58 protein-coding genes and 1 tRNA gene (2 of these 59 cut by a window edge) are annotated in these 57,671 nt (G+C 30.5%); 31 read left to right on the top strand and 28 right to left on the bottom strand.

Features of this window, described 5'->3' with window-relative positions; translation table 11 throughout:
* The 3 genes in view from D6200_RS07570 to D6200_RS07560 are tightly spaced (each overlapping or abutting the next) and all read right to left on the bottom strand, a layout consistent with a single transcriptional unit that may run on beyond the window.
* Positions 1 to 446: the 5' portion of a hypothetical protein gene (locus D6200_RS07570; protein ID WP_047790205.1), read on the bottom strand. 115 nt of this gene lie to the left of the window's left edge; the window shows 446 of its 561 coding nt (coding positions 1-446); its start codon is at positions 444 to 446; its stop codon lies off the left edge, out of view.
* On the bottom strand, positions 443 to 808 hold the full coding sequence (locus D6200_RS07565) for an MmcQ/YjbR family DNA-binding protein (protein ID WP_073184655.1): 366 nt from the start codon (positions 806 to 808) through the stop codon (positions 443 to 445). The genes D6200_RS07570 and D6200_RS07565 overlap by 4 nt, the downstream gene beginning before the upstream one ends.
* Entirely contained in the window at positions 808 to 1,419 is a 612-nt protein-coding gene (locus tag D6200_RS07560; RefSeq protein WP_047790203.1) for a DUF4230 domain-containing protein, read from the bottom strand. Before D6200_RS07560 ends, D6200_RS07565 begins: the two co-directional genes overlap by 1 nt.
* Before the next feature lie 148 nt (positions 1,420 to 1,567).
* Here D6200_RS07560 and D6200_RS07555 point away from each other — a divergent pair, with 148 nt between their 5' ends.
* From D6200_RS07555 to D6200_RS07530, 7 genes are all read left to right on the top strand, one after another.
* Positions 1,568 to 2,665: a sensor histidine kinase gene (locus D6200_RS07555; RefSeq protein WP_073184653.1), complete on the top strand. Its 1,098-nt coding sequence runs from the start codon at positions 1,568 to 1,570 to the stop codon at positions 2,663 to 2,665.
* 5 nt (positions 2,666 to 2,670) lie between these two features.
* Positions 2,671 to 3,996 (top strand): sigma-54-dependent transcriptional regulator, encoded by a 1,326-nt coding sequence (locus D6200_RS07550; protein WP_073184651.1) that lies wholly within the window; start codon positions 2,671 to 2,673, stop codon positions 3,994 to 3,996.
* A 183-nt stretch (positions 3,997 to 4,179) separates the two neighbouring features.
* Positions 4,180 to 4,347 carry a hypothetical protein gene (locus D6200_RS15295; protein WP_156167091.1) on the top strand — a complete coding sequence of 56 codons (168 nt, stop codon included), beginning with the start codon at positions 4,180 to 4,182 and terminating at the stop codon, positions 4,345 to 4,347.
* Positions 4,348 to 4,391: 44 nt separating this feature from the next.
* Positions 4,392 to 5,693, top strand: a complete 1,302-nt coding sequence (locus D6200_RS07545; protein WP_047790200.1) for a Glu/Leu/Phe/Val family dehydrogenase — start codon at positions 4,392 to 4,394, stop codon at positions 5,691 to 5,693.
* An 11-nt stretch (positions 5,694 to 5,704) separates the two neighbouring features.
* The gene (locus D6200_RS07540; RefSeq protein WP_047790199.1) at positions 5,705 to 6,124 is read left to right on the top strand and encodes a GreA/GreB family elongation factor; all 420 of its coding nucleotides are present in this window, start codon (positions 5,705 to 5,707) and stop codon (positions 6,122 to 6,124) included.
* Between the two features lie 10 nt (positions 6,125 to 6,134).
* Positions 6,135 to 6,521, top strand: a complete 387-nt coding sequence (locus D6200_RS07535) for a hypothetical protein (RefSeq protein ID WP_047790198.1) — start codon at positions 6,135 to 6,137, stop codon at positions 6,519 to 6,521.
* A 186-nt stretch (positions 6,522 to 6,707) separates the two neighbouring features.
* On the top strand, positions 6,708 to 7,451 hold the full coding sequence (locus D6200_RS07530) for a ThiF family adenylyltransferase (RefSeq protein ID WP_073184649.1): 744 nt from the start codon (positions 6,708 to 6,710) through the stop codon (positions 7,449 to 7,451).
* Here the strand turns inward: D6200_RS07530 and D6200_RS07525 are convergent.
* Positions 7,448 to 8,209 carry a response regulator transcription factor gene (locus D6200_RS07525; protein WP_047790196.1) on the bottom strand — a complete coding sequence of 254 codons (762 nt, stop codon included), beginning with the start codon at positions 8,207 to 8,209 and terminating at the stop codon, positions 7,448 to 7,450. The two genes, D6200_RS07530 and D6200_RS07525, sit on opposite strands and share 4 nt — an antisense overlap.
* A gap of 168 nt (positions 8,210 to 8,377) precedes the next feature.
* On the opposite strand from D6200_RS07525, the gene D6200_RS07520 reads away from it, so the two are divergent.
* From D6200_RS07520 to D6200_RS07455, 14 genes are all read left to right on the top strand, one after another.
* Entirely contained in the window at positions 8,378 to 9,064 is a 687-nt protein-coding gene (locus tag D6200_RS07520) for a hypothetical protein (RefSeq protein WP_073184646.1), read from the top strand.
* Between the two features lie 55 nt (positions 9,065 to 9,119).
* The gene (locus tag D6200_RS07515) at positions 9,120 to 11,495 is read left to right on the top strand and encodes an outer membrane beta-barrel family protein (protein ID WP_083574846.1); all 2,376 of its coding nucleotides are present in this window, start codon (positions 9,120 to 9,122) and stop codon (positions 11,493 to 11,495) included.
* A 102-nt stretch (positions 11,496 to 11,597) separates the two neighbouring features.
* Entirely contained in the window at positions 11,598 to 11,786 is a 189-nt protein-coding gene (locus D6200_RS07510) for a class I lanthipeptide (RefSeq protein ID WP_047790194.1), read from the top strand.
* An 11-nt stretch (positions 11,787 to 11,797) separates the two neighbouring features.
* Positions 11,798 to 11,986, top strand: a complete 189-nt coding sequence (locus D6200_RS07505) for a class I lanthipeptide (protein WP_047790193.1) — start codon at positions 11,798 to 11,800, stop codon at positions 11,984 to 11,986.
* 18 nt (positions 11,987 to 12,004) lie between these two features.
* Positions 12,005 to 12,187, top strand: a complete 183-nt coding sequence (locus tag D6200_RS07500; RefSeq protein ID WP_047790192.1) for a class I lanthipeptide — start codon at positions 12,005 to 12,007, stop codon at positions 12,185 to 12,187.
* 13 nt (positions 12,188 to 12,200) lie between these two features.
* Complete coding sequence (locus D6200_RS07495; RefSeq protein ID WP_125064394.1) at positions 12,201 to 12,389, top strand: class I lanthipeptide; 189 nt, start codon at positions 12,201 to 12,203, stop codon at positions 12,387 to 12,389.
* Between the two features lie 12 nt (positions 12,390 to 12,401).
* Positions 12,402 to 12,593 (top strand): class I lanthipeptide, encoded by a 192-nt coding sequence (locus D6200_RS07490; RefSeq protein ID WP_047790190.1) that lies wholly within the window; start codon positions 12,402 to 12,404, stop codon positions 12,591 to 12,593.
* Positions 12,594 to 12,604: 11 nt separating this feature from the next.
* The gene (locus D6200_RS07485; protein WP_047790189.1) at positions 12,605 to 12,787 is read left to right on the top strand and encodes a class I lanthipeptide; all 183 of its coding nucleotides are present in this window, start codon (positions 12,605 to 12,607) and stop codon (positions 12,785 to 12,787) included.
* Positions 12,788 to 12,850: 63 nt separating this feature from the next.
* Positions 12,851 to 13,042 carry a class I lanthipeptide gene (locus tag D6200_RS07480; RefSeq protein WP_047790188.1) on the top strand — a complete coding sequence of 64 codons (192 nt, stop codon included), beginning with the start codon at positions 12,851 to 12,853 and terminating at the stop codon, positions 13,040 to 13,042.
* Between the two features lie 86 nt (positions 13,043 to 13,128).
* On the top strand, positions 13,129 to 14,262 hold the full coding sequence (locus D6200_RS07475) for a lanthionine synthetase LanC family protein (protein ID WP_047790187.1): 1,134 nt from the start codon (positions 13,129 to 13,131) through the stop codon (positions 14,260 to 14,262).
* Positions 14,259 to 15,203 (top strand): LLM class flavin-dependent oxidoreductase, encoded by a 945-nt coding sequence (locus D6200_RS07470; RefSeq protein WP_073184641.1) that lies wholly within the window; start codon positions 14,259 to 14,261, stop codon positions 15,201 to 15,203. Before D6200_RS07475 ends, D6200_RS07470 begins: the two co-directional genes overlap by 4 nt.
* Before the next feature lies 1 nt (position 15,204).
* Entirely contained in the window at positions 15,205 to 18,291 is a 3,087-nt protein-coding gene (locus tag D6200_RS07465) for a lantibiotic dehydratase (protein WP_047790186.1), read from the top strand.
* On the top strand, positions 18,278 to 20,479 hold the full coding sequence (locus D6200_RS07460; protein ID WP_073184754.1) for a peptidase domain-containing ABC transporter: 2,202 nt from the start codon (positions 18,278 to 18,280) through the stop codon (positions 20,477 to 20,479). The genes D6200_RS07465 and D6200_RS07460 overlap by 14 nt, the downstream gene beginning before the upstream one ends.
* Positions 20,480 to 20,481: 2 nt before the next feature.
* The gene (locus D6200_RS07455; RefSeq protein ID WP_073184639.1) at positions 20,482 to 21,645 is read left to right on the top strand and encodes a lanthionine synthetase LanC family protein; all 1,164 of its coding nucleotides are present in this window, start codon (positions 20,482 to 20,484) and stop codon (positions 21,643 to 21,645) included.
* 117 nt (positions 21,646 to 21,762) lie between these two features.
* Here D6200_RS07455 and D6200_RS07450 read toward each other — a convergent pair whose 3' ends face one another.
* Positions 21,763 to 22,761, bottom strand: a complete 999-nt coding sequence (locus D6200_RS07450; protein ID WP_073184637.1) for a helix-turn-helix transcriptional regulator — start codon at positions 22,759 to 22,761, stop codon at positions 21,763 to 21,765.
* Positions 22,762 to 22,943: 182 nt separating this feature from the next.
* Between D6200_RS07450 and D6200_RS07445 the strand changes: the two genes are divergently transcribed.
* The 5 genes from D6200_RS07445 (at position 22,944) to D6200_RS07425 (ending at position 28,954) form a co-directional block, all read left to right on the top strand.
* Positions 22,944 to 23,276, top strand: coding sequence for a hypothetical protein (locus D6200_RS07445; RefSeq protein ID WP_047790183.1), 333 nt, complete (start codon positions 22,944 to 22,946; stop codon positions 23,274 to 23,276).
* Between the two features lie 2 nt (positions 23,277 to 23,278).
* Positions 23,279 to 23,572, top strand: a complete 294-nt coding sequence (locus tag D6200_RS07440) for a hypothetical protein (RefSeq protein WP_073184632.1) — start codon at positions 23,279 to 23,281, stop codon at positions 23,570 to 23,572.
* A gap of 20 nt (positions 23,573 to 23,592) precedes the next feature.
* Complete coding sequence (locus D6200_RS07435) at positions 23,593 to 25,164, top strand: PepSY-associated TM helix domain-containing protein (protein ID WP_073184630.1); 1,572 nt, start codon at positions 23,593 to 23,595, stop codon at positions 25,162 to 25,164.
* Between the two features lie 130 nt (positions 25,165 to 25,294).
* Positions 25,295 to 27,658, top strand: a complete 2,364-nt coding sequence (locus tag D6200_RS07430; protein ID WP_240627213.1) for a TonB-dependent receptor — start codon at positions 25,295 to 25,297, stop codon at positions 27,656 to 27,658.
* A gap of 48 nt (positions 27,659 to 27,706) precedes the next feature.
* On the top strand, positions 27,707 to 28,954 hold the full coding sequence (locus tag D6200_RS07425) for a DUF4374 domain-containing protein (RefSeq protein ID WP_047790180.1): 1,248 nt from the start codon (positions 27,707 to 27,709) through the stop codon (positions 28,952 to 28,954).
* A 124-nt stretch (positions 28,955 to 29,078) separates the two neighbouring features.
* On the opposite strand, the gene D6200_RS07420 is transcribed toward D6200_RS07425, so the two are convergent.
* The 7 genes from D6200_RS07420 to D6200_RS07390 all read right to left on the bottom strand — a co-directional run bounded on the left by D6200_RS07420 (position 29,079) and on the right by D6200_RS07390 (position 35,682).
* A complete protein-coding gene (locus D6200_RS07420) occupies positions 29,079 to 30,491 on the bottom strand; it encodes a DUF3526 domain-containing protein (protein WP_073184628.1) in 1,413 nt (470 codons plus the stop codon).
* Positions 30,492 to 30,493: 2 nt separating this feature from the next.
* A complete protein-coding gene (locus tag D6200_RS07415) occupies positions 30,494 to 31,897 on the bottom strand; it encodes a DUF3526 domain-containing protein (protein ID WP_073184625.1) in 1,404 nt (467 codons plus the stop codon).
* Between the two features lie 2 nt (positions 31,898 to 31,899).
* The gene (locus D6200_RS07410; RefSeq protein WP_073184623.1) at positions 31,900 to 32,616 is read right to left on the bottom strand and encodes an ABC transporter ATP-binding protein; all 717 of its coding nucleotides are present in this window, start codon (positions 32,614 to 32,616) and stop codon (positions 31,900 to 31,902) included.
* Between the two features lie 591 nt (positions 32,617 to 33,207).
* Positions 33,208 to 33,909 carry a DUF2490 domain-containing protein gene (locus tag D6200_RS07405; RefSeq protein ID WP_073184619.1) on the bottom strand — a complete coding sequence of 234 codons (702 nt, stop codon included), beginning with the start codon at positions 33,907 to 33,909 and terminating at the stop codon, positions 33,208 to 33,210.
* Positions 33,910 to 33,912: 3 nt separating this feature from the next.
* Positions 33,913 to 34,548: a class I SAM-dependent methyltransferase gene (locus D6200_RS07400; protein ID WP_317125562.1), complete on the bottom strand. Its 636-nt coding sequence runs from the start codon at positions 34,546 to 34,548 to the stop codon at positions 33,913 to 33,915.
* Positions 34,549 to 34,633: 85 nt separating this feature from the next.
* Positions 34,634 to 35,491 (bottom strand): AraC family transcriptional regulator, encoded by an 858-nt coding sequence (locus D6200_RS07395; protein WP_073184616.1) that lies wholly within the window; start codon positions 35,489 to 35,491, stop codon positions 34,634 to 34,636.
* A gap of 116 nt (positions 35,492 to 35,607) precedes the next feature.
* Positions 35,608 to 35,682: transfer RNA gene (locus tag D6200_RS07390), tRNA-Pro, on the bottom strand.
* A 224-nt stretch (positions 35,683 to 35,906) separates the two neighbouring features.
* Here D6200_RS07390 and trxB point away from each other — a divergent pair.
* Positions 35,907 to 36,845, top strand: coding sequence for a thioredoxin-disulfide reductase (trxB, locus tag D6200_RS07385; protein ID WP_047790172.1), 939 nt, complete (start codon positions 35,907 to 35,909; stop codon positions 36,843 to 36,845).
* A gap of 54 nt (positions 36,846 to 36,899) precedes the next feature.
* Here trxB and D6200_RS07380 read toward each other — a convergent pair whose 3' ends face one another.
* The 4 genes from D6200_RS07380 to D6200_RS07365 form a co-directional block, all read right to left on the bottom strand.
* On the bottom strand, positions 36,900 to 37,511 hold the full coding sequence (locus D6200_RS07380) for an aspartyl/asparaginyl beta-hydroxylase domain-containing protein (protein WP_073184613.1): 612 nt from the start codon (positions 37,509 to 37,511) through the stop codon (positions 36,900 to 36,902).
* Positions 37,512 to 37,628: 117 nt separating this feature from the next.
* Positions 37,629 to 38,549, bottom strand: a complete 921-nt coding sequence (locus tag D6200_RS07375) for a leucine-rich repeat domain-containing protein (protein WP_073184611.1) — start codon at positions 38,547 to 38,549, stop codon at positions 37,629 to 37,631.
* A gap of 210 nt (positions 38,550 to 38,759) precedes the next feature.
* Positions 38,760 to 39,170 carry a nuclear transport factor 2 family protein gene (locus D6200_RS07370; protein WP_073184609.1) on the bottom strand — a complete coding sequence of 137 codons (411 nt, stop codon included), beginning with the start codon at positions 39,168 to 39,170 and terminating at the stop codon, positions 38,760 to 38,762.
* 5 nt (positions 39,171 to 39,175) lie between these two features.
* Positions 39,176 to 39,700: a TetR/AcrR family transcriptional regulator gene (locus D6200_RS07365; protein WP_073184607.1), complete on the bottom strand. Its 525-nt coding sequence runs from the start codon at positions 39,698 to 39,700 to the stop codon at positions 39,176 to 39,178.
* Between the two features lie 125 nt (positions 39,701 to 39,825).
* On the opposite strand from D6200_RS07365, the gene D6200_RS07360 reads away from it, so the two are divergent.
* Entirely contained in the window at positions 39,826 to 39,993 is a 168-nt protein-coding gene (locus D6200_RS07360; protein ID WP_240627212.1) for a hypothetical protein, read from the top strand.
* Between the two features lie 203 nt (positions 39,994 to 40,196).
* Here the strand turns inward: D6200_RS07360 and D6200_RS07355 are convergent, their stop codons facing one another.
* Positions 40,197 to 40,730: a hypothetical protein gene (locus tag D6200_RS07355; protein WP_073184605.1), complete on the bottom strand. Its 534-nt coding sequence runs from the start codon at positions 40,728 to 40,730 to the stop codon at positions 40,197 to 40,199.
* A gap of 393 nt (positions 40,731 to 41,123) precedes the next feature.
* Here D6200_RS07355 and D6200_RS07350 point away from each other — a divergent pair, with 393 nt between their 5' ends.
* A complete protein-coding gene (locus D6200_RS07350; protein ID WP_073184959.1) occupies positions 41,124 to 42,089 on the top strand; it encodes an IS110 family RNA-guided transposase in 966 nt (321 codons plus the stop codon).
* Positions 42,090 to 42,155: 66 nt separating this feature from the next.
* Here D6200_RS07350 and D6200_RS07345 read toward each other — a convergent pair whose 3' ends face one another.
* The 11 genes from D6200_RS07345 to D6200_RS07290 all read right to left on the bottom strand — a co-directional run bounded on the left by D6200_RS07345 (position 42,156) and on the right by D6200_RS07290 (position 56,136).
* A complete protein-coding gene (locus D6200_RS07345; RefSeq protein ID WP_073184601.1) occupies positions 42,156 to 42,950 on the bottom strand; it encodes a cation transporter in 795 nt (264 codons plus the stop codon).
* A gap of 1 nt (position 42,951) precedes the next feature.
* A complete protein-coding gene (locus D6200_RS07340) occupies positions 42,952 to 45,135 on the bottom strand; it encodes a TonB-dependent receptor (protein WP_073184594.1) in 2,184 nt (727 codons plus the stop codon).
* Between the two features lie 67 nt (positions 45,136 to 45,202).
* Complete coding sequence (locus tag D6200_RS07335; protein WP_073184592.1) at positions 45,203 to 45,613, bottom strand: Fur family transcriptional regulator; 411 nt, start codon at positions 45,611 to 45,613, stop codon at positions 45,203 to 45,205.
* Between the two features lie 283 nt (positions 45,614 to 45,896).
* Positions 45,897 to 47,096 carry a hypothetical protein gene (locus D6200_RS07330; RefSeq protein ID WP_073184589.1) on the bottom strand — a complete coding sequence of 400 codons (1,200 nt, stop codon included), beginning with the start codon at positions 47,094 to 47,096 and terminating at the stop codon, positions 45,897 to 45,899.
* A gap of 942 nt (positions 47,097 to 48,038) precedes the next feature.
* Positions 48,039 to 48,467: an META domain-containing protein gene (locus D6200_RS07320; protein WP_073184585.1), complete on the bottom strand. Its 429-nt coding sequence runs from the start codon at positions 48,465 to 48,467 to the stop codon at positions 48,039 to 48,041.
* An 11-nt stretch (positions 48,468 to 48,478) separates the two neighbouring features.
* Positions 48,479 to 49,465 (bottom strand): PliI family lysozyme inhibitor of I-type lysozyme, encoded by a 987-nt coding sequence (locus D6200_RS07315; protein WP_073184582.1) that lies wholly within the window; start codon positions 49,463 to 49,465, stop codon positions 48,479 to 48,481.
* Between the two features lie 274 nt (positions 49,466 to 49,739).
* Positions 49,740 to 51,548, bottom strand: a complete 1,809-nt coding sequence (locus tag D6200_RS07310; RefSeq protein WP_073184580.1) for an acyl-CoA dehydrogenase family protein — start codon at positions 51,546 to 51,548, stop codon at positions 49,740 to 49,742.
* 34 nt (positions 51,549 to 51,582) lie between these two features.
* Entirely contained in the window at positions 51,583 to 51,939 is a 357-nt protein-coding gene (locus D6200_RS07305) for a four helix bundle protein (RefSeq protein WP_073184577.1), read from the bottom strand.
* A 33-nt stretch (positions 51,940 to 51,972) separates the two neighbouring features.
* Entirely contained in the window at positions 51,973 to 53,163 is a 1,191-nt protein-coding gene (locus tag D6200_RS07300; RefSeq protein ID WP_073184575.1) for an acetyl-CoA C-acyltransferase, read from the bottom strand.
* Between the two features lie 85 nt (positions 53,164 to 53,248).
* Positions 53,249 to 55,654 (bottom strand): 3-hydroxyacyl-CoA dehydrogenase/enoyl-CoA hydratase family protein, encoded by a 2,406-nt coding sequence (locus tag D6200_RS07295; protein WP_047790063.1) that lies wholly within the window; start codon positions 55,652 to 55,654, stop codon positions 53,249 to 53,251.
* A gap of 17 nt (positions 55,655 to 55,671) precedes the next feature.
* Positions 55,672 to 56,136, bottom strand: a complete 465-nt coding sequence (locus tag D6200_RS07290) for a MarR family winged helix-turn-helix transcriptional regulator (RefSeq protein ID WP_047790064.1) — start codon at positions 56,134 to 56,136, stop codon at positions 55,672 to 55,674.
* A gap of 189 nt (positions 56,137 to 56,325) precedes the next feature.
* Here D6200_RS07290 and D6200_RS07285 point away from each other — a divergent pair, with 189 nt between their 5' ends.
* A complete protein-coding gene (locus D6200_RS07285) occupies positions 56,326 to 57,255 on the top strand; it encodes an ABC transporter ATP-binding protein (protein WP_073184572.1) in 930 nt (309 codons plus the stop codon).
* 3 nt (positions 57,256 to 57,258) lie between these two features.
* Positions 57,259 to 57,671, top strand: the 5' portion of a protein-coding gene (locus D6200_RS07280; protein ID WP_073184570.1) for an ABC transporter permease. The gene runs 910 nt beyond the window's last position; the window shows 413 of its 1,323 coding nt (coding positions 1-413); the start codon lies at positions 57,259 to 57,261; its stop codon lies beyond the right edge, outside the window.

Genomic DNA, 57,671 nt, shown 5'->3' with positions numbered 1-57,671 from the left:
AATCCTATTATTACTAGAAGTAAAACTGTTAAGACTATACCGTAAGAAATATAACTCAACGTGGATTTTTTCGAAGTTTTTACAAACTCTTTGTTAAGTATGAATAAGTTTTTTCTTTGTAAAAGACTGTTTTTAAAGTTTGTGATGAATCTATTCCAACAATTTATTTCTGCTTGTGAAACAAACTGATTAGAAGGATCAACAAGTCCTTTTACAAAAACTAGATTGTTGTCAAAAGTTATTTGAAATTGACTTTTCCATTTAAGAGGGTTGAGAACAAGTCCGTTTTTTAACTTTGATCCTTGTTTAAACTCTAATTGAAAAAAGTTTTCTTCACTCTTAAACTTACCTTCTTTAAAATATTCTTTTGTCAGTTTATAGTTTAATTCTGTAGAGTTAGGAGTTATAAGTTCAAAGGAGTATTCTAAACTATCTTGTTCTATCATAAATTTCGTAATTCTTCTTGAAGTTTTTTTGTTAATCCTTTCACTATAAGTTCGTATGAATGGTTAATTAATTCAAAAGCAAAAGTATCAGAAACATCATTGTTCAAAGTAACTGTGTTCCAGTGTTTTTTACTCATATGAAATCCTGGGTTAATACTTTCATATTCAGCTCGTAATTCTAAAGCACGCTCAGGCTCACATTTTAAATTAATTTTAGGTTCATGTTGCTCCCAACTATCTAAACCCGATAAAGCAAACATTTTATTCATTACTTTAAATACTAAAACATTATCATCAAACGGAAAATGTTCAGTTACTCCTTTTTTGGTAATGCAATAGTTACGAAATTCTTCAATATTCATTATTCAATTAAATTTTGAGTTGATTCAGGAATTTTTAAAGCAGTGTAGTCTAGTTTCCATCCAATAGTTTCCACTAAATTTTGCATTAAGGTAACTGCTTCTAGGGCTTCTTTGTTTGCTGTTTGCATTAAATTACTTTCAGGTATTTTTTGAAGAATGTGTTCTCTCGCTTCTTTATTTACTTCAGTTAAATCTTCAGAACTAAACTTGTTAAGTAATCCGTTTTGAATATCATAGAAACGTAAATTAGGCTCTATTGAAAATACTTCAGGTTGAGGAAATTCAGAAAGAACTAATACTTTTTTCTTAGTATCTGTATGCATTTTTATTTTCCTAAAATCAAAACCAATATGCACTTTAGCATTAATTAGAATAATGGCTTTTTTCTTACTGGTAACAAGTCCTAAAAATTTTTCTTTGGTGTTTTCATGGTGATATATTTCGGCAAATTCTCCTTCAACAGTAATTAATTTAGATACTTTTTTTATTTTATCTAACAAAACTACCGATTGTTTTTCGGTCAAATTTTTTCTTTTTACTGAGGTGAATTTTTTAAAAATGTAATAGGATATAATGGCTCCTCCTGCCAAACCTATAAAAAGTAATTCCATAACTACGAATTTACATAAAATAGGTAAAGCATAAAAAAGAATATATAATGTAAGAGTTTTTAAAGACAAAGTGAGCAAAGGAGAGTTATTTTGTATTTTTATTCCCAGAAAGAGCAAGAGTTTATCAGAGCTTAATAAAAACTAATCAATGAGGTCAGTAAGTACAACAGAAAAAGAACTAAAAGAGCGTATAAAAGAGTTAACCTGTCTTTATGAGGTAACATCTTTAATAATAAACGCTAATCTTGATCAAGTTGATGTAACTTTAAAAGCAATAACGAAAAGTTTAAAAAAAGCATTACAGTTTCCAAAAAGCACCCAAGTTTTTATCGGTATAGAAGAGTATTCTGAAGAGAAAAGTAAAACAAAGAAAGAGCTTTGTATAATTTCAAGTACTATTCTGGTATTTAATATACCTAAAGGAAAAATATCAGCATTTATAAAAGGAAAAGAACTTAAGGATAATCTATATTTAAAAGAGGAAAAAGAATTATTTGATACAGTTGCTATAAAAATAGGGGGACTTTTAGAGCGTATTGAAATAAAGAACAATGAGCTGTCGATGAGGCGTAAAATGGAACACGCCGATCGTTTATCAATCTTAGGAGAATTAACCGCTGGTATTGCCCATGAATTAAATACCCCGCTAGCTAATATTTTAGGTTACTCAGAATTATTGAAAGCAGATATGTCTAGTAATGAAAAGGCTTTGGCAGATGTAGATAAAATTATTCAAAGTACAATTTTTTCAAGAGAAGTAGTAAAAAAACTCATGTATTTTGCTTGTGAAATGCCACAAGAAATGAAAAAAGTAAACATTATTCCGAGTATAAAAGATGCAATAAACTTATTGGATGCTACTTTTAGAAGACAGTCTGTAAAATACCTAGTGAAAGTGGAAGAATCTGAGTTGTGGTTACGGGCAGATACAGTTCAACTTACTCAGATTATTTTCAATCTTATTATTAATGCTATTTACTTTTCACCTAAAAATGGACTGGTGACTATTGAAACATTTCAAACAGATAAAGAAGTGATATTAAGAATTTCTGATGAAGGGATAGGATTAAGTGACGAAGGTCTTGAAAAAGTATTTCAGCCTTTCTATACAACGAAGCCAACAGGAGAAGGAACAGGGTTAGGGTTAAGTGTTGTGCATGGTATTGTATTGAGTCATAAAGGAACAATAACAGCTAAAAATGGCATTGAAAAAGGTGCTATCTTTGAGGTTAGGTTACCAAAATAAAAGAAATGCCGTTAAAAAAAGAAAATATATTAATAGTAGATGATGATGTTCATATCTTAGAATTGTTGCATCGACATTTACAATCTTGGAATTATCACACTTACAAGGCAGTATCGGTTAAAGAAGCAGTTACAATTTTAAGAGATACACCAATTGATTTGCTAATAACCGATTTAAAAATGCCAGAAGTGGATGGTTTTGAACTTGTTAAATTTGTTTCAGAACACTATCCAAAGTTACCTAAACTTATAGTAACAGGATATCCATCTGTTCAAGATTCATTAGAAGCCATTAAGTCAGGAGTAGTAGCATACCTAACGAAGCCATTTACAAAAGATGAGTTGAAATCGGCAATGGATGATGCTTTAAAAAAAGCAGAAAAAAGTCATAAAAAAACTACTCAAGAAAAAGATAAAAAGGATTTTTATGGAGATATGATAGGGGCTTCAGAAAAGATTAATGAAATTTTTCAAATAATAGATCGAGTAAAAAACAATAAAGCAACAGTTTCTATTAAGGGAGAAAGTGGTACTGGTAAAGAGTTAGTGGCACGTGCAATACATTATGAAGGAAAATTTGCTAAAGGTCCATACATAGCGGTAAACTGTGGAGCAATTCCTGAGAATTTATTAGAGTCTGAGTTGTTTGGTTATATAAAAGGAGCTTTTACTGGAGCAGATGGTAACAGAAATGGTTTTTTTCAAGCGGCTAATGGAGGAACTATTTTTTTAGATGAAATAGGAAATGCTTCATTAAATGTACAATCAAAGTTATTAAGGGCTTTACAAGAAAAAGAAGTGGTGAAGGTAGGAGCTCAAAAAGCAGAGAAAGTAGATGTTAGAATTATTGCTGCCACCAACAATAATTTAAAAGAAATGATTCAAAAAGGAACATTTCGAGAAGACCTGTTTTATAGGTTGACAGTAGTTGAAATAGAGGTGCCACCTTTACGAGAAAGGAAAGAAGATATTTCTATGTTAGTAGAAAAGTTTCTGTTTAAATATGGGGTGGAATATAAAGATAGGTTCGTAAAAATAAGTCCTAAAGCTTTAGCTATACTACAAAGATATAATTGGCCAGGTAATATTAGAGAGTTAGAAAATATAATACAACGTGCGGTAATTATGTGTGATCGTATAGTAGAAGTAGAGCATTTACCTGATTCGCTAAAATATAATGTCGATTTTTCAGAAGAAGGATTAATATCTTTAAAAGAAATGGAAAAACGTCACATACAACATGTGCTAAATGCTACTAATAACAATAAAACAAAAGCAGCAAAAATTCTTCAAATAGACCGTAAGACATTACGAGAAAAGCTGAAAGAATAACAAAAATTTTTCTGGGTGTTTTTTCTCCACTTGAGGAGAAATTACCCGCTTTTATTTTAAGTAAAAATTTATAAAAACTTCCAGAGCCTCTTGTTTGCAAGGGGTTGGGAGTTTTTCTTTTTTTTGGCATCATTAACGGTATATCATTTGCTTTTAAGAGAGAGAATAAAATAAATATAATTTATGAATGCTAACCCTTTTAATATTTGTCCATCATGTACAGAGATAAATATATGTGTGTTAACCAAATTTAAAGAAAAGGTATGGTCGTGTAGTGAGTATAATGAGGTAGATGTAAAAAAAGAAAAAAAACAGGCAGTCATTATAGAAAAAGAAATGCAAGCTGTATAAAAACAGAAAAAATTAAAAGCAACATAAATTCAAACATAAGTGAGATGACTTTAACTAAGGAATTAAAAAAACCAGTGAAGCGAAAGAATGCTAGAGGGATGGTTGATAATGTACTAGAGCAATTTAATAGTGCGTCTGATCAAATTGGTTTACACCCTAATATTCGTAAAATATTAAGCATTACGAATAACGAAATTATTGTTAATTTTCCTGTAAAGATGGATAATGGAGACGTTGAAATTTTTCAAGGATATCGTGTACAGCATAACAATGCTTTGGGACCATATAAAGGAGGTTTACGTTACCATCCAACGGTAGATATTGATGCAGCCAGAGCATTAGCTATGTGGATGACATGGAAAACATCTCTTGCTGGCTTACCATACGGTGGAGGTAAAGGAGGAATTCAAATAGACCCAGCAAAATATTCAAAAGATGAATTAGAGCGTATTACCAGACGTTTTACGTTTGCATTAGGAGATAATATTGGACCAGAGCATGATATTCCTGCTCCAGATGTTAATACAAACGCTCAAACAATGGCGTGGATGGCTGATACCTATATGAGCACAAAAGCACCAGCTGAACGTTCAATGAATCAACATGTAGTTACAGGAAAACCAATAGGTAGTGGAGGTCTAGAAGGAAGAGACAGAGCTACAGGTTATGGAGTTTTCTTAACCATCAAGTTTTGGGTAGAAGAAAATAACCAAACTTTAGAAGGAAAAACTTTTATTGTTCAAGGGTTTGGAAACGTTGGGTATTGGGCGGCTTACTTTTTAGAACAAGAAGGAGCAAAAATGATAGGGGTTCAAGATGCTTACGGAAGTATTCAAAATACGAACGGAATTAAAGTAGATGACCTTTTCAATTATACAAAAGCTAATAATGGAAGTTTGGTAGAGTACCCAGAATCAATAGCAATAGAGAAGGAAGATTTTTTTGCTACTGACTGTGATATTTGTATACCAGCAGCATTGGGTAATCAGATAACTGAAGATAATGCACACTTAATCAAAGCTAATTTAATAGCTGAAGGAGCAAACGGACCTATAAATGTTGAAGGAGAAAAAATTCTTTTAGAAAAAGGAGTAACAATTATTCCTGATATACTATGTAATTCAGGAGGAGTAATCACTAGTTATTTCGAGTGGCTTCAAAACCGTAACGGAGAGTTGTGGAATATGGAAGAAGTAATTACGCGATTAGACAAGAAGCTAAAAGACTCCTATACTAGAGTTTCAGATTATGCTAAGTTAGAAGGTGTTGATATGCGAAAAGCAGCTTACTGTATAGCGATACAACGTATTGAAAAAGCGTATGTTCAACGAGGTATTTTTCCATAAAAAGGAGTAAAATGAAACACGGAAGTTTAGTTTTAGAGAAAAAAGAGTATGTGTACATTAAGAGTTTACTTAATGTTTCAGCGCATACTGAAGAAAGTAAAGTACAAACATCATTAGGCAAGTTTGCTGAGGAGTTAAAAACAGCAAAAATTTTAGATGAAGAACAAATGTTTGATGATGTCATACGCTTAAATACTGTTGTGACTATAGCTTCTGGAGATGTTTGGGAAAAAACTATTCAGATTGTAAGACCAACTGAAAAGGATTTGAAAACCAACAAGGTTTCTATTTTAACGCCAATAGGTATAGCTTTATTTGGTTATGCTCTAAATGATGTAGTTCATTGGGATTTACCAGGAGGGAAGAAAGAAGTTAAAATTTTAAAAGTAGTTCAAGAAAAAAAGAACGAAAGTTTCAGCACCTTAATTTAAAGATAAAAAAATGACACTTAATAATCACGGTAGCGATATAGATGTAGTACATAAATACAACCATGTAGAATTAAAAGGATGGGTAGATCAGTTACAGTATATTAATAAAGAGATTGAGAACCTTTTAAGCTTGCATGAATACTCTTTAGTCAATAAAACTATTTCTAAAGAAATACTAGAACTCTTTTCTAAGAGAAAAAAAGTAAATAATGAGCTTTATAAAACTGTTTTATCATATTCAAATACCTATGTAAATGTAGCAGAATGTGACGATATACAGTGCGATATGGCTTATTTAGAAGAGTACGATAGGTTACGTGAGAATTATCAAAATAATTTAGAAGCTTATCAAAAACTTAAAGACAAATTTTTTGATGAAGTCTTATTAAAAGAATAGCATTCTTGTTAAGCAAGTATGTTAGATTTGTAGAGTTAGTTGTAAAACCTTGGAATCATGTAGTTCCAAGGTTTTTTTGTTTTAAAAAATAGTATGAGCTTTAATCTTTTAATAACTACACTTTAGTGTAAGATTTGATTAGGTATGTTTAATTATTTTTGTTTAAATAAATCTTAGAAAAAATCAATGTATAGTAGAAATAGAATATATATTAAACCAGAAGAGCAAGAACTGATAAAGAATTATCCAATCTTATTAGGCGGTAGTGGTATAGGTAGTAATATTGCTGAATGTGCATTAAGGTTAGGTTTTGAAAAAATTACTATAGTTGATGGTGATGAGGTTGAGCTATCAAACTTGAATAGGCAAAATTATACTGAAGATGATATTAAAACGGATAAAGTTGAAGCGCTTTCTAAAAGATTGTTATCAATTAATCCGAAAGCAGATATTACGGTTCATAATTGTTTTATTACAAAAGAAAATATACATTCAATAATTGAAGGACATAAAGTAGCGGTAAATGCTTTAGATTTTACGTCTGACATACCATTAATGTTTGATAAGATTTGTAGAGATAAAGGGGTGCCAATTATTCATCCATATAATTTAGGCTGGGGAGCTTTAGTTTCTGTAATCACACCAGATAGTTTATCGTTAGAATCAATAGCCAAAGAAGAAGAGAAGTTTAACGAAGTAAAAATGGTAGAATACGCAGTAAGTTATATGAAGTTTTGGGGAAAGCCTCAGAAATGGATAGAAGATGTTATAGAAGAATATAAAAAAGAGAAGGAAGTATTACCTCCTCCTCAACTATCTGTAGCCTCATGGTTAGTAGCGTCTATTTGTACGCACTTGCTGTTTAATATTTCAGTGGGGAAACCTGTGAAAAAATTTCCTGAGTTTTACTTGTCGTCAATTAATAGTTAAATAAGTCTATTATTGGTAGCAAAAGAAATTGCCTCTGTTATGTTAGCAACTTCTAATTTGTCAAATAATTTTTTTCTGTGAAATTTAACAGTATCAGGAGATACAAAAATAGATTCAGCTATTTCATTGATTTTAAAACCTCTTGCAGAATACTGTAATATTTCTTTTTCTCTATTTGTAAGTGTTATTTTTTCTTCTGTTTTCCAATATTTACCTTCTAGATTATAAGTAAACATTTTGTTGTCTCCTTGTTTGTATATTTTGATATTTCCAGAGTGTTGTTCTGTAGATAAAGATATAATACATATAGCTTTCCAAACTTTACCATCATTATTCAAAAATAAAGGAGTTAATTTTTGGTTTATTAAAATGGTTTTTTTCTCTTGATTTTTGATATTAAAGTCATAAGAAATTGTGTAGAATAATCTTTCTTCAATAGGCAGTTTTTCAAAAAAATCAAACCCTACTGTATTTATCTTTAAAAGTAAATCTAAATCGGGAGGTGTAACATACTTAAAGTAAAAGGCATATCCCATTTCTTTTACTTCTTCAGATGTATGACCACACAAGAATAAGGGGTTATCAGAAACATATTCAAATCCTTTCTTTTGATAGTCAATAATATAAATACTTTTATAAGTAGTTCTTGCAAAAGCTTTTATAGGAGCTAAATAATCAGATGTTTTAAGAAGTTCATTTTCAGAAATATTATCAACAGTGTTTTTCATTGAAAAAAAATCATTGATGTTGTTTTCCATAATTAAAAATATTGAAGAGTTCTAACAAATCTACTAAAAAGTATATTATTATGTCTAATAAAACTACACTAAAGTGTAGTTTATTGATCGTCAGCGCTTTAACTACACTTTTGTGTAATTGAAAAGCAGTAGTCTATAGATAGTTTTGAGAGTATAAAACACAATGTTATGACTTTTAAAAACAAATCTTTAGAAATATTATCGTCAAGTGAAATGATAAATTTAGCTGAATTCATAGTTAAAGAGAATTTTAAACATCACACTAAAGGAAGCTTACCAAGTAATTATTATTCAAGTATTCAATCTATTTATAAAGAAGAGCTAGGTTTTTCTAAGAACTCAAAAGTATTTGTTTCAAAAAATGACAAAGGAGAAATTCAAGGTGCTATAAGAGTGCTAAGATGGGATTACTCAAGAAAGTTACCAATTCAAAAAATATTTGGAATTAACCCGATAGAAATTGCAGGTATGTCTCCTTTAAAAACAATTTGGCACATAGGTAGATTCGCAATAAAAAAAGAGGTTAGTGATATAAACCTTTTTAAAAAACTAATGATTTGTGCCATAAGTCCAATTTGTGAAAAAGAAAACTCTGTTGCTTTCGCTGAGTGTGATAGTAAGTTGTTAAGAGTTTTAAGAATTTTAGGAATAGAAGCTACTGTGGTTGGTGAGGCAGTGAACTATTTAGGCTCAGAGACTATACCTGTGTGTATGACTTATTCAGGTTTAATAGGGTTTTATAGAAAAAATAAGCATTTGATATTTAAATCAATAGACGATAGTTCAGTAAAAAAATCAAAACTACCTAAAAGTGTAGTTGTTGACAGTCAGTTGGTTAACTACACTTTAGTGTAATGAGATAGATGTAGAGGTCATTTAAATTTGAAGTATAATAAAATAAATTAAAGAAATGAAGAAACAGGTTTTAAATATGATTTTGCTTTTAATGTGTACAAATATCCTCTCACAAATAACGTACAATGGGGTGGTTGTTGATACAAAAAAACAGCCAATTTCTCTAGCCAATGTAATTTTATATGATTCTATAAATAATAAACTTATAGATGGAGTAACTACTGATGATAGAGGGGAGTTCAGATTAAAAGTAAAAGAAAAAACTTCATTTTTTATTGAAATAAGTTTTTTAGGTTTTAAAACCAAAAAAATCAATGTAACAACTAATGATTTAGGTAATATTGTTTTAGAAGAGGACACAAGCTTACTTAAAGAAGTAATAATAACTAGTAAAAAACAAACATTAGTTAGGAAAAACGATCGTTTAGTTTTTAATATAGATAAAACAGTTGCTCAAGAGTTAGGTTCTGCCGTAGAAGTATTGAGGGTAACACCAAATATAGTTATTAGAGATGATCAATTAACAATGCTTGGAAAAAGTTTTGTAAGAGTGATGGTTAATAGTAAAATGTTGCCGTTGACGGGAGATGATTTAAGAGGGTACTTAGCCAGTATTAATAGCTCTGATATTGTTAGAGTTGAGGTAATAACAGTGCCACCTTCAGAGTTTGAGGCTGAAGGAAATGGAGGAGTAATTAATATAGTTCTTAAAAAAGAAAAGAAAGATTTTTGGAGTGCCGTAGCCCGCATGTCAAGTACCCAGAGAACATTATTTTCCTACGGAAGAAGTTTAGCTCTAAATTACAAAAAGAAAAATACATATTTAACTGTAAATATTTCTAATGGACTTTATCTAAAAAGAAACATTTTTAGAAATAATAACTTTTTTTCAAATGAAACATGGAGGGGTAATGGACCTTCAGAATATGAGGACGAGTATTTAAATTATAGATTGTCATTTACTCAAACTTTAACTGAAAAATGGGAATTAGGGTTAGGATACTCAGGAACAAACTCAGATATAATTTCTTCGACAGGTAATAAAGATTTGATTTACGATTTAAAGGATGAGTTAAAGTATTCCTTATTATCTGATGGAGTTTCTAACAAAGATGCCAAGAGCCATGCGTTAAATTTTTACAATACAATTAAACTAGATAGTTTAGGGAAAAAGATTTCGTTAGATGTAGATTATTATAAGTCTACTTCGTTTAAAGAAGGTGAAAATAAAGGAGAAAGGAGAGAACAAAATACGATAACTCCTACTTTTTCAAACAATACGAGTATAGATTATGATTTTGAAAATATTTCAGGAAAAATAGACGTATCGTTACCCTATAATTCAATAGATATAAAGTTAGGAGGTAAAGTGTCTTTTTCTCAAACTAATAATGACTTTAAGTTTTATGACAGCTTTAATGGAACCCCAGTTTTAGATGAGAATCAATCTAATGTATTTAATTACGACGAGCATATTTATGCAGCATATGTATCAGGAACTAAGAAAATTTCAGAAAAGTTTAGTGCAAAAGCAGGACTTAGATTAGAGAGCACAGTAACTAAATCATACTCTAAATCAAATAACCAATCGAACGAAAATAAATATACTAAGTTTTTTCCTACACTATACCTTACATACAAATTAAAGGGAGAACAGTCACTATCGTTTAATGTAAGTAGGAGATTAAATAGACCTAGATTTGAAAGTTTAGATCCTTTTAAGATAGTTGTAAATCCCTTTAAAACAATACAAGGTAATCCGTTTTTACAACCTTCATTTATTACTAACACAGAACTAATATTTAATTCTAAAAAGAACGAATTAAAGGTATATAGTCAAAAGATTACAGAAGGGTATGAGCAAATTTCAGAGTTAGATCCTGTAAGTAAAGTGGTAAACTATACGTATTATAATCATTTAGATATAGAAAATTACGGAATAACAGATACGTATATCTTTGATAAATTAAAATGGTTGACTTCGTACAACACGATAGATATAGGGTATTCTAAAATGTCTTCATCAATACCTGAAACTATTAGAGAACAAGAAGGGTTTAATGCCTTTGTACAAACTCAGAACTATATAAAATTAAATTCTAAAAAAACGCTATCACTAGGGGTTAATTATTACCATGTTTTTGCAGCAAAACAAAATGTTTCAAGACATGGAGGTTACGGTCCTTTAGACTTATCTCTTAGATTAAAACTACTAAAAGGAGATTTAAACCTAGTGATGTATGCTAATGATATTTTAAAAACAAGTGTAACTACTGTGACAGGTTATTATAACAATGTTAAAACAACTTATAATAACTATTACGATTCAAGATCATTAAGTTTTATAGTAAGATACACATTTGGAAATAAAAATATTAGAACAAAAAGAGATAGATCAGGTAATAGAGATATACAAAATAGGGCTCAATAATAATTGAGTATATAAAATAACCAAGGCCAAGGTTTACAGACCGAAAAACAGTTAAAGTCTTAAAAATATAACTGATAATTAATTCAATATAAAATTTTAAAGATGAAAAAAATCACACTAAACAAAGGATTAAAGTTAAACAAAGAGGCAATTACAAAGTTACAAGACTCTCAAATGTCAACCTTTAAAGGAGGTATTAGAGCAGCAGGACTTACTTGCGCAAACGGATCGTGTATCAAATCTTGTAATGAAAACTCTTGTAATGGATCAGCAGACCAGGTAATTAATTAAAAAACAAAAAGATGAAAAAAATCACATTAAACAAAGGATTAAGATTAAACAAAGAAGCAATTACAAAGCTTCAAGATTCACAAATGTCTTCTTTTAAAGGAGGTATAAATGCAGCAGCAGGAGCTACTTGTGCAAATGGATCTTGTATTAAGTCGTGTAATGAGGATTCTTGTAAAGGAGCGGATCAAGTTATTCATTAATAATAAAAACAAATAAAGATGAAAAAAATCACATTAAACAAAGGGTTAAAATTAAACAAAGAAGCAATTACAAAGCTTCAAGATTCACAAATGTCTTCTTTTAAAGGAGGAGTTAGAGAAGCAGAAGGTCTTACTTGTGCAAATGGATCTTGTATTAAGTCGTGTAATGAGGATTCTTGTAATGCTAACCGAATACAATAATAAAAACAAAAAGATGAAAAAAATCACATTAAACAAAGGGTTAAAGTTAAATAAAGAAGCAATTACAAAGCTTCAAGATTCACAAATGTCTTCCTTCAAAGGAGGAATTAGAGACGCGGAAGGTCTTACTTGTGCAAATGGATCTTGCATTAAGTCATGTAATAAAAATTCATGTAAAGGAGCAGATCAAGTAATTAATTAAAAAAACAAAAAGATGAAAAAAATCACACTAAACAAAGGATTAAAGTTAAATAAAGAAGCAATTACAAAGCTTCAAGATTCTCAAATGTCTTCTTTTAAAGGAGGTATAAATGCAGCAGCAGGAGCTACTTGTGCAAATGGATCTTGTATACAATCATGTAATAAAAACTCTTGTAAAGGAGGAGCAGATCAAGTAATTAATTAAAAAACAAAAAGATGAAAAAAATCACATTAAACAAAGGGTTAAAATTAAACAAAGAAGCAATTACAAAGCTTCAAGATTCACAAATGTCTTCTTTTAAAGGAGGAGTAAGAGAAGCAGAAGGTCTTACTTGTGCAAATGGATCTTGTATTAAATCTTGTAATAGAAACTCTTGTAAAGATCAAGTTATTAATTAAATAGTAATTAATAGAACAAGGTTCTTTTTAACCTAAAAGAACCTTGTCTAAAAATAAATAAAGATGAAAAAAATCACACTAAACAAAGGATTAAAGTTAAATAAAGAAGCAATTACAAAACTTCAAGAAGCTCAAATGTCTCAATTAAAAGGAGGGGTTAGAGACGCAGCAAGTATTTCTTGTTTAAATTTTACATGTAATGCGTCTTGTGATACAGGAACGTGTAATGGATCTGCAGATCAAGTTTTAAACTAAAATGAAATTGCAAAGTAAATATAACTCTATTAAAATAATAATAAATACAGCAGTTTAATTGCTGCTGTATTTTAAAGTCATACAAAATGAAAGAAGCACATAAATTAATAGAAAATATAGATAAAATAAAAAGAGAAGATTTAGAGTCAGATAGTTTATTAAATGGAAAGTTAGGACTTGTTTATTACTACTTATGTCTTTATAAGGTTTTTAATAAAGAAGATCATTTACAAAGAATAGAAAAAAACTTAGAGTCTGTTTTTACAAATATTGAAAAAGGTGTTTCTAGCTTAATGTATGATTCTACATTAGAAAATGGTTTGAGTGGTTTAGGGTATGTTCTACAGTTACTAATTGAAGAAAAAATAATAGATGAAGGTTACAATTCACAACTAGAAGAAATAAATAACATAGTAGTAGGTCAAGCTATTGAGTTAATTCAAAATAATAATTATGATTTCGTTAGAGGTCCTTTTGGAATTTTATTTTATCTAAATTATGTAGATAGCAAACCTCATGTTAATAGAGTTTTAGAAGCTTTGTTTGAAAAGTTAAAAGAGGATAAAAACTTTTTATTTTATAATGAATACACATATATAGAAGGCGTGCACATTGGTTATGCCCACGGATTATGTGCGATAATAAAAGTTTTAAATGATATAAATGATGAAAGAGCAGAGTATTTCGTAAGATATTTATTAGATAAACTAATGAATATTATGAAAAAGAATGAATATCAAATAATCAAAGACAAGAAATACTACTTGCCTAGAAGTATTCACAAAGGAGATGAGTTTGAAAAAGGCTTAAATTATAGAGCTGTGCTAGCCTGGTCTAATTGTGATGTGAATTTTTCTACATTAATATATTCATTAAATGAAAAATTTAAAACTAATGAGCTACTAACTATTGCTAATAAAATAGCTTTAGAAAGCCTTGAAAAAAGAGAAGAGAAACATACAAGAATTTGGGATCATAGGTTTTACTTTGGGAGTTCAGGAGTGTTAAAAACATACATGTTCTTATATAAAAAAACTAGAAACTCAAAGTATAAAGAAGCATCTAACTTTTGGTATAAAAAAACATTAAACTTTCTTACTGAAAGTACTATAAAAGAACATCCTCTTAATTTTTTAAATAATCTGCCGGCTACAGCTTTATCTCTTTTAGAGTTTGAAAGAGAAGAAGAATTTAACTGGTCCAAAATACTACTATTATGATAAACGATATTTTAAAAATTGGAATACTAGAGTTTGCAGCTAGCAATAAACAAAATTCAATGCATGCTATAGAAGATATTTTTACTTATGCATGTAGGGCAGATGAGTTAAATTTTTCTAGATTTTGGCTTACAGAGCACCACAGAGCTAGTGCTGTACATCCATACAATAACCCAGAGATCTTAATGACCCTAATTGCGGGTATGACAGAAAATATTAGGATAGGATCTGCAGGATCTCTAATAGGTTATTACTCGCCATATTCTTTGGCGCAAAATTATAAACTACTTAATAATATTTATAATAACAGAATTGATTTTGGTTTGTCTAAAGGACGTCCAGAAAACGCACATCAACATAATTTTTTCAATTTAAATAATAGCACATTTGAAAATACGATGTACGAGAAAAACCTTCAAGCGATATGTGAACTACTGCATGAAGAAGAAAAAAAATACAATGAAAGCAAGATTGTACTTCCTCCATTTAAAGGAATTGCACCTTCCTTATGGTATCTATCTAACAGTTATAGGAAAAAAGATTTAGCAATAAAAAATAAATTAAACATATGTAGGTCTCTAATGCACGGTTTAGATGTTTTTGAATACGATGAAGACCTCAAAGGGTTACAAGAATATAAAGAAGAGTATTATCAAACGAACGGGCAACTTCCAGAAGTAGCTATAGCAATAGCAGTTACTTTTTCAAAAACAAAAGAACAAGTAGAGCAAGAAGAGAAGAAATATAAAAACAAAAGAGAGGGCTTGAAAATTATTCCGGTTAATGAATATACTTTTTTAGAAAAATTAGAGAAAATTCAAAAAGCATATGGGGTAAATGAAGTCATAATATGCGATACCGAAAAAGATATAGAAGCTAAGTTAGAAAACTTAGAATTAATAAAAGAATTAACAACACAGCAAGTACTTAAAACGTTTTAAGATGAAAAATATTAGTTTATTACCAAACAAAATAATCAGACAACCATTACTATCTTTAAATAAATACAATCAAATTCCTGAAAAAGAAAAAGAGCTAAATAGTTTTATAGATTCTTTATTTTTTAATAAGGAGTTCTCTGAAGCGGTTTATTTATCATCTCCTAGTTTATATAAAGAATGGGAAAAAGTAGTAAAAAAAGAGAAAGAAAGAGGAAAAATAAACGAAGCTATACTAAAATACTTTTTAAGATCAGTTTCAAATACAGTGCCTTTTGGTCTTTTTACTTCTTACACTACTTTAAGCTCAAATAGTAGTTTAGATAACGAAAAAAAGTATAAGAGGTATTCAAGTATTGATTTAGAGTATTTGCTAAACTTATTAAATCACCTTAATCAATATCCGATTATTATACAAACAGTAAAATATAGAAGAAACAATACTATATATAAAATAGGAGACAAGTATAGGTATATAGAACCAAAATTTTCTAAAGGAAATATAAGTTACACACTTTCTTCAATAGATAGTGATGAGTTAATAGATTACTTAGTGTCACATGAAAATGACACAATGACTTTTGAAGAATTAAAAAATATGATATTAAATTTAGTAGATGGAGTAGAAGAAGAAGAGGTGACTGCCTATTTATTAGATTTAATAAATTCAAAAATATATATAAGCTCATTTGAAGCTACATTAAATGAAGAAGACCTTTTAAATCAAGTAATTAATTTTTATAAAGAAAATAGTTCCAAAATAGATACAGATGAAGAGTTAAAAAAAATATTTTCATCATTAATAAAAGTTAAAGAAAAGCTGATAGAATTAGATAAAAAAGTTTTCAATTCAATAGATATTTATAATGAAATCTTTAAAGATTTAAGAAAAATAGGAGTTGATTTTAAAGAAAAATTTGTCATTAATTCAAATTTAAAAAAGATTCCCAAAAGTATAAATGATACAGAAAATATAGATATAAAGTTAAATAAATTAATGAGTGTTTTATCTAAGGTATCTAAAAAAAACATAAAAGAAGATTCAAATTTAACTGTATTTAAAAGGAGTTTTTATAATAGGTATGAAGATAAAGAAGTAGCATTAGTTGAAGCTTTAGATAATGAGTTGGGAATAGGGTATTTACCCCACTTAAAAGAGGAAGTAATATTTTCTGATTTAATAGATGATGTGACTATGCCACAAGTTCGAAAAGTTACATCAGAAAGAAAAGTAGAAACAAAAGTTCATAATTTTTGGCTTAATTTATTACTTCGAAACCCTGAAAAGAAAGAAATAAATTTAGCAAAAGAAGATTTAACCATTTTCAAAGAGGAAAATGAAGCAAAAAATGGTGCCTTTTCTATTTCTTATTCATACACTAAAGATAAAATATATCTTAAACACATTGGAGGAACAACAGGAACCAATCTAATAGGAAGATTTAGTAATAGTGATACAGAAGTTCAAGAGATTATTAATTATGTAACAGATTTTGAAAAGTCGTTACTTAAAAATAAAATTGTAGCAGAAGTTATTCACCTACCTAATAACAGAGCAGGAAACATACTAATAAGAAAAGTAAATAGAGATGCAGAAATAAGTATAATATCAAAAGCTTCTGGTAATACCAAAGTTATAGATGTAAATGACTTATACATTAGCTTGAAAAGAAATAGAATTGTTCTTAGATCAAAAAAAGAGAATAAAGAAGTTGTTCCTTTTTTAAGCTCAGCTCAAAATTATCATTACAATTCATTGCCTATTTATCATTTTTTATGCGACTTACAATCACAAGATCGTCATAATGATTATTCAATAAACTTTGGAGGGTTTAATATAGGGGATTTAGAATATTGTCCAAGGTTAACATACGGTAAAGATGTAATTCTAAGAAAAGCAACATGGTTATTAAAGAAAGATAACTACAAAGGAATAGAAAGCCTAAAAGCAGATTTAATAAAGAAAAGTGTCCCAAGGTATATTTATATAACTAGTGGTGGTGAAGATAAGATGATTATTGATATTGAAAACTACAATACACTTAACATACTATATCAAGAAATAGAAAAAAATAAAATTTTAAGAGTTACAGAATGTATTTACGATATGCATAATAATGAAACACCTGAAAGCTATGCGAATGAATATATTGGAGTTGTTAAATCTCAAAAAGAATTAAATATATTTAAAAATATTTCTACTACACATAAAATTGAAAACAATAATGTAAAGAGAACCTTTATTTACGGTGATGAATGGGTATATTTTAAGCTTTATACAGGAAGAATAACTTCAGATCAACTTTTAATTGAAAACATTTCTAGAATAGCAACAAAATTAAAAGAATCAGGCATAATAGATAAGTGGTTTTTTATTCGCTTTACCGATCCAGATTTTCACTTAAGGTTAAGATTTCATTTAAAAAATGAAAAAAACTACTCAGAGATGTCTAAGATTATTCATAATGAATTATCACATTTATTAGAAGAACAAAAAATATGGAAGTTAGACTTGTCAACATACAACAGAGAGTTGGAAAGGTATTATTGGCAAAATATAGAGAGTTCTGAAACTATATTTCATATAGATTCAGAGTACACCGTAAACATGTTAAAATATCTAAAAGATAATGGAGAGAGTAGAAGGTGGCTTTTTATTTTAAAATCAATAGATGATTTTTTTAATGTTTTTGACATCAGTTTAGTTAAAAGACATCAAATTATAAATACTATGTTTAATAGTTTTTGGGTTGAGTATGGTAAAGTAAAAACAATAAAAAAAGATGTAAACAACAAGTTTAGAAAATATGTAAAAGATATAAACAGCATATTAAACATACCAGAAATTGAGGTAAAAAACATATATAAAGAGAGGTATTTAGCGTTAAAAGAAGTTCAATTGAGCATAGAAGCTAAGGAAAATTTAGATGATTTGCTATGGAGCTATATTCACATGCATGTAAATAGATTTGTGCAAGCAAATCCTAGGTTTCATGAACTTATAATGTATGGAATTTTAGAAAGATATTATAACCAAGAGATTGGTAAGAGAAAGTATAACCAAAAACAAGTTGAAAATGAAGCTTATTAGACAATATGATAAAATGGATTGCGGCCCATCTTGTTTAGGAATGGTTGCAAGTCATTACGGAAAAGAAATATCACTAAATTACCTAAGAGAAAAGTGTTATATAACAAAGGAAGGAGTTTCTTTATTAGGAATAGATGAAGCTTCAAAAAAGTTAGGTTTTGAGACTTTTTCAGCTACTCTAGGACTACAAGAGTTAAAAGATATAGATAATTTAAATTATCCATGTATTTTACATTGGAATAATAATCACTTTGTAGTTCTAAAAGAACATAAAAGACCACATTTATTAGCAAGGAAAAAGAAATGGCAAATAGCAGATCCAGCACATGGTTTTGTAAATTTAAATGATGAGAAATTTTCCAAATCATGGTTAGGGGAAAATGGAAAAGGAGTTGCATTGTTCTTAAAACCACAAAATAAGTTCGTAAATACAGAATTTAAAAAACCAGAAAAAATATCATTAAAATACTTTATAGACTTTTTTAAAAGCCATAAAAAAAAGTTGGTATTTGTATTTGTTTTAATGCTTCTAGGAAGTTTAATAAATATGGTTTTTCCTTTTTTAACACAGTACTTAATAGATAAAGGAATTGATAAAAAAGATGTAAACTATATTGAATATATTTTATTCTCTCAGCTAAGTTTGTACCTAGGAGTAATTGTTATAGAAATCTTTAGAAACTGGTCATTATTAGTCGTAGGAACCAAAATAAGTATTAAAATAATTTCAGAATTTTTGTTAAAAACACTAGACTTACCTTTAAAGTTTTTTGACTCAAAGCTTATCGGAGATTTTCAACAAAGAATACAAGATAATGATAGGATAGAATACTTTTTAACATCACAATCAATAACTACATTTTTCTCAATGATTACTTTTTCAGTATTCTTTGGAGTATTGGCTTACTATAATATAACAATACTATTAATTTATACATCATTAACACTTCTGTCTGTGTTGTGGTCTCATTATTTCTTAAAGAAAAGAAAAATATTAGATTATAACAGATTTATTGAAAACAGTAACAATCAAGAAACGATATACGAGATACTAAATGGAGTAACAGAAATGAAATTGAACTCTTTTGAGGAGTATAAGTGTAACCAATGGAAAACAGTTCAAGATAGATTGTTTAATATAAATTTAAAAATATTAAGATTAGATCAAATTCAATCATCAGGCTTCACGTTTATAAACCACGTAAAAAATATACTAGTATCTTTTTATACAGCAATTTTAGTAGTAAACGGAGACATGACTTTAGGTGTTTTATTAAGTATTTCATACATAATAGGTATGATGAATTCTCCTGTAGATCAATTGATTAATTTTATAAGATCATTACAAGACGCAAAATTAAGTTTATCAAGGTTAAATGAAGTACAAAATGAAGATCCAGAAGAAAAAGAATCATACTCTGAGTTAAAGTTATCAAATAATGGTACTAATACAGGTGTGAAGTTGAGTAATGTTTCTTTTCAGTATGAAGGTCCCAGGTCTCCTTTTGTTCTTAATAATATTGATTTATACATTCCGGACGGAAAAGTTACAGCCATCGTTGGGGCAAGCGGAAGTGGAAAGACTACATTAATGAAGTTATTGTTAAGGTTTTATAACTCTATAGGAGGTCATATTAGTTATAATGACCAAAATATTTTAAATATTTCACCTAGAAGTCTAAGAAAACATTGTGGAGTAGTAATGCAAGATGGATTTATTTTTTCTGATACAATAAAAAGAAATATAGCGACATCAGATGAAGAAATTGATTATGAAAGGTTAAGAGAGGCAGCAAAAATAGCGAATATTGATGAGTATATTGATTCGTTAGCTCAAGGATATGATACAAAAATTGGAGCCTCAGGTAGTGGACTTTCTGGAGGACAAAAGCAACGAATATTAATAGCAAGAGCGGTTTATAAAAACCCACATTACATGTTTTTTGACGAAGCAACTTCAGCGTTAGATGCAGAAAATGAAAAGAAGATTCATGATAATTTATTCAACTTCTTTAAAGGAAGAACAGTTGTAATAATAGCTCATAGGCTTAGTACAGTAAAACACGCAGATCAAATAGTAGTGTTAAAGAAAGGAAAAGTAAGTGAAGTAGGAAGCCATGATGAATTAGTAGGTAAGAAAGGAGACTATTTTAGTTTAGTAAAAAATCAATTAGAATTAGGAAGTTAGAAATGGATACAAATAATATAATTTTAGAAATAGAAAAATCAATTAACAATAATTATGGAATTTTAACTTCTATGGGAGTTGTTAACGGATTAGCAGGAGTTTCTCTTTTTTATCATTATAAGGATAATAAGGATAAGTGTCTCTCTTTTTTAGAGAAATCAATCAGTGGTTTAAATGAAGACTATAAAGGAAATGATATTATAGCAGATATTATAGAAATAGGAATTCTGCTTGATTTTTACATCAAAGAAGGTGTTATAAAAAAAGAAGAAGTAGCATTTTACTTCGATAACTATGACTCAATTCTTCAAGAACTTTTAATAGATAAATTAAAAGAAGACAATCTAAACCCAGTTACAGGAATATTGAAGTATGGTAATTATTTTATAAATAGAGCCAAGCATTCCGGAAAAAATTACGATGAATTATTTTCATTAATTCTTTCTAAAATAGAAAAACTAGCAAAAAAAGATAAAAAAACGACTGGAATTTATTGGGTTTCTACCATTGAAAGAGAAGGGCGATATTTAGTAGAGTTAGGAGTAAAACATGGAGTCATTGGAATTGTAGATTTTTTAGTTGAATTATATGGATTAGGATTTGAGAAAAAAAGGACAAAGAAACTAATAAATGAAGCTATAAAATATGTTGTTGAGTCTAAGTTAAAGGACAAAACATTTCTTTTTCCTTTTTGTACAAATAACGTTAAAGATGCCGTATCTTTTTCTTTCAATTTAAATTACGGAGATCTCGGAATTGCCTATGGAATTCATAAAGCAGTTAAGGCGTGTAATTTAGAAGTTTACAAAGAGGTAATTAATCAAACATTAAAAAACGCAGCTAATTTTAAAGATGATGAAAATAAATACTTAACAGATGCTAATTTATTTTATGGTTCATTAGGAATTGCTTCTTTACTAAAAAAGTTTAGAAAAGAATTAGAAGAAGATTTTCTTAATGATTCTATAAACTATTGGTATACAAAAACAAAAGAACATAAAAGACATGATAATGAATGGGCTGGATTTGACACAACTTTTAATAAGTTTGATATTAATGCTCAACTTTCCATGTCGCATGGAATAATTGGTGTAGGAACAGCACTCCTTAATTTTAATAAAGATTTAAACTTCGACTTTTTAACTTTTCTAGGGTATAAATTTTAAAACCCTAGAAAATTTCTGCTATGCTAATACACTTACAAGTAGTTATTAATTAGAAGTAAATTAGTAAAAAAATAAACAAAAAAAGTTTCGGGTTTTTTTATTAAAAACTGACATTTATTAATTTTTTATATCATAAAAACTTAGTTCACTTAAAAATTTACTAGGAGAAGTACCAAACTTCTTTTTAAAGGCAGTAGAAAAGTGTTGTGGGTTTTTATAACTTACCTTTTCAGAAACCTCATTTACGGTATGGCCTTTTAATAATAGTTCTTTAGCCTTATTCATTCTTAAATTAGCAATAAATTTAAATACGGTAATACCAAATGTGGTTTTAAATCCTTTTTTTAAGGCATATTCATTGGTGCCAATTTCTTTACATAACAAAGATAAGGTTAGCGGAGATGTATAATTATTAAGTATATATTCATAAACCCTTTCAATTTTATTAGCTTCAGTAGTAGTTAGCTTTGTTGTGTTTTTTTTAGGAGTACTAGGTGTAAACTGATAAAGTTGTAATAAAAGAAGATCTAATATTTTAGAGGTAATATGTATTTTTCGAAAATGATTATCCCATTCAGAGGCAATAACTTCTTTTATCAAAAAATGCATTCTTGAATTTATTAAGCAGTTTTCTGAATTAAGTTTACCAAATTTTTTATCACTAATGATTTTTTTAAAATCATCAAACCTAATATCATCGGGTAAATACTGAATGAAGAATAAAGGAGATAAGTTAAGGCGTACAATAAAAGATTCTGAAGATTCACACTCTAAAAAGCCTTTTGTATTGCTATAAAAGTTAATATTATGTGAGTTAGAGTTAAAAAAATACTTACTTTCTATTTCAGGTATATGTATAGTAAACTTCCCTTTTAAGTTAAATAACATTTCTATACTTTCTCCTTTAATATTAAAAGATATTTTATAGCCTTTTATAGTTTTTATGGAGCCAAAACCTATTTTGAAGTTTTCAAATACATGCTCCTTATACCAACCTTTAAAATTATCTTCATTAAAGTTAGTTACTAAGGTTTTGTAAAAATTATCATTTATATTTTTAATATTAGATAGCTTATCAAAAATAGCTTCTTCATTATTATATATGGTAACCTTCATACTTTCTTATTCCGTTTAACGTATGTTTTTTATCCGTTTAACGTATCCCCCGATTTTCGAATAAAAATTAGTTTTGCAGAAGACAAAAATAATTTATTTTTATTTAGTCTTAATAAGTAAAATTAGTTTTAACATAAAAAATGACAAAATCGATTTTAGTTATAACTTATAAAAAAAATAGCATGTTAACAATTATAGGCTGTTTAGCTCTCACAGGTTTTTATTTTTTATACAGTACTTCAAATAGAGCAGATTTAACATTTTATTTACCTCTTCAAAAATGGATTAATGAGAATAAAATAAAAGGAAAGTATATAGGTGTAGTCTTGTTAATTATTGGTTTAACTAGCGCGATTTTATATTTAGGTTTTGGCGCAGGAATATTTTCATATTTAACTCTATTAATGTTAGTGTCAAGTTTAGTTGTTTTAATTGAACCTTTACGCTTTTTAAAATTCTCAATATTAGTTGTTATGATGATTTTATCACTATTACTTGAAGTTTATCTTAAATAATTATGCCAGCAAATAAAAAATATTTGACAAGTTCACCCATCCAGCGTATTGCAAAAATAAGTGCTGGTTTTGTAGGAGGATATGTTGTAACAGAAACCTTTCACATCATGTTAATGACTTTTTTAAACATACCAAATGTAATAATGACACTACGTTTTTTTGGATTTATTATGTGGGCGGTTTTAATGATTTTAGCCTTTTTAGCCAAAAGTGCATGGAAAATATGGGCACTTTATACCCTTGTTAGTCTTCTATTTATTATAGTCATTTACTTAAATAATCCAAATCAATTATAATAAAATATTAAAATACCATTATGGCTAAGAGAGTATATAATATAATGTTTCATACACATACCATTAGTGGTATTGTTATAAGTGCAGCATTATATGTAATTTTTTTTACAGGATCTATTTCTTTTTTAAGAGATGAAATAATAGCTTGGGAAAGAAATGAGCCCGTTGAAAAAAACTTTTTTTTAGAAGGAGATTTTGATGCTTTATTAAATAATTTAGGAGAAGAGTATTACCTAAAAGGTAGAGACATTTCTTTTTATAGAAATATAGAAGGACAAAATGTAATCACCAGAATGGGGCAGTCTAAAGATACATTGGCACCAAAAAAAGAGCCTAAAAGAGCTTTTTTTTATACAAATTTAAAAACCTTTAAAAAAGCAAATTATAACCAAAACTATTCTTTAGGAGAATTTTTTTACAGGCTACATTTTTTTGCACAATTAAATTTTTATGGACGATCTGGGTATGTTTTTGCTGGTTTAATAGCTTTTTTCTTTTTGTTTGCAATTATAACAGGAATTATCGTTCACTGGAAAAAAATAGTACCTAATTTTTACCAATTTCGACCAAAAACGAAATGGAAAACTATTTGGACAGATGCGCATGTTGCACTGGGTGTAATAGGACTACCATATCAGTTTATATTTGCTGTTACAGGCGCATACCTAATTATTGGTTATATGGTAATGCTAGCACCTGTGCAAAACTATATTTTTAATGATAATTCTAAAGCTTTAACAGAAGCATTGAATTACGAAAAAGATATAAATTATGAGTACAAAGCAGTAGAATTAGAAAAAACTATTTCTATTAATGATTTTTTAGTTAAAACAAAAAAAGAATACCCAAGCTTACAATTAAATAGTGTCGAAATATTTAATTATGGAGATGCAAATATGCATGTAAAAGTAGGAGGATACCCAAAGTATAAGGATAACTTTTTAAGTTCAGGATCAATCACATTCAAAGCTTCAGATGGATATATAGTACAAACAAAAGATTCAAAAAATAGCTTATCATATATAGAAGGAGCTACAAATCTTTTAAAAAGATTACACTTTGGAGATTTTGGTGGTTATGGAATGAAATTAATTTACTTGGTTTTGGGTTTTATCACCTGTTTTGTAATCATATCTGGTGTACTTATTTGGTTAGTTACAAGAGATAAAAAAAGCGTACCTAATTACAAACGTAAATTCAATAGTTGGCTAGTAAATATTTATATGGCTATATGTTTAAGCTTATATCCAATAACTGCTCTTGTTTTTATTACCGTTAAATGTTTTTCAAACAGCAATGGAGACAATAGAAAAGTATTTATTTATCAGATATTTTTCTGGGGATGGCTTATACTAAGCTCACTTTTTATCGTAAAAAAAGACAATTACTTTACCAATAAAATATCACTTTTATTAGGAAGTATTTTAGGATTTCTAGTACCTATCTCAAATGGTGCTATTACAGGCAATTGGCTATGGATTTCTTGGCAAAAAGGATATTCACAAATTTTTGTGGTAGATGCTTTTTGGTTGCTACTTTCAATAACATCATTTAGTATTTTCTTCAAAATAAAAAGAAATAAAAAGCTTTAAAAGAATCATCTTAATAATCAGTATTATTTACTCCGTTTAGCGTAGCTAATTATCCGTTTAGCGTATAAAGCTTACAGTTTTATAGGAGTAATTTTGTTTTTAATTTCAATTAAGTCTAAATAAAAACAAAGTGAATATATTTAAGAAATCAATAAGTTTTATAACGATTAACCTTCTATTTTTATTCGTAGGATATACACAATCTAAATTATCCGGAACAGTAGTAGATGCGTGGAAAAAACCAATTCCTGGAGCAACAGTTATTATAAAAGACACGAATAAAGGAGTTTCAACTGATATAAATGGTCATTTTCTTTTTAAAGGTAAGCTTAAAGGAAAATATGTGCTTAAAGTTTCTTTTGTAGGCTTTAAAACTAAGGAACTATTTTTTAAGATAGAAGAGGGAGAAGAACTAGTATTATCAATACAATTAGAAGAATCATCAGTAGAGTTAGATGAGGTACTTGTAACAGGAAAAAGTATCGTAAAAAAAGTAAAAGAAAAAGCATATAATGTAGGTGTTGTTGATGCTAAGCAGTTACATCATACCTCTTTAGATTTAGGACATGCGTTAGATAGAGTAGCAGGAGTACGCATTAGAGAAAGTGGAGGAGTTGGTTCTCGAATGAATTTTTCACTTAACGGTTTTAGAGGAAATCAAGTTCGATTTTTTATTGATGGATTACCCATGGATAATTTTGGTTCATCTCTACAAATTAATAACATTCCAATAAGTTTAGCAGAACGCATAGAAATATATAAAGGAGTAGTACCTATAGGTTTAGGAGCAGATGCATTGGGAGGAGCTGTAAACATTATAACACAACAGCATAAAAAAAGTCATTTAGAGGCTTCGTATTCTTTAGGTTCGTTTAATACTCATAGATCACATGTAAATGCTGTTTATGTAGCAAAATCTGGGTTTACTGCGCAATTAAATGCTTTTCAAAACTATTCTGATAACAATTATAAAGTAAACGTTGATGTATCTGATTTAAACACCGGAGAATATTTTCCCAACCAAAGAGTAAAACGTTTTAATGATACTTACCATAACGAAGTAGCCATTTTTAATGTAGGTTTTGTAAATACTGAGTTCGCAGATCAATTATTATTTGGTATAACCCTAGGACAGAGTTATAGAGAAATTCAAACAGGAGCAAGAATGGTAAGCGTGTTTGGGGCTTGGCATACAAAAGGTAATATTATAATGCCTAGTGTAAAGTATAAAAAGAACGACTTTATATTTAAAAACTTAGATTTTAAGTTAACCGCTAATATCAACTTGGGAGAAGAAAAAAATATTGATACGTTACATAGGCGTTACAATTGGTTTGGAGATTTTAAAGAATATGATGGCCCTGGAGGAGAACGTTCGTATTCTTTATATAAATACAAAAATAACGCAGGTATTACAACAACAAGCTTAAACTATAAGTTGAATGATAAGCATAAAATTACATTTAGTAATACTCTTAATACGTTTGATAGAGTAGGGCATAATGAGTTAAATCCAGATAACGAAATTTACGAACACCCCAAAAAAGTGATGAAAAATGTGATGGGTTTAGGCTATGATTTTAAAAGTTCAAACTGGAATACTTCAGCTTTTATAAAAAAATACTATCAACGTAATAAGTTTGCAGAGGCATATAATCCTAGTGGAAACTACGGAGATGTAGCGTATAGAAATCAAGTTAATAAGTTTAATCATACAGGGTATGGGCTTGCTGCAACATATTTTGTAAACGATGATATACAATTAAAAGCTTCTTATGAAAAAAGTTATCGTTTACCAGAAGCAAATGAACTTTATGGAGATGTAATTAATTTAGAAGGAAACTTAAGTCTAAAACCAGAAAGTAGTAATAATTATAATTTAGGAGTTAGTCTTTGGAAGCATACAAGCAGTAATCACTCTTTTAATTTTAATGCAAATGGTTTTTATAGAGATGCAAAAGATTTCATTAGACCTACACTTAATAAAAATCAAAGTAGGCAAGTTATGGATAATTTAGCGAGTGTAACCAACCTTGGTGTAGAAGCAGAGGCAAGATATAACTTTAATAATCAAGTCTCACTAGGAGCAAACATAACTTATCAAAACTTAAGAAATAACACAAAATATGAAGATAATCAAACAGAAGTTAGTGTTGTTTACAAAGATCGAGTTCCTAACGAGCCTTATTTATTTGGAAATGCTGATGTGAGCTACACTTTTTCTAATCTATGGAATAAAGAAGACAAATTAAATGTAGCCTATAACTTGTTGTTTGTTCATGATTTTTATTTGTACTGGCCAAGTTTAGGGAGTAATAAACTTGAAATTCCTCAACAAATATCACATGATATAAGTTTTACATACTCATTAAACAAGAAACTACAATTTACTTTAGAATGTAGAAACTTGTTAAATGCTGAGCTTTATGACAATTTTAGTTTACAAAAACCTAGTAGAAATTTTACAGGAAAAATTAAATACACTTTTTTTTAAGAACACATATATAGAAGATAATTAAATAACAATTATAAATTAAAACAAATGAAGTACAAAAACCTTTATTCAGCTTTATTTATTGCAGCGGCAATTTTTACGTCATGTAGTGATGATAATACTCCAAAACAGGGAGAAACACCTCAAAAAGGAGCAAAATACTTAATAACTGCGACACCAAAAGCATCAGAAGGAGTTGCAGATTATATACTTACAACAGATAATTTAACCCAAGGAAAAATTAGCACAGTAGGAAACGGTATTGAGCAAGATGGAACATATCGTTATTATGTAACTAGTAATAATAAGTTTTTTAGTTTATTATACGGACAAGGAAACCCAGGAGCTGTTACAACCTATCAGTTAGACGATAAAGGAGCATTAGAAAAGTTATCTAACTTCCAATCAGAAACTGTACAAGCGTTTGCGCCAGTTAAAGACGATTTACTATTAATAAAAATATCAAGAAATTCTGACTCCCCTATAGCTTCTTGGTACCGTCTTGATACCAGAACATCACAATTTGTAGCCGAAGGACAAATTAATACTAAGGACTTAGCAAATAAGGAAAATGGTGAGTTAGCTTTCTTTACTTGGATAACTCAAGTAGGTGATTATGTGTATTTGCCTTATTTTACAATTAAAGGAAATTCTACAGATAGATTTGGAACGAACTACCCTAACGAAGCCAATATTGCAGTGTATTCTTATCCAGAAATGGAGTATGTAAAAACGATTCATGACGATAGAACTAGTCATATTGGACGTTATTTTAACAATGGTTTGTCTGTAGATGAAAAAGGAGATACATATGCTTTTTCTTCTTCTGTAGCAACAACTAATGGAGAAATAACATCTACAAAACCATCAGCAATAACAAGAATAAAAAAAGGAGAAACAGCATTTGACCAAGCTTTTTATTATAACATTGAAGAAGCTTCAGGTAATAGATATGTTACTTCTCATTTATATTTAGGAAATGGTAAATTTTTAGTAAACTTGCACGATACAGCTTCAAAAGGGACATATAGTTCTGGAAAAGATTTGGCTATTGTAGATGTATATGCAAAAACGTTAACAGATGTAACTGGGCTTCCTACAAAAGAAGAAATAGAAAGTATTGCATCAAAAGGGCATTATGTGTCTAAAGCTGAAGGAATAGTTTATATTGGTATAACAACAAAAAACGGGAGTTATGTTTACAATATAGATGCTAGAACAGCCAAAGCTACACAGGGAATCGAAGTAGAAGGAGGAACGATTACAGCAATTAATAAATTAGATCCTGCAAATTAATATTGTTTTTATTATAGGAGTATTATTAAAATATTTAGTTTATCCAAAAAAACCTTGGTACATTCCAAGGTTTTTTAATTTTTATACTAATGAAGTCTATACCCTTTTTTAGGAAGGTAAAAGACTAACTAAAATAAGATGTTTTTTTCTTAATAAGAAAACCAGTGACTATCACTACAGAAGTCAACATTAAAATAGCTATTAAGTTTTTTGTTGTTTTCTGTTCTAAAGGTTTAAATATAAAAGTAGGACGACTCTCATAGGTTTCTATTGTGTATTTTTTGTTTTTAAATAAAAGCGGAACAATGTGGTCTCTCCATTTATTGGAGAAAGATACTACTTGTTGTTTATAATTTTCGTAATCGTTAGCTGAGGTTCCAGCAATTTTATTTAAAGCTTCTTGCATGAGAATAGCTGGAGATGTATATTTCAAATAATCAACAACCTGTTGTTGTTTTTTTAAAGCCTTATTATAGTTTAATAATAAAGGAGAAAGTTGTTGTTCAAGTAAATCTTGTGAGGCAAAATAACGATGCCAGAAAGTAAAATTTTTATTTTCTTTATTAGCTAACTCAGGATGATCTCGTAAATACCCATCTAAAATTTCATCTTGTTTTTTCTCAATTTCTCTATTTGCTTCTCTAATCTCATTAATCATATTTAAGCGAGAAGGTGTAGGGTATATAGAGGTACTAATTTGATTAGCAGTTGCAGGAATAACTAAAACAATTAGTAACCACAGACCAATAAGAGATAAAGCATTTTTAGAAGAATTATTGATCTTTAAATTAACAATACCTGCCAGCGAAAACCAAAAAGCTTCGTAAGCAATTAATAACATAATAGTAGCAAATAATTGAGAAAAGTTTAAAAGAGCATTTTTTGTAAAAATTAAAATACAAACTAAAAAAACAACTAAAGAAATACCAGCAAATAAAATAAAACGAAAACCTAATTTTTGAATCAACCACTTTCTAATTGTTAAAGGTTGAGATCCGATAAGCCTTAATGTACCTAGTTCTTTTTCTCGGGATAAAATATTATAGGTAAATGCAATGATTAATAATGGTAGAATGAAAATAAATACAAAAGAAATATCAAACGTACCAAACAATAATTGGACAGGGTTAGCAATTTCTGTATAATCTAGTGCAAAATTATTGCCAAATATGCTTGGCTTCATAAAATGAGTGTATAAATCACTTTGACCTGTAGCAATAAAAGATAGAGGTTGAGCATCCATAGCAACAACCCTAGGGTGTCTTGTACCAACAGTTGAAGGATTGTTAGGGAGCATCCAATAAGGGAGTCCTGTGTCTATACCGTTTTCAATATCAAGAATGTTTTTTAGCATTTTAGTATCACTCTCTACCAAGTTTTGTTTTACTTTAATAATATCGTCGGTACGTTGTTTTACTTTTTTTTGTCCATTATATGTAGCAAAACCTATAATAGAAAGAAGTATTACAGTTAAAAGTGTAATCCATCCATTTCTAAATAAAATTTTCAATTCGTAATTTATGGTTTGGAAAAACATAATTATAATTTTTTAGAGAAAGTAATTAGTAAATAAAAAGGTACAAGCAACCAAATAAAAAGAATAAAAAAGTTCTTAAAGTTCCAGGTAATGATAGTAGATAAATTTGGAGTATGATATTTAAATTCGGGTAGTTTTGAAAACTTATCAGCTTCGGTTTTGTAGCTCCAGTCTCCTGTTTTTGAATTGTTTTTGAAATCATCATTTAAAAACTTCTGAGTACTAACCCTATAACTTTCGGCTGCATCGGTAAAGTTCCAATGCGCTATATAACCAGTATTGGCAATATCCATAGAAAGAATTCTAATAGGTATAAAAGGAGAAATTACGGCTAGTTTTTGATAAGTAGTGTTTTGATTTTCAAAAACCTCTTTTAAAAAACCATAATGTTTTTTGTAAACTCTAGCTTCATGTTCTTCTCCTTTTTGCATTCTGTAAGCATCGTAATTAAAAGGCAGTTGCTGAATACTATCTACACCGTACTCTTTTAATGTTTTTTCTTTTAAAATTTGAGCCTCTTTACTCCATGGATTATGACCATCTAGTCCTTTTTCTTTATCTTGTTTAATGCTAGCTTGAAATTGTTGTTTCGTTGGATAAGGATGAAAGTCGTTTGCTAAGTTGGTAGCTATTTTCGGTGTAATGAAGCAAAACAGAATCCATAAAGACATATTTACAACTAAAGAAATTCCTGAAGATTTACTAATTGATGATATAAGTATAGTTATGGTAACAATAATCATATAATAAACTAAGTAAGAGGTATAAAGTAGACTTAAATTGTTCCAACTAAAAAGACCTGTAAAACTGTTGGAAGAAAGGAATATGCCAACAACAAGAAAAACTATTGTATTTAATATGAAAACTGGAATAAAGATAGAAAACCATTTACCTAAAGCTAGTCTTACAGGTGAAACACCTTGACTTTTTAACAAACGTAGTGTATCTAATTCTTTTTCTTTAGTAAAAGTATTGTAGCCCATTAATAATATAAGCAGAGGAATCAAATATAACAGTACAAAGTTGAGAGATAATGTACCAAACCTTGCTAGTTCTGTTTGATCCGAAGCTTCACTATAAGCAGCTTCATTTCTTTTATGAGCTTCTAAGAAAATAGAGTTTCCTGTATATTTATTCACACCATTATCAAATAATGATAAAGCAAACTTAGGTTTAAAAGCATATGTGCCGTAATGAGCAGCAGAGTGAGGATTTTTATCTCCTTGTGTATCCCACATACTCCTTTCCTTTTCTTTAGAAATACTATATTGTTTATTTATAGTTTTAAATTGATTATAACTAGTAATACCAGCAATTAAAAGGAGTATAAGTATTATGATTATTGAAAACCCAAAGCGTCCATCTCTCCGTAGTTCAGTAAGTTCTTTACAAATAATAGTTTTCATAATTAAGCTATTACATTTTTAAAATTCATAATATCTAAGTACAATTTCTCTAATTCTGATAATGTTATTTCATCAGAAGCTTTAGTACTTTGTAGTGTGCCATTACGCATAATGCCTATGTGAGTAGCAATATCTTTTGCACGAAACAAATCATGAGTAGCCATTAAAATAGCAACTCCTTCAGATTTCATTTTTAATAAAAGATCAGAGAATTCATTACTAGATTTAGGATCTAAACCCGATGTAGGTTCATCTAAAAGTAGAACTTTAGATTCTTTAGCAATTGCTAAAGCAATTCCAACTTTTTGTCTCATTCCTTTAGAAAATGTATTGACATATTTATTATGAGCTTCTTTTTGTAAACCTGCTTCTTCTAAAAATAAACTAAGTTCAGGCTTGTCAATTTTTTTTCCAGAGAGTTTTAAAAAATAATCTAAATTTTCTATAGCAGATAATGAAGCATATAGCATTAGATTTTCTGGAATATAAGTAATGAAATTTTTAGTTTTGATTGGATGTTTAGTAACCTCCAAACCATTAATTTTTGCAATTCCAGATGTAGGATTAATAAAGTTTAATAACATGTTAATTGTTGTAGATTTACCAGCACCGTTGGCACCAAGTAAACATAAGATTTCACCTTCATTAACCTGTAAGTCTAAATTATTTACAGCAATAAAATCACCATATTTTTTTGTCAGCTTGTTTGTTTGTATCATGTATATGTAAGTTTTAAGTAACTAATTCTATTAATATCTAGTACTACTACAGTAATTAATAAACTCTAAAAAATAGAAATATTAATTATGTAGTAATGTTTTGTTTTTTAGTATCTTATTTTAAGATAAACTACCAGTGTTTAATTCTGTATTTTAATAAAGAACTAATAAATAGGAGGGGGTCTGGAAAAAAGAGAATAGTTTATAAAGTCTTTGAAGTATATAGTAATTTTGAAAAAAACACTATTAAAAATAGGTTTATTTACAGCAGTGAAATTTATAGTGATTGATTGAAGGCAAATAATAGGAGTTTTATTACCTACTATAACGTATTCACAACTGCTACAATCCTCCACTGTATTATCTTCATGAGTAAGAGCATGTAATCCAACCAGCTTAACACTAATAAAGACTGTTAAGAAAATAAGGGCAATATGTGCTTTAAAGCGTTTCAAGCTATGTGTTATTTTAATGACTAAAATAATAAAATCTTTATATATAAGTATGTATTGCTTAGTTAAAAAAAACAATCTCAATAAACATTAAAAAGAGATATTTAAGAGGTAATAATTTATATTATAAGAGAATATGTTAGAGTTTTTTTCTAAAATCAATTTTGTGAGAAAGTTTAATCATTAAAGTATGGTCGTTTTCAATACGGTTTTCTTTTATGATTATGTATTGATTCATGTATCCTAAACTTAATGTAAAAGAAGCATCTAGGGGAATATCGAAAGCTCCATAAATTCTATTTTGACTAAAATTTTTATTATTTGCATATCTATCAACATCTAAAAATACTTGATTAGAGAATGACAAGCCTATTATTGTTTTACCCTCTTTAGATCGTATGATTGGTGTTTTTGCACCAAATATTAATCGTAATCTATGTCTTGTTTTGTCTTCCATAATACGCTGTTCTAGTAGCATTCCATAATTGACGGAAACTTTTTTAATTTTATTTTTTACGGTGAAGTACTCATAAATACGATGTTCAGTTCTCTTTGTAGGAACGGGATGTGCTCCATAAGGAAAGAGCACTACCCATTCATATCCAGCACCAAAACTTAGATTTTTTAAGTAGTCATAACTTGTGCCAATCCTTAACTTTGATTGCTGCCAATCCTTAACAAAATTATGTCTACTCCAAGAGTATAACGTTTCAATATTGAACTTTTTAGTTAATTGATACTTACCAGAATAATACCACCATGAATTAAACTGGTCGACTTTTTGGGCATAACTCTTAAAAATTACAAATAAAAATACTGTAGCTAGTAATTTTTTCATCATTGTCTAAAGTTTTTTACCTATAAAACGAATCACACTTCCTTTACCGTTGTGAGAATTTCCTTCATTCAAAAAGACTTCTTTTTCTTCTAAAAATTGAATTTCAAAACCAGTAAAATCTTGTTGTATTTGTTCTACAGAAAAAAGCATATCTACATCTTTTGGACCACCTATTTTAGGATTGTTTTTCTGATAATTTAGATGATTTTTACTAAAAGCTTCAAAAATTATATGCCCATTAGGTTTAAGAAGTGTAGTCAATTTTTGATGAATACTAGAAATTTTCCAAGCAGAAAAATGTGCGTAAATTAAACCAATAACATCAAAAGACTCTCTTGGAAATTCAAGATCTTGTATATCGCCTACTATATATTTTAGAGGCACACCTGATTCGTTGGCTAATTTTTGAGCCTTATTCTTTCCTTCAATACTTAAATCGGTAGCAGTAACATTCCATCCTAATTTGGAAGCATATACACCATTTCTACCTTCCCCATCAGCAGGCAGTAAAATAGTTCCTGTTTTTAATTTTTGAAGTTCTTCTTTAAAAAATAAGTTAGGCTCTTTACCATAAGCAAAATCTAAGTTTTGATACCTTTCATCCCAAAATGCAGTATATTTTATATCGCTTTTTTTCATCATATTTTGATTTAAATTATATGATGTAAAAGTATAGTGAGTTTAAAATTTTATGATAGGATAAATGTAAAGTAGTATTGTACTTATTTTAGTTTTTTCTATATGCATCAGGAGAATAACCTGTATGTTTTTTAAAAAATCTAATAAAATAAGAAACATCATCATAACCTAAGTGATATGCTATTTGGTTTATTTGATTGGAAGATGCTAAAAGATACCTTTTGGATTCTAATATAATTTGCTCGTTTATAAGTTCTGAAGCTGTTTTACCTAAAGTTTGTTTTGTTATAGTGTTTAATTGATAGTTAGATAGATTTAACATGCTAGCATATTTTGAAACTTGTTTTATACTAGTAATGTTTGTTTCTAATAAATGTAAAAATTTATCAAGAGATTCTTGAATATACAGATCTTTAGTGTTAGGAGTTTTATTGTTGGTATTTCTTAGCCTCAGTAATTCTATAAAAAAAATATGAAGATTAGATTTTATAACTTCTTTATATGCTTCAGTTTTATCCTTGTATTCTGAAAAAATAGATGTCAATAAAAAATTAATTTTTGAAAAAAGGTCTTCCTCTAATTGATAATAATTTGAAGCGCTTACTTTTTGTAATAGAGAATTCATTCTTTTATTAAAAGGATAGTAAAAATCAGTATTAAACTGAATCATAAAACCCTCACTATTACTTCTTAGTTCTAATTCGTGTACTTGACCAGGTCGGATTATAAAAATAGTATGATCTGTAACATCATAATTAACAAAATCTATTTCGTGATTTCCAGTGCCTTTTTTCAATACTAAAAAGAAGAAAAAATCATGTCTATGAAGCTCGTGAACCATATCTTTTCCATTAAGAAGTTCCTGAAGATTTTTAATCATAAAATCACCAGATAGGTTAGGTTCTTTTTGAGAAGTTTTTAAATGTCTTACAGGGATGGTTTTCATGAGGTTAGAATCTAACTAATGTAATACAAATTTAAGTAGAAAAAGAGCAAGGAATAATAAGTAATTCTAAAAAATAAAAAAGTCCTATAAATTATATAATTCATAGGACTTTTAAGTCGGGGTGGCAGGATTCGAACCTGCGACCTCCTGCTCCCAAAGCAGGCGCGATGACCGGGCTACGCTACACCCCGAAAAGTGTAAAAATCGTAATGTAGTTTATCTCGAGTAAAACGAGAGGCTACACCCTGTTTTTAATTGGGACTGCAAATGTAGAAAAAAAAAGTGAACTACAAATAAAAAAAAGAAACAATTATTAAATAATTTGACCTTATAAGGTAATAGTTAAAATATATTTAAAAGGATATAACTAGAAATAAAAAAAAATTACATTTGTAACTTCAAAAAATTCAAGATAATGGCAGAAAAAATTAAATGTTTGATTATTGGGTCTGGTCCAGCAGGTTACACAGCAGCAATATATGCAGCAAGGGCAGATATGAAACCAGTTATGTACACAGGAATGCAAATGGGAGGACAGTTAACAACCACTACAGAAGTTGATAATTTTCCAGGTTATCCAAAAGGTACTGATGGTACAGCAATGATGGAAGATTTAAAAAGTCAAGCAGAGCGTTTTGGAACAGATGTACGTTTTGGAATGGTAACTAAAGTAGAGTTTTCTAACGAAGAAGGAGGAATTCATAAAGTAATTGTCGATGAATCAACAGAAATAGAAGCTCAAACTGTTATTATTTCTACAGGAGCTACTGCTAAATATTTAGGTTTAGAAAGTGAGCAACGTTTAATTGGTGGTGGAGTTTCTGCTTGTGCTACTTGTGATGGGTTCTTTTATAAAGGACAAGATGTTGTTGTTGTTGGAGCAGGTGATACCGCAGCAGAAGAAGCAACCTATTTAGCTAACATTTGTAGTAAAGTTACGATGTTAGTTCGTAAAGATTATATGCGTGCTTCAAAGGCAATGCAACACCGCGTAAACAAAACAGAAAATATTACTGTTATGTATAACACTGAAATTGATGAGGTATTAGGTGAGAATGTTGTTGAAGGAGTTCGTGCTGTGAATAATGAAACAGGTGAAAAAACGGAGATTCCAGTAACAGGTGTATTTATTGCAATAGGGCACAAACCAAATACTGAATTGTTTAAAGATGTTTTAGACATGGATGAAACAGGTTATTTAATTACTAAAGGAAAATCTACTAAAACTAATTTACCAGGAGTTTTTGCTGCAGGTGATGTGCAAGACAAAGAATATCGTCAAGCTGTAACAGCTGCAGGTACAGGATGTATGGCGGCTTTAGATGCTGAACGTTACTTAGGAGCATTAGAATAAAACATAAAGTATATAAAATTAAAAAAGGGTACGTATTAGCGTACCCTTTTTATTTTATTTAGAATTTTTTTCGCTTTCACGAATAAGCTGTCGAATCCAATCATTAGGAATCATATCAATAGTAAGGTTTATGCGTTCCTCATCACCATTATTAATAACTTTATGAGGATCGGTAAGTCGCATATACCAGCATTCCCCAGGTTTCATGAGTACGGGAGTGTTATTCAAATAAAAAGTTACACTTTCATTGTTAAGAATAGGAATAGTAAGTCGTATTACTGATTTTTCAACCTCCAAACCTAAGGTAGGATCTGTGTGTTCCTTTACTGTTGAGTGTGGTGCTAGTCGAAGTAACCTAACTAAATTAACAGTAGTATTCTCTTTAAAAAAATCAATAACACTAGTTAAATACGGAGACTTTTTTAAGGCATTAGTATCTAGCCAATCTGTCCAAGAACCATCAGCATAATCTTCAGCAGGAGGCGGAAAAGGTAATGAGGTATCCACTAAATGTGCGGGTGACCGTAAAGGAATTACATCATAATATTCAAAATTATCTAGCTGTAAAGCTTTAGCCTCTTCAAGCATTTTAGCGGTATTAAAGTTAAGAGGTAGCTTAATACGATCACTAAAAGCATTACTTGTCCTAGTAGTAACTGTTTCCATAGACCTATGTTTATAAAAGTTTGAGTTAGTATATTGTAAAACTACAAAAAAGTAGAATTTTTTTCCTAAGTGTTACATTTTTATAAAGTTACCTCTTTTATTCTAACCATTTGTAATTTATAAGCAAGTGTCACTTAATTTTTGACTATCAGATTTATAAACAGTTGGTATTGTTTGATCCGCATTAATTTTAATACAAGTTAAATCAGGATTTCTGTCTACTCTTAAATCTTCAAGTTTCAAATTAGAACTAACATCTAAATTAGTAAGTAAATTACTAGTGATGTACAGATGTTTTAAATTGATAAATGAATGAATATTAATAGCATTTATTTGATTGTCTGAAGCTAAAAATGTTTCTAAAGGGCTAATGTCATCAATACTAATAGAAGTAATTTTATTACTTGTTAATACAACACTTTTTAATTTTGAGGTGTCTTCTGTTTTAAATGAAGTTAGTAAATTGTTAGTTACCGTCAATTCTTCTAAAGAATTATTAGATATATTTAAATGAGTTAATTTATTAAAAGATAAATTTAATATTTTAAGCTTACCAGCTTTTTCCAAGCCTGTAATAGTCGTAAGGTCGTTAGAATGAATATCTGCTAAAAGAAGATTAGGATTATTACTAAGATCAATAGTAGTTAAGTAGTTTGCGTTTAAATATAAGGTATCTAACTTTGTGTTAGAACTTAGGTTAATAGCTTTAATCTTTTGTCCAGCCGCAGATAAATACGTTAAGTTTGAAAAAGCTTCAATACCAGTTAAGTCACTCGTTTCACCAAAACTATCATCTAAGTTTAAGTTTAAACGAGTAATTTTTTTTGCATCTTCTATTGATATTTTTTGATTAATACTACCATCACTATCTAACTTTTGTTCTACTAATATTGCCTCAAAATGTTTATCAGGTATGCTAATATAAACATCATTTCCAGTATCAGGAGTCTCATCGTCACTAGAACAAGAGGAAAAAAGGAATAGAGCTAAGGCAAGTGTAGTGTAAGCAATTTTATATTTTAAAAATAAAGATTTCATAAGCTGTTTAATTTTTTAAGCGTAGTTTTAATTTATGAGATATTGTTATTATTTTAATTTTTAGGAGCAAAATACAGCGAGTAAGATTTAGGAATAGGAGTTTTTTAAAGTTAACTTTTCCAATTTTTATTCAAGCTATAAAAATACAAAAAGTGACTCTGATGATTTATCAGAGCCACTGTTATTTTTATGCTAAAAAAAATAAGGATATTAAAGATACCTATCAGTTTCCTCTATTTCAAGGTCATTAATACTGGCATATCTTTTTTTCATTTGTCCGTTATTGTCAAACTCCCAGTTTTCATTACCATAAGCTCTAAACCATTTGCCTTCTTTGTTCTGATATTCATATTCAAAGCGTACAGCAATTCTATTTTCACTGTGAGCCCAATATTCTTTTTTTAGTTTATAATTAAGCTCATTTTGCCACTTTTTACTCAAGAAGTTAATAATTTCTTCTCTACCATTTACAAAAGTGTCTCTATTTCTCCATTCACTATCTATAGTGTAAGCTAATGCAATTTTTTCAGGATTTTGAGAGTTCCAAGCATCTTCTGCTAGTTGAATTTTTTGTTTAGCTGTTTCAAGAGTAAAAGGAGGGAGTGGATGTTTCTGTTCCATAATAATTATAGTAAGTTTTGTATTATTTTTTTTGATTTATATACTATTTCATTTGATTTGAAGAGTTGACTTTCTATGATAGCACTTTCAAAAAGTAGGTAAATATGGGTAGCTAGTAATTCGTTATCTGTTAACTCCTGAAAAAAATTATTCAATTCTTTTTTATGAGATTGAATCACTAGGAGTATAGTTTCTTGCTCTTTTGATATTTCTGATAGAATATTCAAAAAACTACAACCCCTGAAATCCTCTTTTGTATTCATATGAGCTACAAAATCAAAAGAAAGGAGTATTGTGTCTTTTGAATTTTTACTTTTTGAAGTAAACTTAAATAGTTCTTTAAACCAAAATTCGTGTCTATTGTTTAAGAAGTCGACACACAAAGCATCTTTTGATTTAAAGTGCTGATAAAAACTTGCTTTGGCTACTTTAGCTTCTTTAATAACTTGGTTAATACCCGTGCTGTTATAACCTTGTTGATGAAATAAATGCGCTACAGTTTCTAATATACGTTCTCTAGGGCTACTCATATTCTTAATTTTTGTCAAAGTTATATGAATTTTCAAGAACAGACAAGTCTGTTCGGTATTTTAACATTTTAGTTTAATAAATAAACTAATTCTGTGGAAGTTATTTATACTTCCACATTTTTTATATGCCAAGAGTTAAATCATTTAATGAAGAAGAAGTATTAGCCAAAGCAATGTGTTTGTTTTGGAAACAAGGATATTTAGCAACTTCTGTTCAAGATTTGGTTTGCCATTTGTACCAAACATTACTTAGAATTACTTGTAGTTATCGAGACAAAAAAACTTACTCATAATCAGGAATATTCAAGCCTAAAATTAAGTCTTTATTGGCTGCCCAAATACCATTTTCTTTTCTTAAGTAAAAGTAGAAATACTTTTAAATTTCTAGCTTAATGAATATTAGTTAAATAAAAGGAAGTGAAGCCTTTTAGGAGTAGGTTATGACTAGTAATAAATTATAATCATTGTTGAGGTTCGTGTTTTATTAATACTAGGATTACTCATTAAATTTTAAATTATTTAAGATGAAAGCCACATCATTCTTGTATTTTTCATAAAATCTAATATCAGAAGAGTAATTGAACTCATATACAGTATCATTATGCCTAAAGTATATTAATGTATTTTTATAATGTGTAGAATTCCAATTATGTTCGTAGACATAGGTATAAGTTTCCCCATACTTTGTAGTTCCTTTTATTAGATTTTGAGAATTAATTTTAACGTTATTATTCCACTGTTTAACTTTTTCTTGAACCAGCTCGTTTAGTGAACCTTCATCAACTTTAGCTGCTTTTAATTCGTGTATTTGAACAATGTTTTTATAAAATATGTCCCCAAGGTTTTTAGGAGAATAACTTAGTAAATTGTGAGAGTTTAAAATTGGTTTCCAGTTTTCAGGTAGCGTAACCTTATAGTTTAAGGAGCTTATTAAACTCTCAATTCGTTTGTGTTCTAATATCTTTTCCTTTTTAACTCCACAACTTGTTAGAGATATAAATAAAAAGAAAATGTAGGCAATGTTTTTCATAGCAATGTTCTTTTTTAGTTTACCTATTGTAGGTTAAAGATAAGAATAAAAGTGGCTTGCCTTATGATGCAAATTATAAAAGTATTTTGGTTTAAAAAAGTGTAAAATATACTTGTTTTTTAACTCAGTTCTTTGTTGGCAACGTTTAATATAAACGGTCGTTTTAATGCCGTTTATACATCTTAAGTTAGCAATTGTTTAAATTTAGTAATAAAAACCAGAAAGAAAAAAGCGTAGAGTAAGGTTATGATATACGTTGAAACCTAGATTTCGTCAACATTGATAATCCCTACGCTTTTACTACTTCGAATTCGTTCAGTTCTGTGAGACCAAGATCTCGATTTCAAGTTGTTTAATTGATAGTAGTTATTTTCTTTCCAATCCTTTTTTCTTATGAGTAAAAATAAACAATTTTTAGGAATCGATGTAAGTAAAGACGTTTTAGATGTATATGATTATCAAGGAAATTGGTATCAGTTTAAAAATGATGCATCAGGTTTTAAAGAGCTGTTGTTAATCACAACTGATTTAACACATTGTATAATGGAAGCTACAGGATATTATCATGTACGCTTAGCTTATTTTTTAACAGAAAAAGGAGTTTTGTTATCGGTAGAAAATCCGTTGAAGGTTAAGCGTTTTATTCAGATGAATTTATCAAAAGTAAAGACGGATAAGAGTGATGCAAAGCAGTTATATAATTATGGCGTAAGTCAATCTCCTTCTATATGGAAAGGAGATAGTAAGGAACAACAAGAATGTTTACAAATAGTACGTTTGTTGAGTGTTTATACGAAACAATCTACTCAATTAAAGAACAAGCTTCATGGCGAATCAGTATTAGGAACTCCCTCAAAATTGGTAGTTAATTCCTTAAAAAGGCAGCTGAAAAACATACAAAAAGAGATAGTTAAATTAGAAGATTTGTTGCTAGAGAACGTAAAAAAGAGTTATCAAGAAGAAATAACTTTATTAAAGTCTATTCCAGGAATAGGGGGTAAAACAGCATTAATGTTATTAGTTTTTACCGATGGATTTAAGCGTTTTACTTCAGCAAAAGAGTTGTGTAGTTACGCAGGTATTACACCCACTATTAGAGAATCAGGCAGTAGTATAAAAGGACGCCCTCGAATAAGTAAAATGGGGAATCCAAAGCTTAGAAATTTATTATTTATGTGTAGCTTTAATGCTTGTAAATACAACAAAGCATGTAGAGAACTTTATGACCGAATAGTTGCTAAAGGTAAGAGTAAAAAACTAGCTTTAATAGCGGTGTGTAATAAGCTACTAAAACAAGCTTTTGCCATTGTAAAGAGTGGTTTGCCTTATGACGCAAATTATAAAAGTACGTTGGTTTAAAAAAGTATAAAATGTACTTGTTTTTTACCTCAGTTCTTTGTTGTAAGTAGTGCTTTATTTATTCATTCACTTACTTAATTTCAAAATCCTAAACGCTCCTTGAATTACCAAAATAAAAACGATTGTTCCAATAATCAAATCAGGTTTGCTCGAACTTAACCAATTTACCAAAAGTCCAGCGATTATAACTCCTAAATTGATAATCACGTCATTCGAGGTAAAAATCATACTCGCTTTCATATGTGCCTCTTCTTTGCTTTTTGACTTTTGCAAAATGTAAAGACAAATTCCGTTTGCGATAAGTGCAAAAATCGAAACGATAATCATTGTCGAAAAATCGGGAAGTTTCTCGTCTCCGAAAAATCTTCTTAAAACTTCCACAAATCCAATAATCGCAAGTGTGATTTGAAAATATCCAGCAAGTTTTGCAATCCGCTTTTTCTTAATCAACGTTCCGCCAACTGCAAACAAGCTAATTCCGTAAACGAAACTGTCGGCAAGCATATCCAGGCTGTCGGCAACAAGTCCCATTGATTTTGAGATTATTCCTGTTGTCATTTCGATAATAAAAAAGACAAAATTTATCGCCAGTACAATCCAAAGTAGCTTTTTTTGGTTGGTGTTTTCTACAAAATCTTTTTCGTTGGTTTCTTCGGTCGAGATTTTCTTTCCGCCTAATTTTAATTCGATAATTGACTTTTCAATTTGGTCGTTATGACCATCGTGAAAAACGGTCAATTTTCGGTTTGGAATGTCAAAATCAAGATTTTTGATTTCTTGAATTCCGTCCAGTTTCATTCGGATTAGATTTTCCTCTGAAGGACAATCCATCTTACTGATTTCAAATATCGTTTTGTTCATTTTAGTCGTCATCTTCGTTTCCAAAAGGTTTGATAATTACTCCAACGCTAAATATAAAACCGTCTGTTGGTGCATATATTTCGGGAAATTCTGGATTGTCGTGTGGTGGCAAAACCAAAGGCGAGAACCTGCTTTGTCTTCTATCGGTAAAGTTTTCAAAATTCACAAAAGTTGTTCCCCATTTAAAATTTCGCATTGCCACAAAACCCATTGTTATGAAGTCGGTTGTTTCTGTTCCATTAGACAAAAATTGCTTTCCTGTGTAAAACGTTTCATAACCGATTCGCCATTTTTCAGATTCGTACATCAAAACACTTCCTGCGTTATGTTTTGCTGTCAAAGGTTTTTGAGGATTGCCAGCTAAATAGTTCAACCTTGTGTCAATGAGTGCATAATTTAGGAACCACCTAAAATCTTTATAGGTAAACTTGATGTTTGTTTCAGCACCTTTGCTCAAAATTTCATCTGTTGCATTCTCAAATTGGAAAAATCCATTATCAGTTGAATTTAACAGTAATGCATCATTAATCGCAGTTACATAAAACAGTTGATTAATAGAAAAACCAACGGTTTCAAATAAACGTGTTTGATAGTTGAAATCAAAATTTACACCATAAGAACGTTCCGCATTTAGTGAAGATTTATCAATACCAAGTACATTTCTAAAATTGATAAATTCCGCCTCTTCTGTAAAAATATCTGGAATTTTGTAACCTAATCCACCACCAATTCTGCTCGAAAATCCACTATCGTTTTTGTATAGCAATGAAACTCTTGGAAGCGGAAAGAATCCAAAATCAGTATTGTAATCTGCTCGTAATCCTGTTTCCAAAATCCAATTATCCGAAATGTCATAAATATTATTTACAAATGCTCCGAATGTTATGTCTGTTTGGTCACGTTGCAAAGTCACATTATTATTTTCATCAAAAGCAGAAGTATAGAGATTTGCACCAAAAATCCAATCTGTTTTATTGGCGGACTTTTGATAGTTTATTTCCGTGAATGTATTGGTTTGTTTACCATCAAAAACAAAATCGGGAATGGTTAGTTTTCTATCAAAGAATGAGATGCTGTTTTTAATATTTAATGAACTAACCGAATCTAATTGAGTTTCGTAAACCGCTTGACTGCTCAACCTTTTTGATAGATTTTCTTCGGTATATTGATGGATGCCATTTGCGCCACTTTCAATTTTTGTGATGTCGCCACCAATTCTGTCGTCATACGTTCCGTTTAAGCTAAACCAAAATGTTGTTTTTTCTGATGGATAATAAAAGAATTTTGGGTTGAAAGAAATAGATGTTGTTTGTGGTAAATTACTAAAGCCATCATCTTCTGGGTCGTAAGCCTTTTGATAATGACCTGAACCGTATAATGAAACTCCAAATTTTTCATTTCGTTTGCTATAAAATACATTAGCTGTACTTCCTAATGCTTGTGTTTGTGTCAACATAATATCCAAAGTTGGCTCTTCGTCAGGTGTTTTTGATACCATATTTATCAAACCTCCAATTGCTCCACCACCATAAAGTGTTGATGAACTTCCTTTAATGATTTCAAATTGTTTTAAGTCCAATGGCGGAATTTGCAGAATACTCAAACCGCTTGAAAATCCGCCATAAAGTGGAAATCCATCTCGTAAAAGTTGTGTGTAACGTCCATCAAGACCTTGAATTCTAATGTTGGTATTCGCACTACTTAAAGAAGTTTGTTGCATCTGTATTCCTGTACTTTCCCGAAGTACCATTGAAATATTGGTTGGGTTCATTACCGCTTTTTCGCCTAATTCTTCCGCTCCAATAAATTCAATTCGAGTTGGAATTTTTCTAACAGTTCGTGTACTTCTTGAAGATTGTATGACAACTTCGTCAAGTTCATTACCTCCAGATTCGAGCTTGAAAGCGAACTCCTTTTTTGTTCCAACATCAATAGTAGTTTCTATGGTTTTGAAGCCTATGTATGAAATTTTTATAATATGGTTTCCATTTGGGATTTCTGTAAATGTGGCAATTCCGTCAAAATCTGTTACTGCTCCTTTTTCTAATTCTTCAAAATAGACCGTAGCACCCAATAATGGTTCGTTGGTTTCTGCATCGCTAACAGAAATGGAAATATCGCTCGTCTGTGCGAAAGATATAATTGATACGAATAGAAATAATGTGTTTAAAAATATGTTTTTCATCTGCTTATTCTGGTTTAAAAGAATAATGCAAATGTATTTAGGATTTACTGCAACTCGATTGCAAAGATTACTTGTTGCAGTTGTCGCACAAGCCTTTTACGACCATATTTGCTTGTTGTAACTTAAAGTTTTCGGGAAGTTGAATTTTTGGAATAGGAACATCAAAAAGGCAGAATGTTTTATCGCAGTTTGTGCAATAAAAATGATAGTGCAAATCCTTTGGGTCGCAGTTACAGCCTTTGGCACAAACCGCATATTTGGTCATTCCAGAACCATCTTCAATGCTGTGGATGACTTTGTTTTCCTCAAATGTTTTGAGTGTTCTGAAAATCGAACTTCTGTCCATGTATGCCAATGCGTTTTCAATATCTTTTAAAGATTGGGCTTTTTCTTGGCTCAAAAGATGACGTAAAACCACAGTTCTGACTGCGGTGTTTTTCACTTTTTTTATTTTTAGGATTTCTTCTTCGGTTTGCATTTTCCTAATGTATCATTTTTTTCGAGCGTTGGCGAAAAACAGCTCTTTTATTTTTTTCAGCGGTGGCTTTTTGCGGTTGGAAAAAAATAAATGTGCTGTTTGTGCGGTTGGCTTTTTTAGTTCAAATGTTCAATTTTAGCACGGTTTTTTGCATTATGCACAACGTGTTTGTATATGGTTTGTTGCGTGGTTTAAGCACTAAATTTAGCAAATAAAAACCGAATAGAAAATCCGCGAGGATTTTCGTAAGTAGGCTAGAACTAGCAATGAATTATATACGGTGTTAGCCTACGTTTATTTTCAAATGTTTTGGTAAGTCATTGTACCATTTTATTATACTATAACAAGCCTTATGCATAAAATTATTCAATTGCTCAAGGTCACTTTTTTCGCAATAAAAACCTCGTTCATTAAAATTTGATTTAGCGTGTACAATTGAATTTCTAGTTCTGTATAAAATATCTCCGAGTTCGCTAATTATTCTATCTGTTGTTTCTTGTTTCGAGTTATATTTCAATTCAGTTACTTTGAGTTTTTTTCTAATCTTTAGCGGAATTGAAGCGTATATATCTACTAAATCGAAAGATGAATTAATTAAGGATTTTATTAGTTCATCTTCTCTACTACTTTTATCATAGTTTTTTGCTAAATCAAATATTGATGAAATATAATCAGCATTTGGGGATTGGGCATCTGATGAATTTAATTTTAGACGCATAGAATCAAAAGCACTAATTTTTGACTTAACAGGTGCGAAATATTCAAAGATTTTGTAATAAGATAAAAACTTCAAATCAGGACTTAATCTTTGATTAGAATTTATAAATAAATCCATTCCATAATTGTAATCTTGTAATGGAATATTATAGACAAATTCTGAAGATTCTAAAATATCTTTTCTTATTTCTTCAATTTCAATACTGTCACTAATTTTATAGGTTGCAAAATCGAAACTAATTTTATGCGAATTTGACAATTCGAACATAAAAATTTTAATCAATTTTTCTTCGTCATCATCGTTTAATCTGTCTTCTGAATTGTTATAAAGAATTTCTACAGCAAAATGACTAGAACAAGGCGAGTGATATTCATTGTATTCTCCATAATGCGAAGAAGCAATTCCTATCAGTATAGGATTGTCAATAAGGCGGATTGAAATATTATCTGAAACTTGTTTATATAAGAAACCTAAACTCAATAAAGTATAAAAGTTATAATTGTCTGATAACTTTATGCATCTTTGGGTTATGTGTTTTGTTGTTACTTTATTATAACAATCGTGAAATTTGATGGAATCTAATTCTTCAATATATTTTTCTAAATGTTCAAATTCGAATTCAATTTCTTCCTCTTCTTCTTTTGGGAATTGTAGATAAATTAAATCGTATTTCTCATCAATCGTGTAATCAAAATTATTAATACCATAATTATTGTGTAACGATAATTTGAATTGTTCAATTGATTTAAGTTCCTTTTTCGTCATTTTTTCTAATGTAGGCTAACTAGTTTATATACGTAATAAAATTACTTATATATTCCTTTTACGGTAAGATATGCGGAACTTTTAGCAATTTTATTAACACTTTCAAATATAAAGAAATAAGATAAAAAAGTGCAACTTTTTTATCGAGACGACACCCCAAGCCTAATCGGATTGTCTTTTCTTTCTTATTAATAGAAGCAATTTTAAACAAGTTGACACACTTCATTGAATACTCCCATAAAACGGGTCGTTAATATCACGGTGTGCTCCGAAGACACCGCGGCATGGGTCGCTAATATCACGGCATGCTCCGAAGATACTACGGCACGGGTCGCTAATATCACGGCGTGCTCCGAAGACACCGCGGCACGGGTCGCTGATATCACGGCGTGCTCCGAAGACACCGCGGCATGGGTCGCTGATATCACGGCGTGCTCCGAAGACACCGCGGCACGGGTCGCTAATATCACGGCATGCTCCGAAGATACCACGGCACGGGTCGCTGATATCACGGCGTGCTCCGTTGACACCGCGGCATGGGTCGCTGATATCACGGCGTGCTCCGCAGACACCACGGCACGGGTCGCTGATATCACGGCGTGCTCCGAAGACACCGCGGCACGGGTCGCTAATATCACGGCATGCTCCGCAGACACCGCGGCACGGGTCGCTAATATCACGGCATGCTCCGAAGACACCACGGCGTGAGTCGCTAATATCACGGCGTGCTCCGCAGACACCGCGGCATGGGTCGCTAATATCACGGCATGCTCTCAGCTTTTACATCAGTACAGATTCAACCCAACATTCTCTATATACTTATTAGCGGACGTTGCCTTTGGCAGTAAAAAATAAACCTCATACTAACAAACCAAAAAAAGGCTATATAGTATGAGGTTTCCCCTAAGTTATTAATTCGTTTAAAGTAACAACTATCGTGAATTATTCTTCAGTAGTTACTTTTTTAAAGCGCATCATGGTTACATCGTCCATTAATAAGTTTAGTTTTCCTTCTAAGTCAAAACTATACTTGTTTATTTTTTTAATGGTTTTTAAAAACTCTTGTTCTCCCTGTCCGCAGTACATCATAGTTGTAGGTCCTGGTTCTCCAAAAGAAATCGCATTTTCTTCTCCTAACGTAAATTCAGCGGCATAACCGTTACAACCGTTATTTCCTGTAGCTTTCTTTGTTTCTTTATCAAACGTAAGTTGTGGCTTTTTATCAGGAAACAATCCTTCAAAAGCAATTCTAGGTCCAGAGATGTATTCTAGTTCCCAAGTGGTTCCGTATAATTGTTCAGCAGTATCTTTTTTAGCACAAGACACCGTAATTAATAGAATTGCTGCGAATACAAATGATAGTTTTTTCATACTATGTAAGTTTAGTTATTAGTGTTAAATTCAGTTGAGTTTTCTACTATAAATTTTCTTGATGCTTCACCATCTACCAATTTGTATGTAATTTGTCTGGTACCTCTTGTTGGGTTAGCATTAGAATCTTCTTCTTTATAAATAGGAAAACGTTGTGCTAAGGTTGTTTCAATAATGGTAAATTCATCGTGCCCCAAATATCCCTTACTTAATTCTTTATTATCGGTAATAGGAGGGAAGTATATTTGACTCATCGATTTTTTATTGTTTACAGAAAACCCTATTACATTTCCGTAGCTTCCACTTCCGTCAGATTTTGTGTAGATTAATACTTCTGGAGAACCATCAGAATTTAAATCTTCAATTTCAGCATCAACAACACTACCATCAATTGTTTGAGTAACGGCAGAATTGTCAATTTCTAATCCGTAAGGAGTAACTGTTAATTCAGTTTCCATTCCATTTTTTTGAGTAGCAATGCTAAAACTAATTCCTTGTAAGGTTACATTTTTTCTAAAAATAGTTTTGTCTATCTGTGTTTGGTCAAGGTTTCCTTCAATTTTATGATAAGAACCTGCAAGACTTCCTCCACCTGAACAGTAAAAGTTTAATAAACCGTTATCTTCTTTGTTTGCCGTGGCAATAGAAATTTGTTTGTTTTTAAAAGAAAATACTACAGTTTTACCATTTATGTCAGTTGTATACGTGCTGTCATTTGTTTTTTCGGCAAGAGCGTTAAAAGTACAGGTAGGTTTTTTCTTGTCAGCACGTGAGCGAACAGCAATTTTTATATTGTCATTTGCGGCTGGTTTTACAGCAACAGAAACCCAATCGTACCCTTCGTTTCTTTTTTCGTATTCTGATGAAACGTAGTTTCCTGTAACATCAGTAATTGTAGCTACAGTTTCTTGTGTGTCTGTTTTTTTCGCTTCTTTTTTACAGCTAACGATGGCTAAAAATGCTATTACTAGTAGTGCTGAATTGGTAAGTTTTATCATGCTATTTTATGTTTTTTGCTTCTAAATAACAATAAATATACCATTAAAGATATGAAAAAACGTTTTAAGAAAACCTTAAGATTCTTGTTTTTTAGTAGGTTGATATTGTAGCGTATAGGTTTAATAACGTTTTTTGAGGGCATAAAAAAAGACCGCCAAAACCTAATTTGACGATCTTTTAAACAAACAACTAAATTCTAAAACCTATAAAAGTTGAAGAAAGTTTTAAAAAACTACCTATGCTTGTTAGCAACATTAGGTAGTTTTAATATGTTTAGAAGCAGTATTTATTTTCTGCTTTTAATTTTTCTGCGATTGTATTACGTAATTCAACTACGTTAGGGTAGTTTGCATACTTTGTAAAACGCTTAAGTCCCATTAACATCATACGTTGTTCATCACCTTCAGCGAAAGAAATAATTCCTTCTCTTGCACTTTTGGTAATAATTTCAACAGCATTGTATAAGTATAACTTAGCCATTGCAATCTGTTCTTTTTGAGCCTCTTCACCAAAACGCTTCGCGTTCTTCTCAGTTCTTAAAATTCCAGATTCTGCCATGTATATTTCAATTAAAATATTTGAAGCAGCAGTTAATAACTGTTGGTGTTGCTCTAACTCTGGTCCAAATTTTTGTAAAGCAGCACCTGCAACCATTAAGAATACTTTCTTAAGTTTAGCAAGGATTTCTTTTTCTTCTGAGAATAATTCAGAATAATCTGGAGTATCGAAAGAAGGAATTCCCATTAATTCGTTTTGAACTGCCATTGCAGGATTTAATAAATCTACATGACCTTTCATTGCTTTTTTAACTAACATTCCTACCGATAATAAACGGTTAATTTCGTTAGTTCCTTCGTAGATACGTGCAATACGAGCATCTCTCCAAGCAGACTCCATTGGAGTTTCTTCAGAGAATCCCATACCTCCAAAAATTTGGATTCCTTCATCAGCACAATTTTGTACGTCTTCTGAAACTGCTACTTTTAAGATAGAACATTCAATAGCGTATTCTTCAACACCTTTTAATTCTGCTTCTTGATGAGTGTTTCCTTCAGATTCACGAATAGCGATTCTGTCTTCAATATTTTTAGCTGCTCTATATGATGCAGACTCACCAACATAAGCGTTAGTAGCCATTTCAGCTAATTTCATTTTAATAGCTCCAAACTCAGCAATAGGAGTTTTAAATTGCTTACGCTCGTTTGCATAGTTTACAGCATGAGTTACAATTCTTCTTTGAGAATCTAAACAAGCAGCAGCTAACTTAATACGACCAACGTTTAAGGCGTTCATGGCAATTTTGAATCCACCACCACGAACAGATAACATGTTTTCAACAGGAACTAAGGTATCGTTGAAAAATACCTGACGAGTTGAAGAGGCACGAATACCTAATTTGTGTTCTTCTTCTCCTAAAGTTACTCCGTTAGGATTGTTTTTATCATATTCTAAGATAAAACCAGTAATGTTTTTATCGTCTTCGATACGAGCAAAAACGATGAAGATTTCAGCAAAACCTGCATTCGAAATCCACATTTTTTGTCCGTTAATTTTGTAGTGTTTTCCGTCTTCGGTTAACTCAGCAGTAGTTTTACCTGAGTTTGCGTCAGATCCTGCTCCTGGTTCTGTTAAACAGTAAGCTCCAAAACGCTCTCCCATTGCTAAAGCAGGAACATATTTTTGCTTTTGCTCTTCAGTACCGTATAAAGTAATTGGCATGGTACCAATACCTGTGTGCGCACCAAAAGCTGTACTAAAAGATCCTGTTCCACTTGAAATGTAATCACATGTTAACATGGTAGAAACGAATCCCATTCCTAATCCGCCATAAGCTTCAGGAACAGCCACACCTAAAAATCCTAATTCACCAGCTTTACGCATAGTTTCTTCGGTAAGTGCATAATCTTTCTTTTCGAAACGTTCTTTATGAGGAATGATTTCACGGTCGTTAAATTCTTTAACCGCATCACGCATCATTGTTTGCTCTTCTGAAAAATCTTCAGGAGTAAATATATCTTCACATTTTGTTTCTTTTACTAGGAACTGCCCTCCGCGTAAAAGATCTTTTGTTAATTCTGACATAGTATATTAGATTTTAAGATTCAAGAGCCAAGAGTCAAGACTTATTCAGACCAGATTGGAAACTTGAAATCATTTTTTGTATTGACTTAATTTTTTGTTCTAATTCTTTAAACTTTTCTTCAGATAGGTAGCTTTCATTAAAAGCAATAATTAATTGTGTTTCCCATTCAAATGAAGAACCTAAGCTATCTTCTAAATATTTATTAAAATGTTTGTTAGTGCTTTTACTTGAACCCTCAGCTATGTTAGAAGGAATAGAAACAGCACATCTATTCATCTGAGAAACCAAGCCAAACTTTTCAAAGTCTGGAAAGGTTCTAGTTAATTTATAAGAATCAGAAACTAAATTCATGCTTTCAGTCCAAATTTTTAATTTTTTGAAATTGTGCATCGTCTTGTTTCTTGATTCTAATAGTCTTGTTTCTTAATTTAGGAATTCAAAAATACCAGCAGCACCTTGACCAGTACCTACACACATGGTTACCATTCCGTATTTGTTATTCATGTTACGCTTACGCATTTCATCGAATAACTGAACAGATAGTTTACCACCAGTACATCCTAATGGGTGACCTAAAGCAATTGCCCCACCATTTACGTTAACGATATCCGGATTTAATCCTAATTCGCGAATAACTGCTAACGATTGTGAAGCAAACGCTTCGTTTAGCTCAATTAATTCAATATCAATTTGTTGTAAACCTGCTTGTTTTAATGCTTTTGGAATTGCTGCTACAGGACCAATTCCCATAATACGAGGTGGTACTCCTGCTGCTGCATAACTTACTAAACGAGCTTCTGGTTGAATACCTAACTCTTTTACCATATCTTCACTCATTACCATTACAAAGGCAGCTCCATCACTTGTTTGTGATGAGTTACCAGCAGTAACAGAACCATTAGCAGCAAATACTGGACGTAATTTTGCTAAGGCTTCTACGCTGGTTCCACGACGTGGACCTTCGTCTTTAGTAACGGTGTAATTTCTTGTTGCGCGTTTTCCGTTTCCATCAATGTAAGTTTCTTCTACATCAATTGGAGCTATTTGATCTTGAAAACGATCGCTATCTAATGCTTTTAAAGCTTTCATGTGCGATTCGTATGCAAATTGATCTTGGTCTGCACGAGATACATTGTATTGTTGCGCTACTGCTTCAGCAGTATTACCCATTCCCCAATAGTAATCTTCGTGACCTGCATTTACGATATCGTAGTTTAATTCTGGTTTAAAACCTGTCATTGGTACAGAACTCATGCTTTCTGCTCCACCAGCAATAATACACTCTGCCATTCCAGATTGAATTTTTGCTACTGCCATACCAATAGTTTCTAATCCTGATGAACAGAAACGGTTTACGGTAACTCCAGGAACATCCACAGAATCTAATCCGATTAACGAAATAATTCTTGCCATGTTTAATCCTTGAGAACCTTCTGGCATTGCGTTACCAACAATAACATCGTCGATACGCTTTACGTCGAATTCTGGCAACTTTGTCATCATATATTTGATGGTTTCAGCAGCTAATTCGTCAGCTCTTTTAAATCTGAACACACCTTTTTTAGATTTCCCTACGGCGGTTCTATATCCTTTTACTATATATGCTGTTTTCATATTTTCAAGTTTTTAGTGTTTAGTTTTAAGTTTTTAGTGATTATTAATTGATCACTTATAACTGAAAACTAATAACTCGCAACTTTTAGTTGCGTAAAGGTTTACCAGTTTTTAACATATGCTGAATACGCTCTAACGTTTTTCTTTCAGTAGTTAAACTTAAGAAAGCTTCACGCTCAAGGTCTAATAAATACTGCTCAGTAACTTTTGTTGGTTCTGATAAATCTCCTCCAGCCATTACATAGGCTAGTTTGTTTGCAATTTTCTGATCGTGTTCAGAAATATATTTAGAAGCTTCCATAGAATCAGTTCCTACTAAGAACATTCCTAAGGCTTGCTTACCTAATACTAAAACATCTTTACGTTTTACTGGTTGTGTATAACCTGCTTCAGCTAATAACACAGCGTGCTTTTTAGCTTCTGCAATTTGACGGTCTTTGTTTACAACCACAACATCTTTTCCTTTTTGTAGTAGGTTTAAGTCGTATGCTTCATAAGCTGAAGTTGCCACTTTAGCCATACCAATAGTTAAGAAGTGCTCTTGTAATACGTTTAATTGAACATCACCAGTGTGGAATAAGTCCTGAGCTCTTAACGCCATTTCTTTAGATCCACCACCACCAGGAATTACTCCAACTCCAAACTCTACTAATCCGATGTATGTTTCAGCAGCAGCAACTACTTTATCAGCGTGTAATGATAATTCACATCCACCACCTAACGCCATTCCGTGAGGAGCAGCAATGGTAGGAATTGCAGAGTAACGCATACGCATCATGGTATCTTGGAAATATTTGATAGCCATGTTTAACTCGTCGTACTCTTGCTCAACAGCCATCATAAAAATCATTCCGATGTTGGCACCTACTGAGAAGTTTGCAGCTTGGTTACCAATTACTAATCCTTGGAAGTCTTTTTCAGCTAAATCAACCGCTTTGTTTAATCCAGCTAAAACATCACCACCAATAGTGTTCATTTTAGATTGGAATTCACAGTTTAAGATTCCGTCTCCTAAATCTTCAATAACAACTCCAGAGTTTTTGAATACCTCAGTAGTTTTACGAATATTATCTAAGATGATAAATGAATCTTGTCCTGGTTTTTTAACTTGTGCTTTTGCAGGTACATCGTAGTAATATGTTGCACCGTCTTTAACTGTATAGAAAGATTTTTCTCCTTTAGCTACCATTTCTGTAACCCAAGCAGCTGGTTCCTTTCCTTCAGCTTTCATTAATTCGATACCTTTTTCAACTCCTACAGCATCCCAAATTTCGAAAGGACCATTTTCCCATCCGAAACCAGCTTTCATGGCATCGTCAATTCTGTATAATTCATCAGAAATTTCTGGAATTCTATTTTGAACATACGCAAACATTGCTGCGAAGTTCTTACGGTAGAATTCTCCTGCTTTATCTTTTCCGCCAACTAATACTTTAAATCGGTCAATTGGCTTATCGATTGTTTTTGTTAATTCTAAGGTAGCAAATTTTGCTTTTTTAGACGGACGGTATTCCATCGTATTTAAGTCTAAAGCTAAAATTTCACGCTTTCCTTCAGCATTGGTTGTTTTTTTGTAAAAACCTTGTTTGGTTTTGTTTCCTAACCACTTATTTTCCATCATTGTGTTGATGAAATCTGGCAACTTAAATAAGTCGTGTGCTTCATCGTTAGGACAGTTTTCATAGATTCCGTTAGCAACGTGTACTAAAGTATCTAATCCAACAACATCAACAGTACGGAAAGTAGCTGATTTAGGGCGTCCAATAACTGGCCCTGTTAATTTATCAACCTCTTCAATAGTTAGCCCTAATTCTTTTACTTGGTGGAATAACGATTGGATTCCGAAGATACCTATACGGTTTCCAATAAACGCTGGAGTATCTTTTGCTAATACTGAAGTTTTTCCTAAGAATTTAGAACCATAATCCATTAAGAAGTCTGTAACTTCTTGTTTACAGTCAGGTCCTGGAACAACTTCAAATAATTTTAAATAACGAGGAGGGTTAAAAAAGTGTGTAACCGCAAAGTGTTTACGGAAATCTTCACTACGTCCTTCGTTCATAAACTTAATAGGAATACCTGAAGTGTTGGTAGAAATAATAGTACCAGGTGTACGGTATTTCTCAACTTGCTCAAAAACACTTTGTTTAATGTCTAAGCGTTCAACAACTACTTCCATAATCCAATCTACATCTTTTACTTTGTGTAAATCGTCCTCAAGGTTCCCAGTAGTAATTCTATCTGCAAATTTTTTATTGTAGATAGGTGATGGTTTCGACTTTAATGAAGCAGTCAAAGCATCATTTACCAAACGGTTACGAACTACTTTGTCTTCTAAGGTTAATCCTTTTGCTTTTTCTTTGTCGTTAAGCTCTCTTGGAACGATGTCCAAAAGCAATACTTCAACGCCAATGTTAGCAAAATGACATGCAATACCTGATCCCATGATACCAGAACCGATAATTGCTACTTTTTTAATTCTTCTTGCCATTTGTTTGTTGGTTTGTTTTATACAGCTTTATTGTCAATATTTTCTTCTTCGTATATTAACTTATCTGTAATTAGTTTGTTTATTGTTGTTGTTACTTTGAAGAAGGTTTCTAATTCTTCTTCAGTAATATGTTCTCTTACTTTATTATTGAATTGGTATACATGCCCTTTTGAAACTTCACGCATTTCTTTACCATATTTAGTAAGCTTTAAAATAACGCTTCTACCATCATTAGGATTTTTCTCGCGACATATAACTCCTTTGTCTTCCATTGTCTTTAACAAACGAGAAAGACTTGTAGGTTCCATTCCCATTAACGGTCCCAGAGCAGTTGAAGGAGTACCGTTTTCAAAATCTATATTCAATAAAGCAAAAGCCGTAGCCATTGTGCTATCATGCTTTGCAGCTTGCTCGTTATACATTTTAGCAACGGCTTGCCACGTGGCTCTTAATTGGTGATCTATTGATTTATCCTTATCCATGAATGCCAAATATATAAAATTTTATTATGCATGCATAGTATTTTATAAAAAAGTTATGCATGCATAATAAAATTAACAAAAAATTAATCTTGTAACGTTTAGAGAGAAGCGTATACTAATTGAGTATAAAAATATGTAAGTTTGTCACTACTGTTTTTAAATAAACGGTAATTAATCAACTATAAATCTATGAACAATTTATTAGAAATTAATAATGTAGTAAAGCGTTATGGCGATTATACTGCATTAAATAATGTTTCAATGCACATTCCTAAAGGTAGTGTTTTTGGTTTGTTAGGGCCTAACGGTGCAGGAAAGACCTCGCTTATTAGAATTATCAACCAAATAACAATGCCTGATGCAGGTGAAATTATTTTAGATGGAGAGAAGTTAGCTCCAAATCATATAGAACATATAGGATATTTACCTGAAGAAAGAGGATTGTATAAAAGTATGAAGGTAGGAGAGCAGGCACTATATCTTGCTCAATTAAAAGGGTTGAGTAAATCGGAAGCAAAAAAACGATTGAAATATTGGTTTGATAAATTTGATATTGGAGCTTGGTGGAATAAAAAGATTGAAGAGTTGTCTAAAGGGATGGCTCAAAAGGTACAGTTTATAGTAACGGTATTACATCAGCCTAAATTATTAATTTTTGATGAGCCTTTTTCGGGGTTCGATCCTATCAATGCACAACTAATAGCTAAAGAAATTTTACAGTTGCGTGATGAAGGAGCTACCATCATTTTTTCTACCCATAGAATGGAGTCTGTTGAGGAGATGTGTGATTATATAGCGTTGATTAATAAATCGAATAAAATTTTAGATGGTAAGCTAGAAGATATTAAAAAGGAGTTTAGAACTAATACTTTTCAGGTTGGATTGGCTACTTCTAATTCAAAAGAAGTGGAGCAAAAGCTAAAAGAAAACTTTGAGGTTTTACCAGCAGATTTTAAATTGTTAAATGAAGGGTTAAAATTAAATGTAAAACTTACCAACGGAAGTTCTCCAAACGATTTGTTATCGTATTTAACAACTCAGGGACAAGTACAACATTTTGTAGAGTTAGTGCCAAGTGCCAACGATATTTTTATTCAAGCAATCCATAAAAACAGTTAAGCAATGAAAAGATTACGATTAATTATAGAACGCGAGTTTATTGCTAAGGTTAGAAATAAGTCGTTTATCGTTATGACTTTCTTAAGTCCATTGTTAATGATTGGTATGGGGGCTTTAGTATTTTTCTTAATGAAGAAGAACGATGAAAAGGTTAAGAAGATAGTGTATGTTGATGAGTCTGGAATGTTCTCTAAAGATATTTTTAAAGATTCAAAAACAGTAAAGTATGAAGATTTTACAGCCTTAGGAATTGAAAACTCTAAAAAAAAGGTTGAAGAAGGAGATTACTACGGAGCTTTATACATTCCGAAACAAGATAGTTTAGAAATGTTGGCAAAATCGATTGAGTTTTTCTCTAAAGATTCGCCAAGTATGTCTATCATGGAACGTTTAGAAGATAAAATTGATAAGGAGTT

This window comes from Tenacibaculum mesophilum (genome assembly GCF_003867075.1).
GTDB classification, from domain to species: Bacteria; Bacteroidota; Bacteroidia; order Flavobacteriales; family Flavobacteriaceae; genus Polaribacter; species Polaribacter mesophilus.
Note: the sequence above shows the minus strand (reverse complement) of the source record. Positions and strands in the feature narration are given on the sequence as shown.

What these genes read in the sequence shown, in the direction of transcription:
- D6200_RS07285 (WP_073184572.1), top strand. Translation starts at nt 56,326, where the DNA reads ATGAACAATTTATTAGAAATTAATAATGTAGTAAAGCGTTATGGCGAT.
- D6200_RS07330 (WP_073184589.1), bottom strand. Translation starts at nt 47,096, where the DNA reads ATGACGAAAAAGGAACTTAAATCAATTGAACAATTCAAATTATCGTTA.
- D6200_RS07320 (WP_073184585.1), bottom strand. Translation starts at nt 48,467, where the DNA reads ATGAAAAAACTATCATTTGTATTCGCAGCAATTCTATTAATTACGGTG.
- D6200_RS07515 (WP_083574846.1), top strand. Translation starts at nt 9,120, where the DNA reads ATGAAGAAACAGGTTTTAAATATGATTTTGCTTTTAATGTGTACAAAT.
- D6200_RS07375 (WP_073184611.1), bottom strand. Translation starts at nt 38,549, where the DNA reads ATGAAATCTTTATTTTTAAAATATAAAATTGCTTACACTACACTTGCC.
- D6200_RS07420 (WP_073184628.1), bottom strand. Translation starts at nt 30,491, where the DNA reads ATGTTTTTCCAAACCATAAATTACGAATTGAAAATTTTATTTAGAAAT.
- D6200_RS07470 (WP_073184641.1), top strand. Translation starts at nt 14,259, where the DNA reads ATGATAAACGATATTTTAAAAATTGGAATACTAGAGTTTGCAGCTAGC.
- D6200_RS07345 (WP_073184601.1), bottom strand. Translation starts at nt 42,950, where the DNA reads ATGAACAAAACGATATTTGAAATCAGTAAGATGGATTGTCCTTCAGAG.
- D6200_RS07530 (WP_073184649.1), top strand. Translation starts at nt 6,708, where the DNA reads ATGTATAGTAGAAATAGAATATATATTAAACCAGAAGAGCAAGAACTG.
- D6200_RS07460 (WP_073184754.1), top strand. Translation starts at nt 18,278, where the DNA reads ATGAAGCTTATTAGACAATATGATAAAATGGATTGCGGCCCATCTTGT.
- D6200_RS07410 (WP_073184623.1), bottom strand. Translation starts at nt 32,616, where the DNA reads ATGATACAAACAAACAAGCTGACAAAAAAATATGGTGATTTTATTGCT.
- D6200_RS07310 (WP_073184580.1), bottom strand. Translation starts at nt 51,548, where the DNA reads ATGTCAGAATTAACAAAAGATCTTTTACGCGGAGGGCAGTTCCTAGTA.
- D6200_RS15295 (WP_156167091.1), top strand. Translation starts at nt 4,180, where the DNA reads ATGAATGCTAACCCTTTTAATATTTGTCCATCATGTACAGAGATAAAT.
- D6200_RS07290 (WP_047790064.1), bottom strand. Translation starts at nt 56,136, where the DNA reads ATGGATAAGGATAAATCAATAGATCACCAATTAAGAGCCACGTGGCAA.
- D6200_RS07295 (WP_047790063.1), bottom strand. Translation starts at nt 55,654, where the DNA reads ATGGCAAGAAGAATTAAAAAAGTAGCAATTATCGGTTCTGGTATCATG.
- D6200_RS07300 (WP_073184575.1), bottom strand. Translation starts at nt 53,163, where the DNA reads ATGAAAACAGCATATATAGTAAAAGGATATAGAACCGCCGTAGGGAAA.
- D6200_RS07525 (WP_047790196.1), bottom strand. Translation starts at nt 8,209, where the DNA reads ATGGAAAACAACATCAATGATTTTTTTTCAATGAAAAACACTGTTGAT.
- D6200_RS07495 (WP_125064394.1), top strand. Translation starts at nt 12,201, where the DNA reads ATGAAAAAAATCACATTAAACAAAGGGTTAAAGTTAAATAAAGAAGCA.
- D6200_RS07395 (WP_073184616.1), bottom strand. Translation starts at nt 35,491, where the DNA reads ATGAAAACCATCCCTGTAAGACATTTAAAAACTTCTCAAAAAGAACCT.
- D6200_RS07315 (WP_073184582.1), bottom strand. Translation starts at nt 49,465, where the DNA reads ATGATAAAACTTACCAATTCAGCACTACTAGTAATAGCATTTTTAGCC.
- D6200_RS07450 (WP_073184637.1), bottom strand. Translation starts at nt 22,761, where the DNA reads ATGAAGGTTACCATATATAATAATGAAGAAGCTATTTTTGATAAGCTA.
- D6200_RS07425 (WP_047790180.1), top strand. Translation starts at nt 27,707, where the DNA reads ATGAAGTACAAAAACCTTTATTCAGCTTTATTTATTGCAGCGGCAATT.
- D6200_RS07370 (WP_073184609.1), bottom strand. Translation starts at nt 39,170, where the DNA reads ATGGAACAGAAACATCCACTCCCTCCTTTTACTCTTGAAACAGCTAAA.
- D6200_RS07365 (WP_073184607.1), bottom strand. Translation starts at nt 39,700, where the DNA reads ATGAGTAGCCCTAGAGAACGTATATTAGAAACTGTAGCGCATTTATTT.
- D6200_RS07360 (WP_240627212.1), top strand. Translation starts at nt 39,826, where the DNA reads ATGCCAAGAGTTAAATCATTTAATGAAGAAGAAGTATTAGCCAAAGCA.
- D6200_RS07560 (WP_047790203.1), bottom strand. Translation starts at nt 1,419, where the DNA reads ATGGAATTACTTTTTATAGGTTTGGCAGGAGGAGCCATTATATCCTAT.
- D6200_RS07335 (WP_073184592.1), bottom strand. Translation starts at nt 45,613, where the DNA reads ATGCAAACCGAAGAAGAAATCCTAAAAATAAAAAAAGTGAAAAACACC.
- D6200_RS07350 (WP_073184959.1), top strand. Translation starts at nt 41,124, where the DNA reads ATGAGTAAAAATAAACAATTTTTAGGAATCGATGTAAGTAAAGACGTT.
- D6200_RS07415 (WP_073184625.1), bottom strand. Translation starts at nt 31,897, where the DNA reads ATGAAAACTATTATTTGTAAAGAACTTACTGAACTACGGAGAGATGGA.
- D6200_RS07355 (WP_073184605.1), bottom strand. Translation starts at nt 40,730, where the DNA reads ATGAAAAACATTGCCTACATTTTCTTTTTATTTATATCTCTAACAAGT.
- trxB (WP_047790172.1), top strand. Translation starts at nt 35,907, where the DNA reads ATGGCAGAAAAAATTAAATGTTTGATTATTGGGTCTGGTCCAGCAGGT.
- D6200_RS07510 (WP_047790194.1), top strand. Translation starts at nt 11,598, where the DNA reads ATGAAAAAAATCACACTAAACAAAGGATTAAAGTTAAACAAAGAGGCA.
- D6200_RS07555 (WP_073184653.1), top strand. Translation starts at nt 1,568, where the DNA reads ATGAGGTCAGTAAGTACAACAGAAAAAGAACTAAAAGAGCGTATAAAA.
- D6200_RS07540 (WP_047790199.1), top strand. Translation starts at nt 5,705, where the DNA reads ATGAAACACGGAAGTTTAGTTTTAGAGAAAAAAGAGTATGTGTACATT.
- D6200_RS07535 (WP_047790198.1), top strand. Translation starts at nt 6,135, where the DNA reads ATGACACTTAATAATCACGGTAGCGATATAGATGTAGTACATAAATAC.
- D6200_RS07455 (WP_073184639.1), top strand. Translation starts at nt 20,482, where the DNA reads ATGGATACAAATAATATAATTTTAGAAATAGAAAAATCAATTAACAAT.
- D6200_RS07490 (WP_047790190.1), top strand. Translation starts at nt 12,402, where the DNA reads ATGAAAAAAATCACACTAAACAAAGGATTAAAGTTAAATAAAGAAGCA.
- D6200_RS07440 (WP_073184632.1), top strand. Translation starts at nt 23,279, where the DNA reads ATGCCAGCAAATAAAAAATATTTGACAAGTTCACCCATCCAGCGTATT.
- D6200_RS07500 (WP_047790192.1), top strand. Translation starts at nt 12,005, where the DNA reads ATGAAAAAAATCACATTAAACAAAGGGTTAAAATTAAACAAAGAAGCA.
- D6200_RS07485 (WP_047790189.1), top strand. Translation starts at nt 12,605, where the DNA reads ATGAAAAAAATCACATTAAACAAAGGGTTAAAATTAAACAAAGAAGCA.
- D6200_RS07475 (WP_047790187.1), top strand. Translation starts at nt 13,129, where the DNA reads ATGAAAGAAGCACATAAATTAATAGAAAATATAGATAAAATAAAAAGA.
- D6200_RS07435 (WP_073184630.1), top strand. Translation starts at nt 23,593, where the DNA reads ATGGCTAAGAGAGTATATAATATAATGTTTCATACACATACCATTAGT.
- D6200_RS07545 (WP_047790200.1), top strand. Translation starts at nt 4,392, where the DNA reads ATGACTTTAACTAAGGAATTAAAAAAACCAGTGAAGCGAAAGAATGCT.
- D6200_RS07505 (WP_047790193.1), top strand. Translation starts at nt 11,798, where the DNA reads ATGAAAAAAATCACATTAAACAAAGGATTAAGATTAAACAAAGAAGCA.
- D6200_RS07465 (WP_047790186.1), top strand. Translation starts at nt 15,205, where the DNA reads ATGAAAAATATTAGTTTATTACCAAACAAAATAATCAGACAACCATTA.
- D6200_RS07305 (WP_073184577.1), bottom strand. Translation starts at nt 51,939, where the DNA reads ATGCACAATTTCAAAAAATTAAAAATTTGGACTGAAAGCATGAATTTA.
- D6200_RS07480 (WP_047790188.1), top strand. Translation starts at nt 12,851, where the DNA reads ATGAAAAAAATCACACTAAACAAAGGATTAAAGTTAAATAAAGAAGCA.
- D6200_RS07445 (WP_047790183.1), top strand. Translation starts at nt 22,944, where the DNA reads ATGTTAACAATTATAGGCTGTTTAGCTCTCACAGGTTTTTATTTTTTA.
- D6200_RS07405 (WP_073184619.1), bottom strand. Translation starts at nt 33,909, where the DNA reads ATGATGAAAAAATTACTAGCTACAGTATTTTTATTTGTAATTTTTAAG.
- D6200_RS07380 (WP_073184613.1), bottom strand. Translation starts at nt 37,511, where the DNA reads ATGGAAACAGTTACTACTAGGACAAGTAATGCTTTTAGTGATCGTATT.
- D6200_RS07520 (WP_073184646.1), top strand. Translation starts at nt 8,378, where the DNA reads ATGACTTTTAAAAACAAATCTTTAGAAATATTATCGTCAAGTGAAATG.
- D6200_RS07340 (WP_073184594.1), bottom strand. Translation starts at nt 45,135, where the DNA reads ATGAAAAACATATTTTTAAACACATTATTTCTATTCGTATCAATTATA.
- D6200_RS07565 (WP_073184655.1), bottom strand. Translation starts at nt 808, where the DNA reads ATGAATATTGAAGAATTTCGTAACTATTGCATTACCAAAAAAGGAGTA.
- D6200_RS07400 (WP_317125562.1), bottom strand. Translation starts at nt 34,548, where the DNA reads ATGATGAAAAAAAGCGATATAAAATATACTGCATTTTGGGATGAAAGG.
- D6200_RS07550 (WP_073184651.1), top strand. Translation starts at nt 2,671, where the DNA reads ATGCCGTTAAAAAAAGAAAATATATTAATAGTAGATGATGATGTTCAT.